This is a genomic window from Bdellovibrionales bacterium (assembly GCA_019750295.1).
Taxonomy (GTDB): Bacteria; Bdellovibrionota; Bdellovibrionia; order Bdellovibrionales; family JAGQZY01; genus JAIEOS01.
The window spans coordinates 1-57,671 of record JAIEOS010000048.1; the positions used below are offsets into that span (position 1 = coordinate 1).

A 57,671-nucleotide genomic window follows, 5' to 3' on the forward strand; every position below is an offset into this window, starting at 1 on the left:
GGATGTGGCGGCTTACGACACGATGGTGCGTATGGCGCAGGAGTTCTCGCTTCGCTACCCTCTCATCGACGGGCAAGGAAACTTTGGTTCGATTGATGGAGATAGCCCGGCGGCCCAGCGTTATACCGAAGTTCGGATGACGAGCTTGGCGGAACAACTTCTCGCGGACATCGAAAAAGAAACTGTTCCATTTATTCCTAACTACGATGACTCGTTGGTGATTCCCGAAATTTTACCAGCGAAGTTCCCAAATCTTTTGGTCAACGGAAGTTCTGGTATTGCCGTAGGGATGGCGACAAACATTCCTCCTCACAACCTGGGTGAAGTCATCGACGGTTGTATTGCTATTATCGAAAACCCTAATCTCGGTGAAGATGAACTGATCAGCCTAATTCCTGGGCCTGATTTCCCAACCGCCGGCGTAATTGCTGGTAAGAACGGAATTCTTTCCGCTTACAAAAAAGGTCATGGAATTATTTCGATAAAAGCTGTGGCCGATATCGTAGCGACAAAAGACCGCGAAGAGATCGTTGTCACAGAAATTCCCTACCAAGTGAATAAAGCGAAGTTGATCGAAACAATCGCCGACCTTGTTCGTGATAAAAAAATCGAAGGTATCTCGGATATCCGTGATGAGTCCTCTCGCGAAGGTATGCGCATTGTGATCATGATCAAGCGCAATGAAAACGCCAGCGTGATTCTCAATCGTTTATTTAAATACACTCAAATGCAGGTGAGTTTTGGTATTCGCCTCTTGGCTCTCGATGCGCGTAAGCGTCCGAAAGTCTTTACACTTCGCGAAGCTCTTGATGCGTTCATCGAGCATCGTAAAGATGTCGTGATTAAGCGCTGTGTGTTTGATCTTAAAAAGGCAGAGGCCCGCTCGCACATTTTAGAAGGATTGAAAAAAGCCATCGACATGATCGACGCGGTTGTCGCTACGATCCGCGCGGCCAAAGAGACGAGCGTCGCTAAAGCTCAGTTGATAGAAAAATTCGATTTCTCCGAGAAGCAAGCCCAAGCCATTTTGGAAATGCGACTCGCCCGTTTGACGGGTTTAGAAAGCCAAAAAATTATCGACGAATTGGCTGAACTGATGAAGACCATTGCTTGGCTCAAAGACGTTCTATCTGATGAAAAGAAAATATTCCAGATCATCAAAGAAGAGCTTTCCGAAATTAAAGCTAAGTACAATAATCCTCGTCGCACACAAATTGCGGCTGACGAAAATGATATCGAAGACGAAGATTTGATCGCCCAGGAAAAGATGGTGGTGAATATCACCAAGTCGGGTTACATCAAGCGGATCCCTATCGATCAATACAAAACGCAACGGCGTGGTGGTAAAGGCGTTAAAGGCGCCGAAACCAAAGAAGAAGATTACGTGACCGATATTTTTGTTGCGAATACCAAAACCAATCTGTTGGTGTTCACAAGTAAAGGAAAAGTTTATTGGACGAAAGTTTACAAACTTCCGCTCGGCAACCGAACATCTAAAGGAAAAGCGATTAACAACGTCGTACAAATCGATAGCGGTGAAACGGTCAAAGCGGTTCTCGCCATCGACGAGTTTAGAGATGATCGCTATATCGTGATGCTCACAGAAAAAGGGATTATTAAGAAAACGCCACTGAGCGCTTTCTCTAATCCGCGTCCGTCAGGGATTATTGCGTTGACGACAGATCTGGACGATAACCTGCTTGCGGCCAAGGTGAGTAATGGCACCGATAACTTCTTTATTTGTACGAAAGAGGGGATGTCGATTCGCTTCTCCGAAGACGACGTACGTCCTATGGGACGTTCTGCTCGTGGTGTAAAAGCAATCACTCTTGGCAAGGAAGATAGCGTTGTGGGTATGGAGATCTTCTCTAAAGATGGCCAAGCGAATCTTCTTATCGTCACTGCGGGTGGATACGGTAAACGTGTGGCCATCGACGAGTATCGCGCTCAAAGCCGTGCCGGTGTCGGCGTGATCACTCAAAAAACGACGGATAAGATTGGCGAAGTTGTAACTTGCCGAACGGTTCTCAACACAGATGATATCGTTTTAAGTACGGATCAAGGGCAGACCATTCGAATGAGTTGTAATGAGATCTCAATTCTCGGTAGAAACACTCAAGGCGTGCGCCTCATCAGCCTCAAAGACGCTGAGTTTGTGACGAGCGCGGCGGTGGTGGGGGCCGATGAGTCCGATACCCCTCTCGACCAATAGAAGCGCCATCGTTAAAATGGCTGGATCCGTCGTTAGATGGTTAGTTGCTTGGTCGGTCAGCTTGTGCGGCGTACTCATCGTACGCCTCCGCGCTTCTCTCCCGCGCGCCTCGGCTGCAGCCATTTTAACGATGGCTTTAGTGTTGCCCGTATTTATGGGGCTGATTACTGGGTGTCATTCGTCGGATAAGACGAGTTTGTCGAGGGGGCGGAAGGCTCTTGAGAAGAACGATTACGATTCGGCCATTCGTGAGTTTAATAAGGTTGTAGAAAATAGCACAGATCCTAGCTTAATCAGTGAGAGCTCTCGCTTTCTCGCGGATATTTATATCGCGCAAAAAAAAGATTATAAAATGGGCCTTAAGTATCTCGATGTTTCCATCAATACATCGGCCAATGCGCTTTCTTCGCGCGAGTCGATGAAGCGCAAAGCGGCCGTGCTGTTTCATCACCTTTCACGCTATGAAGAGGCCATCCCCCTGTATGTTCGCCTCCTGGGATCAGACCCACTTTCTCCGGCGGAAACGGGAGAGTATCGGTTGAATTTGGCAAAAAGTTATTTTTTGTTATCGCAGTTTCAGCAGGCGCGCATCGAGGCTCAAAGAGTCCTTAAGGACAGTGAGGACCAGCAGCATCGTGACCGAGCCTCTAAGCTGATCGCCGACACTTATATCTCTGGAGACGGGGATGCAAAAGATGCGGCTGAGCAGTACAAAAAGATCATGGGTGATATTCAGGATGTGGAAACTAAAAAAGATATGGCGCTCAATTTAGCCTTATGGTTAGAACAAAAAGAAAAATATAAAGAGGCATTTACGGTCCTCGAAAATTTGAATTTAAAAGAGGATGAATTTATCGCCGCAAAGATGAAGCAGCTCGATCGGCTTTATCTTTTGCAAACACGGAGGCCAAGATGAGTTCACAATTGGCGATCGCTCTCAAGTTGGGAGTCGAATTTCTCGGAAGTATGATCGGTGGGCTCGTTCTAGGTTATATCGCTCAAACCTATTTTGGAACATCGCCGACATGGAGTATGGGCGTGGGCGCCTTTGTTGGCCTCTTTCTTTGGGTGTATCGTGCCATTTTACTTCAGAAAAAAATTTCAGAGAACCGATGAAGCCATCTCTTCTCAGACAACAAATTGAACTTTTTGCCCTAAGCCTTGGAGCAGGAGTTGCCATAATCGCTATGAGCTCCTTTCTCACAGATTTATACGGCGCGAAACACATCGCCATCGGTGTCGTTTTGGGCCAAGCGAGCTGGCTTTTTAACGGTCTTTCGAGTTGGTTTTTATTCACCAAAAAACATATTGCCTGGATAGTGATGGTGAATGTAATAAAGTACGTAATTTTAGTAACTATTATTGTCGCAATCATTGCACGATTGAATGCGCCGCTCGTTGGAGTGGGATTGTTTCTCCATATAGTGGCCACGTCTTTAGCTTGGTATGCCTTCAAAGTTAGAAACTAAAATGTAAGGAAATAGACATGACTCACTTTAATTGGATTCAGCACATCACTCACGTTGATCACCACTATGTTCATGTGGCTACAGGCGCCGCAGTGGCCGTAGGAATTATTGCCCTTGGTCTCCGAGCCCGTCTTGCTCTCGGAAGTGGCGAAGCTGCTATCGCTCCAGCGCCAAAGTTGTCTGTCCGCGGAGTTTTCGAAATCGTCACTGAAGGAACATACAACGTGGCGGAACTTGTTCTTGGACACGATGGACCTAAATTTGTTCCTCTTGTGGCTTCGATTTTCCTATTTGTTTTGATTAATAACTTGGTGGGCTTGCTTCCGGGCATGACCCCCGCCACAGATAACTTCAACACCTCGTTTGCGATTGGTATTTTTTCTTTTGCTTACTACAACTACGTCGGTGTGAGAGACGAAGGGTTAAATTATTTTAAACACTTCCTGGGGCCAGTATGGTGGCTCGCATGGCTTGTACTTCCGATCGAGCTGATTTCACATGCCTTCCGCCCATTAACACTGGGGATTCGATTGGCAGGGAATATCACGGCAGATCACACGGTTCTCGGCGTGTTCCTCGAGATCGCTCCGTGGGTTGTACCGGTGGCCTTCTATATGATGGGGCTCATCGTTAGCATTATTCAGGCATTTGTATTTGCATTATTAACATTAGTTTACGTCATGTTGGCGAAGGCGCATGATCACTAAAATACGAAAGGAAAAAAACATGAGAAACATTTCTAAAACAGCAGCAGTATCCCTAGGTGCATTGCTCGTATCCGTTCCTGCATTTGCTCAGACTACAGGTAATGGCGACTTGTCATTCATCGGTATGATGGCGATCGGGGCCGCTATTGCCATCGGTCTAGCGGCATTCGGTGCAGCGTCTGGCCAAGGTAAAGCCGCAGCCGCAGCTCTTGATGGTATCGCTCGTAATCCTTCAGCTTCTGGAAGCATGTTCCTACCTTTGGTATTGAGCTTGGTTTTCATGGAAGCTTTGGGAATTTTAGCATTCCTCGTTGGTAACGGATTGGTGTCCAGCTTGGTTGAAGTCCTTAAGAAAGTCTTCGGTCTAGCTTAATTATCCGATCAGAGTCGTCCTGGGTGAAAGAAAGGATCTTGCGAGATCCTTCATCTTCGTTCAGGATGACCGTCTAGTTCGTTCCTATCTTCGAATGGACTGTCTCAGTCTGAGACTTTGTTAAGGTTTTTCCATAAATTCCGATAAGATCCCTATGGAAAAAACAGGTACCTTTTGCGCCCTCTTTTTATATTCAAATCTGAGCGCATCACTTCCTCTTATTAATGGACTCAAAGATAAAGGTGTCGATGGCCGTGTTGTTTCCTCATCTGCTGAACTCATTCAATCTATTGTTAAGATTAATGTCGATGTGATTGGAATTAGCGTCAATCATCCGAGCTCTGTCAGCATACTTCAGGTGATCAAGAGCAACACTCACATTCCGGTCATTCTCTTTGGAGAAGATGATAAGCCTGACACGCTTAAAAAAATACAAAACCAGCCCGCCGACTTTAAAATTAACGGTACGATTTCGACCTACAATATTTGGATGAAATTGAGCGGGATGATTAAAAAGAAAATGGAGCTTGCCGCTCCTCCCGTAGAGCCCAACAAAAAAGTCATCGGTGGAGGAAGGCCTACGGAAAATCCCGGTGGCGCGATCCATGTTAAAGGGGCTAAGCCTAAAGAGAAAACGAAAAAACCCACGGGTCTAGTGATCGATACATCAAAAATTGCAAAAGATCCTAAGACAAAAAAGATGGGGGCCATACTTCATACCGGGCCTAAAAAACAAAAAGCAAAATTAAAACCACCTAAAGTCATCAAAAATGCAGGCAAACCTCAAGAGAAGACTCAGATCCAGTTCTTTAGAAAAACAGAAGCCGAACTGGCCAAGATAAGAAGTGCACCTAAGGTTATTAAGAAAGATGTGGCGCAAGAGGCGCTCATTCAACCGAAGGAGATCAAGGTTATGCCTCAAGAAGAGGGCTTATCTCAAGGTCAAGTCAAGCAGATGGATACTGCCGAACAAGTGATTGGCTCCGTTCAAACTACTGGAGGAGACACTCAAGGGGTAGGCTCTGTGAAAAGCGTGGATGGCTTTCAAAGCCAGAGCAACGCACTTCCTTCAATGGAAGCGACTGCCGTGGCGATCACTGGCGGTGACAGTGTTGATTCAGCGCCAGAAGTTAATAGTAATATTATCGATCTCAATAAAATTCGTGAGCAACGCCACCGGGACAATGCTGATGCGTTCGATGAGGACATGCAGCCTAAGCTGATCCAACTCGATCCGATAGAGCGAGAACGTATTCGCAAAATGTTTAAAGATGCGGCCTATAGCTCATTGACTAATTTTTTCCAAAATGTCGGCAACTCTCGCGTGGCGGATTTTAAGAACGTCAGCAAAATTACGGTGGTTCCTGTCGAAAACAAAGACGAGAGCGGCTATATCGTTTTTTGTAAAAGAGATGGGGCTCATCTTCCTGAAGAGGTTATACGTTCCTTTAATCAGAATTTAGTGGCGAATATCAGTAATCCTGAAAGCAAATATAAAATCGAAGAGATGTTTACGTTTGAATTGGAAGCGTTTGATCTTACAACTTGGGCGGAAGCGAATGGACAATTTTACTTTACGACGGAGCTTGCGGCCGAGAGCTCTCCAGTGATGATGTGTTACTTTGATCGTAATCCGGTTTACCCGTTCACTCGATATATAGAAGAAACCGGAATGTATAAAATGGATCTGATGGAACTTCCAGCGAACGTACCGGTCACATTCGACGCTTATATATATTTTATTAGAAATAAACGAACGGCACTTTACCTTCGTCGAGGCGGAAGCTTTAGTTCGAAACAAATTCAGCGATTATTTCGCCGCGGATTTAAATCTCTTCTCATCAAAGAAGAGGATTTACGTATTTATACCGAGTTTTACGTCAAGCGCTCGCTCCTTAGAGATCTTCAATCGGTCATCGTCAAAAAAGAAGCCGCATAAATCACGGAAAACTAGACTAGTCCTTAGTACTAACATTTTGTCCCAATCAAAAGTCTTGGCGAACATGCTTTGCTCATAATAATATCCTTTATGTTGTTATTAAAATAACTAATGTGCTCGGAAGGAATCGAGAGGCATTACAAAACAAATAATTCACCAAAGGATGGTGCCCATGAAAAATCTTTTATTCCTTTTTTCTTTTCTTATCGTGAATCAAGCCCTGGCCAGTTCTGAATATCTTGTGCAATTGCAGGATGGCGTAGATGCAAATGCTATCTATGAACGCTTTGGTGATGCTGAAGTGGAAGATCTTGGTTTTAACAACTGGTACAAAATCACAACCGAAGAACAAAATGTTCATCGAAAAAGTATGCCTTCGTTTGTGAGAAATATCGAAAAGAACGGTAAACTCAAAATCGCTCTTCATAAAGCTCACGAAAATCGTGAAGACGGCGGATTTCCCTTCCCCATTCCCGGTATGCCTGGAAATGGTGACGACGGCGGTGGCGGAGGCGGACTCCCTTTCCCAATCCCTGGTTTTCCTGGTGACGGTGGAGGAGACGATGGAAACGGTGGACTTCCCTTTCCAATTCCTGGCTTCCCTGGTGAGGGTGGAGACGGCGGAAATGGCGGCGGATTCCCAGGCCTACCCGGTGGTGGCGGTGGGGGATCTACAGCCAGCGGTGATCCCGCGATTCCTACAAATTTCGTAGAAACCACGGGCCCAGATAAAGACAGTACCAAGCAATGGGGTATGACAGATATCGGTTTAACAGAAGCTTGGAACACTGGTGGAACGCAAGGTTCTGCAGAAATCGTTGTTGCGGTGATCGATACAGGAATCGACTACACCCACGAAGACCTTGCAAAAAATATTTGGCGCAATCCTGGTGAAACAGGAACCGATGGTTCTGGAAAAGATAAAGCTACGAATGGCGTTGATGATGATAACAATGGTTACATCGACGACGTTGTGGGATGGGATTTCGCTAAGAATGATAGCAAACCCTACGACACCAAAGGCGCCAATCCTGGTCACGGAACTCATTGCGCAGGGAACATCGGCGCGGCCGTAAATAATGGTAAAGGTATTGTCGGTATCGCACCGAACGTAAAAATGATGGCTCTACGTTTCCTCACTGAAAAAGGCGAAGGGGATATCGCGGGAGCTTTAAAGGCGATCAAGTACGGAGCTGATAACGGAGCTCGAATTCTTTCTAACTCTTGGGGTTCTGAAGGTGATGGAACTGGCGATGGCCAAAATGATGAAGAAGATGCAGCGGCTAGCAAAGCTCTTCAAGACGTTATTTCGTACGCTAAAGATAAAGGTGTCTTATTCATCGCAGCGGCTGGAAACGGAAAAGCTCCTTTCGGTATCGGTTATGATAACGACACGGATAAAAAACCAGCCTTCCCAGCAAGCTACGACGTTGAAAACATCGTGAGTGTTGCAGCTTTAAATAGCCAAGATCGTCTCGGTCAATTCTCCAATTGGGGTAAACGTACAGTAGATATCGGCGCTCCGGGTGTTGGTGTTTACTCAACAGTTCCAGGTAACAAATACATGAACATGGATGGAACTTCTATGGCATGTCCTCACGTTGCTGGAGCTGCGGCTCTTTACTGGTCGAAGCACCCGAATGCGACTTGGTTGGATGTGAAAAATGCTCTCATTCAATCGGCTAAACCGATTAGTGCGTTGAACAATAAGTCTGTGAGCGGTGGTAAACTTGATCTTCGCAAATTAATGTCGATGTAAGTTTAGTCCTTCCAATAGTGATTTGCTTAACTGACCCGGGAAGTTCTCCCGGGTTTTTTATTTTTATCCTGGAAATTTAAAAATGAATGGTTCCCTCCCTGACCTTCGCGGGTGCAAAGCGTCTTCGGATTGCGTCACTTCGTGAGCGCAACCCGGATACGCATTGCTCGCACAGGACGGTTCGGAACCATTCATTTTTAAATTTCCAGGATAAAAATAAAAAATCGCGTTTGGTGTTTTGGGGTTCGCTGCGCGTTTGTGCTGCTTAATTCGCGGGTGTGGATGTTCGATCTTTTGGTAGAAGTGTTTTTTTGCATTTCTTTATCATTGGGTATTACAGTCACTTATTTACTTAGATGGGCGTAATACATTAGCGAGAGATATAAGGCCTAGCCCTTTTTATTTGAGGGCTTTGTGGTGGTTTTTTAGGTATTGGCCCGTGACGCTGGATTTGTTTTTTATGATTTGTTCGGGGGGGCCGAAGCCGATGACTTCGCCCCCGTTTTTTCCGCCCTCGGGGCCGAGATCGATCACGTAGTCGGCGGAGAGAACTAAATCAAGGTTGTGTTCGATGACGACGACCGTGTGGCCCATCTCTACGAGGCGGTGCAGAATTTGGGAAAGTTTGGCGATGTCGTGGGTGTGGAGGCCGGTTGTGGGCTCGTCGAGAATATAGAGTGTTTTTGATGAGCTGGCTTTGGAGAGCTCGCGACTGAGTTTAATCCGCTGGGCTTCTCCACCGGACAATGTGGTGGAGCTTTGTCCGAGCGTGATGTAATCGAGGCCGACCTCGCTAAGGACTCTCAGTTTTTTTGCGATCGCCGTGTGATTTTCGAAGAACGGTAAGGCTTCGGCCACGGTCATTTCTAATACGTCGGCGATATTTTTGTCTTTATACTTAATGAGCATTGTCTCAGGCGAATATCTTCGCGTTTGGCAGGAGTCGCACGGCACGTAAGAGTCCGCGAGGAATTGGAGACTTGTTCGAATGTAACCGGCGCCCATACACGTTTCGCAGCGTCCGCCTTTGACGTTAAAACTAAAGTGCCCCGGAGTGTAACCGCGCATTTTGGCATCGGGAAGATTCGAGAAGAGATCGCGAATTTGGGGGAACAGTCCCACGTAGGTTGCGGGACAAGATCTTGGAGTTCTACCGATGGGCTTTTGGTTGATGGGTAAAATTCTTTCCAGTTGGTCAAGCCCAGAGATCTTTTGATAAGACATTGGAGATAAACCGAGATTCACACGGCTATAGGTTTGCGCGGCCACGGGCAACAGAGTGTCCATAATCAAAGTGGATTTCCCACTCCCCGACACTCCGGTCACTGCGGTGAAATTGCCGAGAGGAATGGAGACATCTACATTTTTAAGATTGTTTCCAGACGCCCCTTCAATTTTTAAAAAACCAAAGTCTTGTTTTCGACGAACACTCGGAACGGGGAAAACGCGCTGGCGAGAAAGATACTGTCCGGTGAGACTCTCTTTGGAATTTCTGATTTCGTCGGGTGTCCCGGCAGCAATCACCGATCCCCCTTGCGATCCAGCGCCCGGGCCGATATCTATCACGTAATCGGCGCTCGCAATAGTCTCTTCATCGTGCTCGACGATCAGTACGGTGTTCCCGCGGTCTTTGATTTCTGTAAGAAGCTTTAAAATATTAGCGTGATCGCGAGGGTGTAAACCAATACTGGGCTCATCAAGAACATAAAGAACTCCAATGAGAGGAGCTCCCACTTGCGACGCCAAACGAATGCGTTGCGCTTCCCCTCCGGATAAAGTTCGTGTGCGTCGACTTAAGCTTAAGTAGCCGGCGCCGGCGGTGGTTAAGTACTGGAGCCGATAGACGATCTCTTCGAGAATTTTCTCGGCGATCACCAGGCTCTTGCCGGTGAGATTCATGGTCTTAAAAAACTGAAGCAGATCTTCTACCGCTAAATTTGAAAGTTCCATGACATTTTTTTCGTCGATAAGAATATTCAAAGCCTCTTTTTTTAATCCCGTGCCAAAACAGGTGGCGCAGCTTCTAAGAACCGGAGTGAGGGTTGATTCTTCGTCGTCAGACTCTTTATCTGTTTTGATTTTCCAGCGTGTCTGTTTGGTTCGAGTGACCTCATCTCCGCGCGTGAGGACCTCTTCGTCGTACTCTTCGATATCGAGTGTTCCTAAACCATTGCAAGCTTCGCAGGCGCCCTTGGGATTGTTAAAACTAAAGAGGAGCGGATCGATCTCGCCAAAGCTATAACCACAAACTGGGCAGGCTCTATGAATAGAATAGTGCTGACTATTTCCGCCGGGGACCTCTATGGTCACGTGGCCCTCTGCGAGAGAAAGGCTTTTGTTAATGCTTTCGCTAATCCGTGTTTTATATTTGTCCTCGACGACTAGCTTATCAATAATGATGTCGATATCGTGCCGTTTTGTTTTTTGCAGCTTGAGGTCTTCTCGAATCTCTACGAGCTCTCCATCAATTTTTGCGCTGACAAAACCGAGCTTGGCCCACTTTTGAAACTCTTTACTGAACTCGCCCTTTTTACTCCGGGAAACGGGAGCGGAGATAATGATCTTTGTACCCTTGGGCATGGCGAGTACGTCTGCCAAAATTGTTTCGGGCAATTGTCCTTCGGCCGGTACCTTGTGCTCAGGGCACATCGGCACACCGATCTTCGCAAAGAGCAAACGCAAGAAATCATAAACTTCAGTCACCGTTCCCACGGTGGAGCGAGGACTATTACTAATCGTTTTTTGATCAATAGCAATGGCTGGAGATAAACCAGAAATAGAATCCACGTCCGGCTTTTTTAATTGATCCAGGAAGTGACGCGCGTAATTGGAAAGACTGTCCATGTAGCGGCGCTGGCCTTCGGCATAAATGGTGTCGAAGGCGAGACTTGATTTCCCGCTCCCACTGAGACCAGTGATGACGGTAATCTTATTTTTTGGAATCGAAACCGCAATATCCTTAAGATTATGCTCTCGAGCGCCACGGACATCGATAAATAAACGTCTTCCAGGTTTTACTTCCATCTTATAACAAAGGCTCCACGATTTTAAGGACCGACGAACTCATTTCGTCCAGTCGCTTTTGAGTTTGTGCTTCGAAGCGAACAACAACAACAGGTTGAGTATTGGAAGCACGAACCAATGCCCAGCCATCAGGAAAGCTCACGCGAACGCCATCGATAAAATTAAGTTGGACACCGGGCAGGGATTTAAAATGCTGAGTAAGAGTCTCGACAATCTTAATTTTCTTTTCCTCGGTGGTGTCCAAGCGAATTTCGGGTGTGCAGAACGCAGACGGAAGACCCGCCATAAGTTCTTTTAAAGTTTTACCGGTCTGGGAAATAATTTCGATTAAGCGCAAGCCAGCATAAAGAGCGTCGTCATAACCGTAGTTACGATCGGAAAAGAAAATATGACCGCTGAGTTCCCCACCAAACGGAGATTTTTCTTCTTTAATTTTGTTTTTCACCAAACTGTGACCGGTCTTCCACATAATGGGTTTGCCCCCATTTTTTTCGATGTCTGTGTACATACGATCGGAGCACTTGACGTCACCAATGATTTTCGCACCGGGGTTCGTCTTAAGAATCGCTCGGGACCAAATGACCATAAGCTCATCGCCTAATAAAAAGCGCCCTTCTTCGTCAACAACACCGATCCGATCACTATCGCCATCAAAGCCAACTCCAAGCATTGCCTTTTTGGCCTTCACTTCTTTTTTAAGATCTTCTAAGTTTTCTTCGACTGTAGGATCAGGATGGTGATTGGGAAAGCGGCCGTCAGGTTGCTCAAAAAGAATCGTTGGTTTGAGTCCGACAGCCTCATAGAGTCTGCGAGCGACAATCCCGGCAGCGCCGTTTCCGCAGTCAATGACAACCGGGATTGGTTTTAAGTCTTTAAACTCTTCTTTATGCTTTGCCACATACGGCGCGAAAATATCGTAGGCCTCGTGAGTGCCCGAGCCCGAGACCCACTCTTTTTGATCAACAATTTCGCCCAACTTGAGAATGTCCTTACCAAAAATCGTCGACTTTCCAACGGAAATCTTAAAACCGTTGTAGTCGGGTGGATTGTGGCTCCCTGTAATCATCATTCCACCATCGGCATCGAGATAAAACATTGAGAAGTAAGACATTGGAGTGGTGATAAGACCAAGAGTTTTAACCTGAGCTCCCCCATCGGTAAAACCTTTTAAGAGCGATTGAAAAATACCGGGGCTTGAAATCCGTGCATCGTACCCTAAAGTCAGGTGAGGATTTTTCTTTCCCTGTTGATGAAGATAAGTGACGAAAGCTCGGCCCAGTTGATAAGCAAAGTCGAGATCAAAGTCTTTTTCGAAAACTCCACGAATATCATACTCTCTAAAAATAAAATTTTTATGCAAAGCCTTCTCCTTGTAAAAATGCATTGGCAGAAAATTGTTCTCGGCTCAAGTTCACGGCCCAATCTAGAGCCGAAACCATCGAAGACGGATCCGCGATATTTTTTCCGGCAATATCCTTGGCGGTGCCATGCTCGACGCTGGTCCGAATAAACGGGAGACCGAGGGTTAGATGACATCCCGATTTGTGCTGATGAGCCATCTTAAATGGAATCAAGCCTTGATCGTGATAAGGACATACAAAAAAAGAATAACGAGACCAATTTTTTTGTAAAAATGCAGCGTCGGGTACCAAAGGCCCCTCGATCGGAAATTTATCCTTTTGCATTCGAGCGATCAAGGGTTCAAAGATCGAAGCTTCTTCGCTCCCAATGAGCCCGGATTCTCCAGCATGGGGATTGAGACCTAAGAGACCAATTTTGTTGGCGCCTTTCTTTTTGAGGTGGCCCGACATAGAATGCGCGGCCAAAAGCGCTGTCGTCAGGCGCCGCTCGGTGAGAAGCGCCGGAATCTGAGACAGTGGCCGATGTCCGGTCACCAGCAAAACGTTAAAGTGCTTTCCGAGAAACGTCATAAAAAGTTCTTTCGCTCCGGTCACGCGCGAGAGGATGTCGGTATGCCCAATATCTTTAAGTCCTGAATCCTGAATCAACGTCTTCGATAAGGGCGCTGTCACTAAAGCCTCTAGGTGTCCGTAGGTTGCGGCTTGTGCGGCGGAGTCCACCCACAGAGGAAGAGCGGTGGTACTACAAATATCAGCGATTTCCTTGTGAGAGCCAACGCCGCCCTTAAGCGCATCGGCCCAAGTCGTGTAGACCACACGGCTAAATTTTTTATCAATGAGTCGCAAATATTTTTTCGGAAATTGCGGAGATCTCCAGAGGAAGAAGTGAACATTTCTTTGCGGCCCTATTTTATAGAGAGCTTTTGCCGTGACCTCCGGTCCGATGCCGTCTTGATCACCCGTTGTAATGCCGATTCGAACTTCACTTCTTTTCATTGAATTTAACCACGAAACTTTTTCGCTTTTGATTGAGCCAATACTCCATTTGTTCTTTGTAACTTTTAACAAAGAGCATTTGGAAGATTTGCTGCTTGCGCCTTTCGAAGTCAGGATTGTTCACAACTTTTCGAGAATTCAATTTAAAGATGTGGAAACCCATCGGAGTTTCTACAATCGTACTCGTCTCACCGCTGCGTAAATTTGTGACCGCAGCTTCAATGGTGGGAAGCATTTCACCGGACTTAAAGACTCCGAAAGAATCATCCTTTTCCGACGGATTGAACTTTCGTTGAACCACAGTGAAAGACTGCCCCTGCAATGCCTTGAGAGCTTCTTGCGCGCGCTCCTGAGATTTTTTTCGTTGCTCCGAGTTTTTGGCGGGGAACAAAATATGCGACAAATTGTATTCAAAGGCTTGTCCTGAGGACGCCCCTTTATTGTTAGACATGTAGTGGTCCATAATATCTTCATCAGAGAGTTTGATTTTAGAAGAAACGTGGAAGCGCACGACCTCTTTGCGCGCCAAGTTTTTTCTTAGAAAGTTACGGTAATCCCTAAGTGTAAGCCCCTTGCTCGCAAGAAGTGAGGAAAGATGGGCCTCGCCCCCTTTGCCTTGGATTTCTTTATTTACAGCATCGTCGGTGATATTGATGCCCAGTTTTTTGGCCTCGGAGTCCATGAGCTTTTCGCCGATCATCCGCTCCACCAGTTTACTTTGGTCTTTAAGACTTTCCTCAATCGCAGACTCGTCGGGAAAGATCAAGTCGTCATAGAGCAAGCGGCTGCGCAATTGCTTTTGGTATTTTTCAATATCGGAATAGGTGATCATTTCTTCGTTCACGGTGACGTAGGTTCCGTCGATCAATTCAGCGGCCTGAGTTTGCGAAATCCCCGCGAAGAGGAACACTCCAAAAGTTATCATCCAAAAATTCATAAGCTCTCCTGGTACGCGGGATTCAATGACTCCAGTAGAGAAGCATCCACGACGATCTTCGACGTCTGAGTTTGTTCTTCAAGCCAGCGCTGGTAGGCGGCATTCAATCCATCTTCCTTAATAGCACGAATTATCTGTTCGCGAACCTCTTTCATCGGCGGAACGGGGGTTTTTTTAACCTCAATGACCTCGAAAAGGTGAAACCCCTGAGGGCTCTCAAAAATCTGAGAGCTGACGCCTCGGGGAAGCTTAAAGGCCGCGTCAATTACCGTAGAAGATCCTTTTTCTAGCCACCCCATGTCGCCCCCTCTCTGCGCTTCGGCCGAGAGAGAGTATTTACGAGCCACTTCGTAAAAAGGCATTTTTTGAGAGCGAATAAGCTGGAGGAGTTGTTGAGCGTCGTCCTTACTTTTCACAAACACCTGGCGTAAGTGGATTTTTTCACTGGCAAAGTGGTCTTTGTTTTTTTGATAATAAAGCTCAATGTCTTCGTCACGGACGGGGATTTTTTCTGCCAATAAAGTAAAAAGCTTCTGTTTCAGCTGAAGGAACCGGAGCGGTCGCTCGATTTCGGAAAGCGGGGCCGAGGCCAAGGGGAGCTTGGCCCAGTTCTCGACGAGGAGTTCTTCGATAATTTCTGCAGTCAGCTCTTTCTTAATTTTTTTAATACGGACGGGATCTTTGATTTCGACACTGTCGTATTCGGAAACTTTTGTGATCAGACGCTGTGAGTATTCGGTCGTCGTCAAATGGCGATCATTGACCGAAATGACGGGCTTACGAGACAGGGGCGACCAACACGCATTGAGAAGAATGGTAAATCCCAAATAAAAGAAAAACCGCATTCGGGGACAATACGTTGTTGAGACCGGAAATTCAATGGAAGGTTTGTCGAACGTTGTCCCAATTCGGGTGTTACTCAGGTGGATGGACCCGCTGAGGATGACGGGCCCACCGAGCTCAAAATGAGTTCTAGATTTTTTTATTCACTTGGATTTTATATTTGCTGCGTAAGCCACCGATAAATTTATCATAGGCCGCTTTTTTCTTTTCCTCTTGAACCGCTAATCTCAAGATGGAGCGGTCGGCATCAGCGAAAGGCTTTTTGCCTGTTAATTTCACGATAAAATAGCCGTAAGGGGTTTCTATGATATTGGAAATTTGTCCAACGCGCATCTGTACCGCAGCACGATAAAGTGCAGGGTGATGGGTCAGGCGCGTCTGCCAACCAATATCCCCACCCGTTTTGTTGGACATCACATCGTCGCTGTAAATCTTCACCAGATCTTCGAATTTACGATTGCTTTTCTTCACGTTGTCGTAGATTTCCTGAGCACGCTTTTTAGCTTCCGCTTTTTGCTCGGCAGTCACATCGGGGCGAACTTCAACCATGATATGGCTTGTACGAATTTCAGGATATTTTGCATAATAGCTTTTCATCTCGTTCTCGGAGACATCGATCTTGGCGACCTTAGGGCCCAACTCTTTTTCCACAAAGCCTTTATATAATTCTTGCTGCATTCGCTCTTTGATCTCGGGGTCGTTTTCAAGGCCTCGCTTTTGGGCCTCTTGCAAACCGACTTCGAAATTGATGAGGTCTTCGAGAAGAGTTTTTTTATCCGGAACTTCGATCATCTGCTCGGAGAGCGCTTGATGGCGTTCGTCTAACTCTTTGGCGGTGATTTCTTTGTTGCCGATTTTAGCAACGACTTGGGCCAAACTCAAAGAAGGCGCTAGGATTAAGATCATAAATGCAGAGAAAAGCTTCATTGCAAACTCCATGGTGAATGTACATAAATCTTACCAACCCACCTCCTGAGCGTCACCTCACAAGCCAGACTAAAGGATGTAAAGAACGGCCTAGTTATTTGGGATTTGAAAGACTTATGTTTGCGGAAATGGAGTTGAGCGGTTTTTTTCGAGATAGGAGAGGCAGATTTTTTTGTGGGCCTGGAGGGAGTCGGCGATTACTTGTTTTTTTTGCTCGAACTCGTCTGGGTTCGTCACGGTGATGGGCTCGCTCCAGCTCACCACGATTTTCGAAAATGGGAGTGGGATCTCCATCTTGTTCCACGATTTTTGAAGGACATACGTTTTGGAAGCGGCCATGGAAATTGTGTAGACCGGAGATCGAATCACGCGAGAGATTTCTAGAACACCTTGCTTCACTTGGTGTCTTGGGCCTCTCGGTCCATCCACCGCTACACTGGGGCGCCAACCCTCTTTGGACAATCTTAGGATACCTTTGAGAGCCCCTACGGCTCCCCTCGACGACGATCCGCGGGACACCTTCGATCCGCTCAGTTCGATCACTTTCGTAATCAGCTCTCCATCTTTACTGTGGGAAACCATTGCGGCTGCGTGATAAGGCTTTAGAAGGTGAAGTAAACCCACCTCTTCGCCATGCCAATGAGCGATGACGAAGATAGAATTTTCTTTAAGAGCTTTCTTTAAAGACTCAGATTCGAGGACTTCAACCGTCCAAGTCCACTGGAGAAGTTTATAGAATGCAAAAACAAAATAAGCGAACATGCCGTTCAATTTATAGCAAAGGTCGACCAAGCTGAATAGGGAAACTTATTCTTAAGGCTGAGAATCTTTGAGAACTTGCTTCAGCCGAGCTATATCTGAATTGAGATTTTGTACAATCGCATCCAGTCGAGATTCCTCAAAAACAACAAACGCCGTCTCCCCTGTAATAATGTAAGAAAGAGCGACACCACCCACAGTCACGACGGGCCAGCTTCGTAATCCTCGGGCAACGCGAGTCCCTAGTGATGGTGAGATGCGGGGTTCGACGATCAGGTGAGCGGCTTTGATTTCTCGCAATTCTTTAAGGCGTGCTCGTACGCGAAAGAGAGTCATGTCATCGCTCCGCAGAGTCTCGAGAAGATTTAAGCGGGTCTCTAAGCGTATTTCTTGATCGAGGTATTTCTCGATTTTTTCCAACCAAACTCGTTGTTCTATTGGCATTGCTGTGAGCTGAGCGGTCACTCGAGCTCCCGCCAGGGTAGAGCCAAAAACGGCAGGAATAGCGATAGCAACGGTAGTGCGATCAAGTCCTAAATGTTGATTTACAAAGCGGGAGGTTTCAATCGACGAGACAAGTATTGTAGATAAGGCGATCTGCGCTGCGATCTCTATGCGATTCAGATGGATCTGCTGCTCCAAATCTTTAAATGCAAGTTCTGTTGAGGACGGCACCATTTGGATTTCGGCTGCCCGTGCGCTACTGAATATGAGCAGCGTGGATAATGTGAGAGAACTGATTTTGTCGAACATAGTCTACTCCTTAATCGTCGACTCTTCCGGATAAAGAACCGCTCTTAAGCGATCGCGATCTTCTCTCAGTGAGATTAACTTTTCGTTGACCGCTTCGCGTCCCATATAAAGAACGACGACTTCCTCGTAGGTCGCCGCCAAAAGAGCCACGCCACCGACCATCATTACGCCGTGGGTGGCGAGTCGAAGTCCTCGGCGCATTTGGCGAGCGACTCGCACCATACGTTCGGGTTGGGTGAGAAGTTTGTGGTTACGAGCTTCGAGAGCATAACTATAATCGCGCTTCCGCACGGCTAAAAGCTGTTGCCGGTGCTCATTAAAATGAGGATCCACCGTACCCATGCGCCCCAGAGCTCTTGTAATGCCCGTTAAATTGGATTCGGCCCTCACAAACTCTCGTTCGAGTTTGTCGAATTCCGCAAACCAAGGGATGTTGTCCTGAGTGGCACGAGTGATTGCTCGATCCAAGGAGTAGCCCATGGCCCCAATGGCCGAATTTCGGACGAGGGTAAAGGGAATACTCCACGCAATTTGCGATTTATCTAAATCAAAATATTCATTTACAAATTGCGCTTGTTCGATGGACAGAATCGAGATTTCAATGATCGCGAGATCTTTAAGAAGGGCCGTCCGATTTTGCTCTTCTAAGGCCTCGAGTGGAAGTAAAACGTAATTTTCTTTTTGCTGGGTATGCACCGTAAATGGGAGCAGAAAGAATATCGTATAAAGTAAAGTTTGTTTCATAAAAAATCCCTTATTCAAGTTTTCCGTTTTGGTTTAAAGATTCAGTCATTGGTATTAAAAGTTCGAGCATTGTTAAGTAAGCCTGCTGCAAGTCGAGCGCGCCGTTCTTGTCGCGTGGAACTTGGTCCCCCGACAGGCCTCCTGTACAGTAGTAAAGATTTCGTGTTTTTCTCGGAGTTGCACTTTGTAATATCGCCGCCTCTCGGTCTTTTTGGGCCAGAGCAAGATCCCGACGGTAATCGTTGAGCTCCCGATGAAATCCCGAACGTCGAATCAAATCAATAAAAGGGGCATACTGCTCAGAGCAGTGATGGAGTTCTCCAGAAACGCTGACGGCGTCACAATTCTTTTTCGCCTCGAGGAAAGAACGAGTGAGACCGAGTACTTTATGTCTGCGAATAGGAAGGTGACGGCGGTGACTTGCTTCGGCTGTGCTCTCCGTGAGGTGGTGCATCTCTGCGGTCAACGCTTTTTGCGAAGCCTCGAGCTGAATCATTTTACAGGCCAAATTGTCCGCGAGAATTACTGTCGTAGGTACGCCCGCGACAACAAGCACCGGTTTTTTAATTTTGGGTTTCAGCCAAGAAAAAAAGTTTTGAAGGGGTCGGAGAGTCCACCGGCTTATAGGCCTAGCGATCAGCGCAGCGAGCTTACCGATCACAAAGCCACTGCCCACTTCCGTCGTGAGAGTTCCCTCGTAGTCGACGGCGAGGATTGCGCCTGCAAACTTTTGAAGATCTCTCGAGTTGGTGGTGTTTAAGCAGTGAATGGCTCCGTAAAGAAAACCTGTGGAACTGACAAAGTTCATGGCGTACATAGACCGAAACCAAGACTGAAAACTAAAGAAGCCCAAGTGAGACACTTGGAGGTAATCGCTCTTAAGGCCAACAATCGCATCAATCGGTTGATAAAGGCCATGGGCGTAGATTTCCGACCACGCCAATAACGAATCGGCCTGGTTGTATTTTTGAACTTCTCCGTTAGAACGAGTGTGACGAATTTGGTCGGAGAGTCGCCCCGCTTCGTAAGTCACCGCGTCTGTGGAGGGATGGGTGTTTCCCATTCCGGCGGCGGCACGATAAGCCCAGCACAAGCGAAGTGTCTGACGGTAGGAATTTTGATGAACATACTCGCGATAACGATGAAGGCGAGCCATAATTTCGGGGTGATTTCCCGAATAGTGATTAAGAACCTCTTGCTCTAAGGTCGTTTCTTGCTGTCGTAGAGCCATAAAGGCGTCTTCGCCCCGCAAAACGGAATTCGCCGAACAGAGCCAACTTGTGCAGCCATCGGCCGCGGCGACGGACGCCGTGGAAGCGAAAATAATCACTACAAGTAACCATAAATTAAGGACCATCGGAGAAGGCCATTACAGAATTTGTACCAACGCCGAATCTCAATAGTTCGATCTAGAGTTTAACCCCTGTTTACAATCCAGACAGGGGCTTTCGGGGAGTGACCTAAAAGAGCCTCTTGAGAGGTAAAAACTAAAGACAATTCACCACTTCTAAGGCCGCATTGAGTTGGTAGTCGCCAGTGGCGGGGGCCCGTTCCGCGCACTGAGAGAGCCTCTGGGCCTCTTCCTTTCTCGGTTGCTCCCAGGTTGTTAAGGGGACCTTTTGAGCATCGGGGAAAAGATCAAACTCTCTCGGCGCCCAACGATCGAGTTCGCTCATCCCCTTTTTTGCTGGGATGATAATGTCGGGATCAACCCCTTGTCCTTGAGTGGGCCGACCCGAAGGGCGATAGACTAATCCGGTGGTCATAGCCATATGAGTTCCTAGGGGGTCTCCATCAAAGGGAACGACATCCTGCATGGAACCCTTCCCAAACGTTTTCTCACCGACGATCCAAGCGCGTTGATAATCTTGAAGTCCTCCCGCGAGCATTTCCGTGGCGCTGGCAGAAACTTCGTTCACCAAAATGACGAGAGGAATATCGCGCAGTTGCTGAGTCTCTGTCGCGGGTGTTCCCGTGGCATTTCCTCCGAGGATTAAATCGGAGGACGAACCGTTCTTTTGCATCGATTTTCCGGCGAAAAGTTTTCCAACGCAATCTCCCTCACTGACAAAGCCGCCTAAGTTGTTTCGCACGTCCAACACGAGGGCTTGGGCTCCTTGCTGAAGCATCTTTACGGAATATTCTTTGATCGATGCGCAAGCGTTTTCGTCATGGAAAGTAAATAAAGAAACGACTCCTACCTTTTTGGTTCCCACTTCCAAAAGTCGCGATTTTGTATTTTTTAATGTGAAAGGTTTGCGTCGAACTGTCGTTTCGAAGATTTCACCATCACGCTTGAGTTTGAGAGTGACGGGAGTATCCACTTCACCCAGAAGTCTTTTGATCACCTCATCGATTTTAAAAGAAAAGTTGATCTCTTCACCATTGATCGCAAGAATCTGATCGCGCTGTTGAAAGCCCGCCGCTTCTGCCGCCCCTCCAGGAATGATTTCTCTCAAATCGTAACCGGTGTTGGTGTAGTGAACGAGCACGCCGACGCCAATGACTTCTTTTTCGGTTTTATCATTGCTCATGGACGAGGGCTGGAGAAAGGCATGAGGATCTTGGGTGGTGAGCTGACCCGTGATGGCAGTGCCCACGATCATTGGATCTGGAACCGAGGCTGGGACGGTTTTCCGTAAGTCACGAATCAGGCTCGCAAAAGAGAAAGGCTTGTCTCCACCGTTTTTGTATTTATTTTGAATCGCAACCGATGCGGAGAAAAGGGCGTTTCGCATTTCGCCTTTAAGAGTGAGAGATTCTTTAAGGCTCGTCACCGTGACGGGCTTTACTTGTTCGACAAGGAAAAGTTCCCCAAAGTTTTGCAGCTTTTTGTAATGGGCAGAGTAACGGTTGAAGTATTCCAAAGAGACTAAGGCTTGGACCGGCTCAGAAAGTCGAGCGGCGGCATTAAAGCCTTCCACACAAGAGAGAGTAAAAGAATCCTTGATCTCGAAACATTTCACGGGATTAAAATAAAGATCTGAGTTTTCAAAAGTGATGCGTGAAGTTTTCCAGTGATCGTAAACTTGTGATGAGTTCGCGGTTACGGAAATCGACAAAAGCACGAAAGACGAAAAAATAAACCCCTTAAATGACATTGCATCCCCTATTCGTACGCCCCCAACCATGACTTACCGTTTTGATTCACAGAGATGAAGGGGAATAAGGGGACGGTTTTTAATAGAAAGGTTTACAGACTAATAATGCAAGGCCCGTGAAATATTTCAGGACATAGAAAGATCCAAAGCGCTAGGCTTTGGATCTTAACAACAGTCTTAGTGTTTGATGTTCTTAAATTCCTCAGTGAGTGCGGGAGCAATACTTTGGATATCGCCGACCAACCCGTAGGTCGCCTTTTGGAAGATCGGAGCTTTGTCATCGTTATTGATCGCAACGATCACCTTGCTCGATGCCATGCCGGCCAAATGCTGGATGGCTCCAGAAATTCCTGCAGCGATATATAGACTTGGCGCCACCGTTTTTCCAGTTTGTCCCACCTGCATCGAGTGAGGAAGACTCCACTCGTCCACCACGGCGCGAGAAGCTCCCACCGTCGCATGGAGAGGTTCGGCCATGTCGTGTAACAATTTAAAATTGTCGGCGGTTTTTAATCCCCGGCCTCCCGAAATAATCACATTGGCTTCGGTGAGATCTAAAGTTTTTGAAGCGCTTTTCTCTTGAGCCTTGAGTTGGGCTTTGGGTGCGGCAGCCGTGATGCTGACAATCTCCGGTGTTCCACTCTTACCTGCGTCCTTCACTTCGAGTTGATTGGGTCGAGCTAAAATAATTTTAACCGGTGTATCACCAAAAGAAACCGTGGCCATGGCTTTTCCGGCATAAACCGGGCGGCGGACCACCAATGGAGCTAATGTGAGCTCTGTCACATCACTGATAAATGCGCCATCGCAACGAACCGTGAGGCGTGCAAAAAAATCGCGAGTGAGAGTGTTGGAAGATCCTAAAATGATCTCGGGCTTTTCCGCTTGAAAAACCTGATGAGCCACATCGAGCAATTGCTCGGGATGAGGCTGGGTGACGTCCTCAGCGGCGTAATGCTTTTTTACGCCCCATGGGCCGAGGGGTAAACTTTTGGCGCCGGCACCGTAAGCGAACGTTGTCACTTCGCTCGCGGAACTCGCTGCTGACAACAACTCCAAAGAGCTTTGCTTAATTTCGCCATTCACATGTTCAACAAAGATACTTACTTTCATGTTTAATCCTTTTTATAAAACTTTGGCTTCTTCTCTCAACAGGCGAACGAGTTCTTTCGCTTGTTGAGCCGGCTCACCTGTAATCATTTTTACAGCGGGACGCGCGGGAGGCATTTGCAGGGAGGTGAAACGCACTTTGACATTGTCGGCCGATAAGCCGAGCTCTGCCAATGGAATTTCTATGACGGGCTTCTTCTTGGCTTTCATGATTCCAGGGAGACTCGCAAAACGAGGTTTGTTAAGACCTTTGTTTGCGGCAATGAGGGCCGGGTATGAGGATTCGTAGCTTTCGACCCCTCCGCCTTCCACTTCACGCTTCGCTGTGAATTTATCCGCGGAATACTCCATAGCATTGACCACCGATACGTGGGGGATCGCTAAAATTTCGGCGAGCATCTGGCTTGTTGCAGAGACGTTGCCATCGATTCCGAGTTTCCCTGTAAAGATCATATGAAAATCGCCGTTCTTTTTGATCGCGGCGGCCAAGGCTTTTGCGGTCGTCAGCGAGTCCAAGGCCGTTGGTGTATCGATGAGGATCGAATCATCCACGCCCATGGCCATAGCTGTGAGTAAAGAATTGTTCACGCGCGCCTTAGGGCCGAGGCAAATGGCCGTCAATTGAGCCGAGGGGTTTTTTTCTTTGAGGCGTATGGCCTCTTCGATGGCGAATTCATCGTAAGGGTTGATGATCCACTTAACCCCACCTTCGTCGATGCCATCGCCCGAGCCTGAAATTTTTATTCGGGTATCAGTGTCTGGAACCTGCTTAATGCACACATAAACACGCACGCGTCCTCCTCAGTAGTAATGTTGGTATATATCCCAAAAAAGACTCTATTAATAAAGCAAAGAACGCGAAGATCAGATGCGGAGCCCCAATTGCCTCGAAAGAGAGACAGAATGAGTCAAAAGAGTTAGTTTATGAGTATTGAAAGTGAAATGATTATCTAAGGAGCTAGTGCAATGAGCCTTTTGCGGTCGTCGATCGGGCGAAAAATGATCATGGGAATATGTGGATTGGTGTGGACAGGCTTTGTGTTTGGTCACATGGCCGGAAACATGCTGATTTTGGTGAGCGCGGAAGCGTACAACAAGTACGGACACGCCATCGTATCTAATAAAATTTTACTTTACGGAACCGAGGTGATCCTGCTTGCAGCCATCATCGGTCACGTGGTGATTGGTGCTTGGTTAACCATCGAAAACCGCCGCGCTAAACCGATCAAGTACGCGGTCAATCCCTCCGCCGCTAAACGCGCGACACCGGCTTCCAAAACGATGGCTTACCAGGGCTCGATCATTTTGTTCTTTATTATTTATCATCTCATTACTTTTAAGTACGGAACTCATTACGACGTGACTTACGACGGAGTGGTGATGCGCGATTTAAGCCGCCTGCTGTTTGAAGTGTTTGCGAATCCCGCATACGTGGTCGGCTACATCGTTTGTTTGCTTATTCTCGGCTATCACTTGAGTCACGGTGTGTCCTCGGTGTTTCAATCTTTAGGATTTAATCACCCGGCTTACACGCCGACGATTCGTAAAATCGGGATCGTGTATGCCATTGTTGTTGCCGGCGGATTTATCTCTCAACCTCTTTACGTAATTTTGAACTCTTAGGAGAAGCCATGAAACTAGACGCAAAAATTCCAGAAGGCTCCATAGATAAAAAATGGGAACAACATAAGTTCCAAATGAAACTCGTTAACCCTGCGAACCGCCGCAAATACACGGTGATCGTTGTTGGAACCGGCCTTGCTGGCGGAGCCGCCGCCGCTTCTCTTGGTGAAATGGGCTACAATGTTCTTAGTTTTTGCATTCAAGATTCCGCTCGACGCGCGCACTCGATCGCCGCTCAAGGTGGAATTAACGCCGCAAAAAACTACCCGAACGATGGCGATTCGATCTACAGATTATTTTATGACACGCTCAAGGGTGGAGACTACCGTTCTCGTGAAGCGAACGTGTATCGTTTGGCCGAGATTTCTCAAAACATTATCGATCAATGTGTCGCTCAAGGCGTTCCTTTTGCCCGTGATTACGGCGGTCTTTTAGACAATCGCTCCTTCGGCGGAGCTCAAGTGTCGCGAACGTTCTACGCGCGCGGACAAACAGGTCAGCAGCTCCTCCTCGGTGCGTATTCGGCTTTGATGCGCCAAACGGAACTGGGCCGAGTGAAAATGCACAGCCGCCGCGAGATGCTCGATGTTGTCGTCGCTGACGGGCGCGCTCGTGGGATCACGGTTCGTAATCTTGTGACTGGCGAAATCGAATCTTATACTGCGGACGCCGTGATTCTCGCTACGGGCGGTTACGGAAACGTTTTCTATCTTTCGACAAACGCAATGAACTCCAACGTCACAGCGGCTTGGAGATGTCATAAAAAAGGCGCACTTTTTGCGAACCCTTGCTTTACGCAAATTCACCCGACATGTATTCCGGTCTCTGGGGACTATCAGTCGAAGCTGACGTTAATGTCAGAGTCTTTGCGGAACGATGGTCGGGTGTGGGTGCCCAAAGAAAAAGGCGACAAACGGCCGCCGCAACAAATCCCAGAGTCAGAGCGCGATTATTATCTCGAAAGAATCTACCCGAGCTTTGGAAACTTAGCTCCGCGAGACATCGCTTCTCGCCAAGCGAAGTTTCGCGTGGATGAGGGACGAGGCGTAGGCGTGACCGGTAAAGCGGTCTATCTCGACTTCCGCGATGCGATTCAGCGCTTAGGGAAAGATAAAGTTTCTGAAAAGTACGGGAACCTCTTCCAGATGTACGCGAAAATTGCGGGAGAAGATCCTTACGAAACTCCGATGAGAATTTATCCTGCCGTTCACTACACGATGGGTGGCCTATGGGTCGATTATAACCTACAGAGCACCATTCCTGGATTGTTTGTTGGTGGAGAAGCCAACTTCTCGGATCACGGAGCGAACCGTCTCGGCGCTTCGGCACTCATGCAAGGTCTTGCCGATGGATATTTTGTTCTTCCGTACTCCATTGGAAACTACCTCGGTGGTGAGGGCTCCAAGCTCTCTAGAATTAGCGAGAAAGACGAAATCTTCCAACAATCTAAAAAGCAATCTTCAGAGCAGTTGGATCGGTTGTTGAGTATTAACGGCAATCGCACTGTGGACGATTTCCATAAGGAACTGGGTCACATCATGTGGGAGCAGGTGGGCATGTCGCGAAGTGCGACGGGCCTAAATAAAGCGCTCAAAGATATCCCACAGCTTCGTGAGGACTTCTGGAAAAATGTTAAAATTTTAGGAACTAAAGACTACGTCAATCAAGAGCTCGAAAAAGCAGGTCGCGTGGCAGACTTCCTTGAGCTGGGCGAACTGATGGCGCGCGATGCTCTCACTCGCGAGGAGTCCTGTGGTGGACACTTCCGCGAAGAGCACCAAACACCAGACAACGAAGCTCAGCGCGACGATGTGAACTATGCGCACGTTGCCGCCTGGGAATACAAAGGTGTGGGTCAGACCGAGCGTCACATCGAAGAATTAAAGTTCGAAAACGTTAAACCTTCAGCGCGAAGCTACAAGTAGGAGCGAAAGATGTCTGCAAACATGACTTTAAAATTAAAAATTTGGCGTCAGAAAAATGCTCAAGATCAAGGTCACTTTATGGATTTCGAAGCTAAAAATGTGACGGAGCATATGTCCTTTCTCGAAATGATGGACGTTGTGAATCAGCAGCTCATTCTCGCGGGGAAAGATCCCATTGAATTTGATCACGACTGTCGCGAAGGCATCTGTGGATCGTGTTCGATGGTGATTAATGGATCGGCTCACGGTCCGGATCGTGGGACAACGACCTGCCAACTTCACATGCGTCGCTTTAAAGACGGTGACACTATTGTCATCGAGCCTTTCCGCGCGCGCGCTTTCCCAGTGATTAAAGATTTAAAGGTCGATCGCTCTAACTTAGATAAAATTATTCAAGCGGGTGGATACGTTTCTGTGAACACAGGCAATGCGCAAGATGCGAACGCCCTCCCCGTTCCTAAGGAAAACGCCGATCTCGCTTTTGAGTCTGCGGCATGTATCGGTTGCGGAGCGTGTGTTGCGGCCTGTGCGAATTCGGCGGCGATGCTTTTTACTGGAGCGAAGATTTCTCATTTGGGTCTTCTTCCACAGGGTCAGCCCGAGCGCAAACAGCGCGTGCTCAACATGGTACAAACGATGGACGAGTTGGGATTTGGAAACTGCTCCAACACGGGTTCGTGTGAAAGAGCTTGCCCGAAAGAGATCAAGCTCGAAAGCATGGCCCGCATGAATCGCGACTTCTTCAAAGCCACGATGACCAAGCGCCCAGACAAAAAAGTCACCGGCGGCTTCTAAAAAGGTACCCGGTACCTTTTACGGATGCGCCGCATCTCTCACTTCACAGAATCTCAAATTAAAAAGGCGTCCTGGAGACGCCTTTTTTCATTATAGATATCTTTGCATTCGTGTTGGACTTACAGCGAACGTGAGTCGGTCAAGGTGACCACCACGTTGTTGTTGCGAAGACAAACTCCGTCGTACTGACTGATGTCGACAGTGATGTTTTGGTTAAGAGAGCTAAAATATCTTTTATTTTGGTCCATAGCTCCATTGCAGTCTGTGAATTCGAAGAGTTTTTGACGGTTCACACGAGCAAAGAGCCCTTGGTCTAAACTTTTTCGATCAAAGAGGATCGTGATGTTCTCACCGTAATTCACAGGGTATCCCATCATGGGTTCAAATGAACCGTTCGTTAAAGATGCTAAGCAATGACGGGCGTAGCGAGCAAACGGACAACTGGGAGGGAGTTGCTTCGAATCACTGAATCGACCAATTTCTATAACGCTTTTGTAGGTACTGGTTTTGTCGATAACGTTGATGGAATCGACACTTCCTTCGAAATTGTGTGCGGTCGCTGTTGAGATCAATAGATATACAAATAGAAACGATAGAGTTTTCATTAGACTTCCTTTTTTTTGCGAAACTAATGGAGAACAGAGGGTAAGGTAAGGATAATTGCGCGGCGTGTAAATTTTGGAGGCCCCTAGGAATTCATCCCGAGCTCGCCTCGTAGGGTTCCCTCTACGTGGTCTTTAGGAACTCATCGAGCTTTTCGTTCACAACATCGGGGAAATCGAGCTGCACGCAGTGGGACGCGCTGGGAACGATAAATAATTCTGCATTATTAAGAAGATCACGCATCTGCTCCTGCATCTCTCGCGGTGTGAGAGCGTCGTTTTCACCGGCAATAATAAGAGTTTTAGCATTCACGAGAGGGAGCTGATCTAAACTGTAGTGCGAGATCAGTTGCTCAAATAAAGTGATGAATACCCGAACATCAATATTGGCCACCCCTTGCGCGTAGATCTCGATGTCCTTCATCGCGGTTTTTTGAATATTGAATCCTCCGACGAGGGAACTTAAAAATACCGAAATGGGATTTGTCGCGCCCATTTTCCAGAGCGAGGTCACGATTTCGGGATAGGCGTTGTAGGCTTTTTTTGCGTACCTAAATACATCCTTAAGCACATCGGCACTGGCCAACTGAGCAAACGGATTACTAAAGAAGCCACTGATAAATGTTAAACTTCTAAATCGTTCAGGATTTAACAAATAGGCTTGAAGTGCGACTTCGCAACCAAAGCTATGTCCAATAAAATCCGCCTTTTCGATCTTAAGATGATCGCAAAGAGCGTGGAGATCTTTCGCCAAAGCTTCGAGGCTTAAATTCTTCTTATTTGAGGGAATTTCGGAAAAATGATGTCCGCGAAAATCCACCATGATGGTCTGATAATTTTGAGAAAAATATTGGATTTGAGGATTCCAATGATTCATCAGGCAGGCGATTCCGTAAACAAAAACTAAGGGCTTTCCTTGCCCACGCACTTCATAATACAAGCGTGTGCCATCAAAACTTTCGAAAGTGCCAGAGGTTTTTTCGATAAACGTCATAGGCTGATAAAATCCACTGCAATGACAGTATTGTAAATAGAAATTTTATCTCCCTTAGCGAGGGTTTTTGAAGATTTCGATTGAGAGTTAATTTTTACAATTTGAGGATAGTCGGTTTTAAATCTAGGACCTTTTGTTCCGGGAACAATTTCAAAAGCGATGTCGGGACACTTCGGTTCGAAAATTTGGAGATCGTCGCTTTCGCCACCGGCTTTGCGGGGTCCGTACTCTAACACCCATTTCTCGCCGACCTGAACTCCAGCGGCAAATTTAAAGACAGGAATCGGAGTGAACGCGACGAGTTCCATCGGACCGTTTTTCACCTTATCCAGAGCCGAAAGGAGCGTTTGATTCAGCTGGGGCTTCCAGTATGTGGCGATAGAGCCGACGCGGAACTGAGTAATTCCTATATCTATGAGATCACCCTCGGTGAGCTCAAAAATACTGATGGGTTTCCCGTTGACGAAGACCCCGTTTTTCGATTCGTTATCGACAAGGCGCCATCCGGAGCCCTCCTGAAACTGAAAAATTGCGTGTATTTTCGACATTTTAGCATCATCAAAGGTAATATCTGCGTCCCGCCCGAGGGTGGTGGTGGTGTCGAGGGTTAAAGTTTCTCCGTAGCGAGCTCCGGAAAGAATCTGAATGGTGATGCTCATAGGGCCATTTTCGCCAATTCTATAAGCAAATTCAATGGACTTCGCGGTCCGGGTCGTGCTAACAAGTGCCTACCTTGCTCTAGAATAAAAATCGCGGGGATCGACACTCCATAATCGGTCTACAACTAGCGATCATCGTCTAGGGCTTTAACCGAAAGGAAAACAGAATGTTTGAACTCAAGTCCGAATCCGTCATCCGTCCTTACGAAGCCATCATTTTAATGGATCCTAATACTTCTGAAGATGAGCAAAAGTCTCTTTTTCAAAAGAACAAAAAGACTATCGAAAGCTTTAAGGGACAAATGCACAACGTTGATACTTGGGGCACTCGCAAACTTGCCAATAACATCGATAAATTGACTCGCGCGGTTTACTTCCACTGCACATTCACAGCGGGACCTGATGCGATCAACGAGCTTGAGCGTACAATGCGCATTAACGACAAAGTTCTTCGCTTTATGCACACTCGTCTTCCTGACACGACAGAGCTCAACAGCTACCTTACAAAATTTAAAGAAGCGTTGATCGAACGCAAAGAGCGTGACGCAAAACGAGCTCTTGCTAAAGCTAAAAAACCAATGCGCTAGTCGCGCATTTCGGTTGAGGAAGTCTCGTGCCCACTAAAAAGACCGTAGGCCTTTTTGTATTTGGTTCGCTCATGGTGACAGCGCTGACATCCAGCTTTGTCCTGTTAGCTCCATTGGCCGCGCGGTTTCTACGATTGCAGTTTGGGCGTTGGCCTTATTGGCTTTTTGCGACGAGTTCGTCGCTGGCGCTGTTAGCGTTTGTTCCCCAGTGGGCATTCTATCAAGCGGTTGTACTTTTACTCGTGGGAATTTTTGCGGATCTTGAAGAGCACAAGTTCCCCCTGTTTTACACCGCGATTTCGTCAGTTTCGCTCACCGTTTTAAGTTTACTTTTAATGTTAACAGCATGGGCGAAGTACAAACAGACGACGCTCATTCCGTTTCTCAAGCAGCACATTAATAACTCATTGGAGATGGCGCAGAAGTTACCCAACTTCGATATGAAGGCTGTGGATGTTCAACAGATCATTCTTTTGGTTCCTGCGATCACATCCATCGGTCTTATGATCTTAGTATTTTTAAGCATCGTCTTTGTAAAGCCACAGACAAAGTCCCAACGACTGACAGAATTCCGAGTGCCTGATCATGTCATTTGGGCCCTGATCTTATCCACGGCGGGAGTTTTTCTCTTAAAAACGCCAGAGTACATTACAGCACAGAAGATCTGTCTGAATACCCTGTATGTGGTTGTGGCTGGATATTATTTTCAGGGTTTATCTATCGTAGGATTCTTTTTTAATAAAATGCGGATCAATTATTTTTTGAAAGCCGGCCTGTTTTTCATCCTTGGCGTGCACCTTTTTGTGTTTATCGTCGGGTTAGGCTTGTCAGATCTCTGGTTTAATTATAGATCAAGATGGTACAAAAAAGAAGTTGTGAACCGCCCTTCAGAGGAGCCATAAAATGAAAGTCGTTTTAAAGAAAGAAGTGAGAGATTTAGGCCGAACTGGTGATCTCGTTAACGTTAAGGAAGGTTATGCCCGTAATTTTCTTTTCCCTCGCAATTTGGCAGTTGTCGCCACCGAAGGGAACGTCAAAGAGCTTGAGCACTGGAAGCGCGTTACTGATGCTCGCAAAGCCACTGAAAAGAAAGAAAAGGCTCAGCTTTTAGATACCGTTAAAAAGACAACGGTCACTTTCAAAATGGCAGCGGGAGAAAAAGATAAACTCTTTGGATCTGTGACCTCTAAAGACATCGCGGATCAACTCGCAAAACAAGGCTACTCGATCGATAAAAAAGATATTTCTATCCCTGAGCCTATTAAGGTTTTGGGACAGCACAAAGCTCTCATCAAGTTCGCCGAAGATCTCCAAGCAGAGATCGCAGTTTCTGTCGAGCGCACTGAAGAAGCTAAGGCTTAAGTTATCGTCCGTCCCAACTATCCATAGTCATCCTGAGCGAAAGCGAAGGATCTCAAAAAAGGCAGCTCGTGAGGCTGCCTTTTTTATCTTAATCTTTAGGAAATTGGTCTACTCAAGGTCAATGACGTTACTGAGAGCGCCAGGATCAGTCCTGCGCTCAAGCACTGGCAACATTCGATGAAAATGAACGAGCTGTCGAATTCGACTTTTCAAAATCTTTCGAAGATCATTTTTGAGTCTCTCCGAGGTTAAAGGAATAGGTTCTAAATAAGGAATTTCGATCACCGCTTTTGAAAGAGTCATTGTCACCTTGCTTCCAGTCACGACGACTTGGAGTGGAGAGACAGAGGTCTCGATTTGCTCTAAGGCCTCATTGAGCCACTTGAGCTGGATCAAAAACCGCCGAGCTTCGACCAGGGATTTTGCGGGATTCAATTCAAAATACGATTCAAGTCCGTAGGCCTCGACCTCATCGGAGCGGAAATAGGATTGATAGATCTTAGGTAAGATGTCGCTCAAGATGTCCCCGGAGTTTCGAGGACGAAATTCGATCATTCGCCCGTTATCGATGAGATCGGGGTTGCTGGCACGGTAACGCGCCCATCGCGCCCCCGTGGATCCATGAACAATTTCGTGGACGATCACACGCACTCCCTCGGGGGAGAGCCATTGGGATTCGGTGGAGGATAAATAATCGTTGCGGAGAACGATGCGTCTCCCCCGAGCGTAACCCGCCGCATGTTCTAATGTTTTATCGATAAGACCGTCCGAAAACGTAAAGCTTAAATCCCAGCGTTTTTGCCGGCGGCCCAATAAACGCAAGAGCGGATCTTGCGAGTTTTCAGAAACTCTCTCGATCGATAAGATCAGGACATCGCCTTGAGGCATCAACAGGATTTCTCCTCCCAAAGACTCAATCCGACGAGCGTGTTCCAAGGCGTCTTTTATAATTCCTAATTTAGAGTAAAGAAGTTGATGATTGAGAAGAAGCTCCACTGGAATTTTGAGATTTGTCAGCTGATTTCCATTCGTAATTGTAGGTGTAATCTGCTGGCGAGCATGATCGGGCTCAGACGCATTAAAACGATTTTGGAATAACAACTCTACGCCCCACTGCTCTTGAAAATTCCTCAGCAAACGGGCGGTGGGAGAATCCCACCGGCTAAACATCGAAAATCGAATTTGGCCGACGGCGTTTCGATCCTTGGCTTCACCGTGACCCACAAAAAGACGATGGCGGGCAAGAGTTTCTCGGAGCTCAAAAGGTGAAATCACATAATGGAATCCGGCCGAGGGATACTTGGTGAATAAGTCCACGCATCGAGACTGGGCGGGGGCATTTTCTGCAATCAATGTAAAGACTGCCATGACTGGCAAAAGACTCAACACAAGTCTCTGGTAGAAACCAATAAACCAACGCGTTTTCATATGGCCGGAGAGGGATGCAATCCCTCCGCCAGAAAATTAAGGATTAGAATTGGACCCCGGGGCCCAGTTTCTGACTTTACCGCCCGACGGTGGGTTGTTTCCCGGGCCGGGTCTGCCGCCGCCAGCGCCGTAAGGAGAAGAGTTGTCAGGTGGAATATACGGCTCGTCTTGCCATTCTGTAAAATGACCGTGAGCTGCTTGCCACTTGAGTTTCACATCGCCGACCGGACCGTTCCTGTGTTTACGAATGAGAAGATCCGCTTGGCCTTTGATATCTTGATTTTCAGGATCGTAATACTCTTCGCGATAAAGCATCATAATCAAGTCTGCATCTTGTTCGATGGAGCCTGATTCCCGCAGATCCGAAAGCACCGGCTTCTTCATATCTCCCTGACGACCTTCCACGCCCCGGTTGAGCTGAGCGAGGGCGATCACAGGAATGCGTAATTCTTTGGCAATACTTTTCAAACTCTTCGAAATCTCGGCAACGACCCGTTCACGGCTTTCGTTACGACCAGGGAGACCCATAATCTGTAAGTAATCGATGACGATCATGTCTAAGCCCAATTGGGTCTTTAAACGACGAGCCTTGGATCGGATTTCGTAAGGAGAGATCGAGCTGGTGTCATCGATGTAAAGTTGCGTGTCGGCCAGTGCAGAGGCTTTATCGATCAATCGCGGCCAGTCAGAGTCTCTGATGCGACCGACTCGGAGATCCGACATATTCACCTGCGCCTCAGACGCCAACATTCTCATCATTAACTGCTCGCGCGCCATCTCCACCGAGAAGTACGCAACGCTCTTCTTTTCTTTGAGGGCGGCGTGAAGCGCAATGTTCAAGCTAAACGCTGTTTTTCCCATCGACGGACGAGCCGCGACGATGACCAAATCGCCGGGCTGGAATCCCGCCGTCATCCGATCGAGTGTGGCAAATCCCGACGAGATTCCCGTGATCTCCTGCTGACGACTGGCCAGTTCGGTGATGCGATCAATACTGATCTTAATGAGCTCAGAGGCGCTCATGAGATTATTTTTGGTATCTTTTTGCTCCGTAATTTTAAAAATCTTGGCTTCCACAGAATCGACGAAGAGATCGAGGGACTCGTAGGACTGCTCGTAAGCCTGAGTCATGATCTCGGCGTTGGCATTAATGAGCTTCCTTAAAAGGGACTTTTCCTTAACGATTGTGGCATATCCTCGAATATTGATCGCCGCTGGGACTTGGTTGAGGATCTCGGCCAGTGCGCTGGCGCCACCGATGGAGTCCAATTCTTTCTTTATCGAGAGATGGTTGGACACCGTAATAATATCGACCGGCTGGCTCTTCGCCTGGAGCTCTTGCACCGCCTGATAGATTTTTTGATGAGCTAACTTGTAGAAATCTTCGGGGCCGAGGATGTCAGAGACGACATCGTAAGTTTCCGGCTCGACGAGAATACCGCCAATAATCGATACTTCTGCTTCTAAATTATGTGGCGGCACCTTGAGATTCATTTGATTCCCCAAAAAGTAATAATTTGCGAGGCTGATCTAGATGCCGTATTCGAACTCGCTGATGAATTAACTAAGGATGTTTTTTACATCTATCTTATATGTGTCGATTTTTTTCTTAAGCGTGTTGCGGTTAATACCCAAAAGACGAGCGGTCTTTACTTGGTTTCCGCGATTTTGTCTTAAAGACAGCTCGATCAATGGCTTTTCAACTTGCTCAAGGATGATCTTGTGTAAGTCGTTAAGTTCAACATCAGCCTCTTTTTGTTGGCGAAAAAGTATTTCGAGTTTGCTTTTAACTAAACTTTCCAAGCTCACAGCTTGAAGGTTTGCAACTAAAAGATTTTCTGAGTGATTTAATTCCATGCGTCCCGTCCCCAAAAGATTAAGGTTTCTCTGAATTTTTAAAACAGAAGAAACTTTTAAAGTTTAAGTGCCCTACATATCAATAAAAAAATTTTGTTTTTCCGGTGCGTAATAAAAAAACAGGACCAAAAGCGGTGAAAACATAATTTTCGCCTCATTTAAAATTAGGAATGGCATTTTTTGGGGTTGACTTAAGTTCAGTCGAGGATTTGAGGACGGGCGATCATAAAAATATTCAGTAACTAAGTCGAGCCTCGCGACTCACTCATTCCCTTTCGCGCAAAGCCTTCCTAAAATATATAAATGAAGACATCACAGGTTCGATCACTCGTCGTTGGTATTTCTTTTTTTGCATCTGCGCTATTTATTGCGCTTTCTCTTTGGAGCTACAATCCAGAGGATCCCTCACTCAATTCGATTGGACATCGCCAAACCGCAACTAATGTTTGCGGTCTGTTTGGCAGCTTCCTCTCGGACATGGCGCTTCAGCTGTTCGGAATTACTGCCTGGGCCGGTGTGGCGATTTTATTTTATTTTGGCTGGCAGAGTGTGCGCGCAAAGCCGCTCTCACAGCTCGAGAGAGGGATTTGGGGAGCCGCATTTATTTTAGTTTCGGCGAGTTTGTTGTCGCTGCATTTTAGCAACACCTTATTTTTTAAAAATCAAATTTATATCGGCGGAGTGATTGGGCACTTTCTCCAATTTCAACTGCGTCGTTTATTTAATGACGTGGGCGTCGCGTTGATTTTGTGGACGGGTTTTCTCATACTGATCTCGATTGCGTTCCATAGCCAGATGCTTCAGCTCAAAGATACCTCCGAGGATTATTTTGTTCCGCTTTTGAAAGCGGCGTGGAAAAAAATAAAGTCTTTCCGCTTCCAAGCGCCGGAACGCAAGGCTCAGATGGTGATCCATCGACAAGAGGCTCCAGCGCAGAATGCTAAACTCCGTGCGGCAGACATCGCTTCCGCGAAAGTTGCGTCGCCGGTCGTCGAAGACATGGACGCCGATGAGGAGGAGATCACCGAGGACGACGCGGAAGATCTCGAAGTCATGGACACCGCAGAAGCCGGTCCGAGTGCGCCTGAGCCGCTCAAGCGTCGCAAGGTCGATCTCAAGCGGAAAATCCAAAGACGAATTGCCAACTGGAAACTCCCAGAGCTGGGCATGCTCGAGGACCCTCCCGAAACGCGTTATCGCGTGGATGAAAAAGAAATTAAAACCAAGTCCACCCTTCTTATGGACAAGTTGGGTCAATTCTCCGTGAAGGGCGAAGTGAAGGGGGCCAAGCCAGGTCCCGCCGTCACTCTATTTGAATTTAAACCTAACGCTGATGTGAAAATCAGTAAGATCACAGAGCTCGCGGATGATTTATCATTAGCGTTGAGCAGTGAGTCGGTTCGTATTATTGCGCCCATTCCCGGTCGGGATGTGGTGGGAATTGAAACTTCAAACAGTCACCGCGAGACGGTCTACTTAAAGGACGTCATTGCCCTTGATGAATTCTGGGCGGATGACATGAAATTACCGATGGCTCTCGGTCGTCAAGCCGACGGTGTCCCCAAAGTTGTCGACCTTAGAAAAATGCCTCACTTGCTTGTGGCGGGGACAACGGGCTCCGGAAAATCGGTTTTTGTGGTGTGTGCCCTCACGGGACTTCTGTTTAAGCACTCTCCGGAAACACTCCGATTGATCTTAGTGGATCCTAAGCAAGTGGATCTTGCCGCGTTTGCAAACGTGCCTCATCTCTTGTTGCCGCTCGTCTCGGATGCGAAGAAAGCGGTGAATGCGCTGAACTGGGCCGTGCGCGAAATGGAAAAACGCTATCGCTCGATGGCCAAATTTGGAGCCCGCGGTATCGAAGCCTTTAACGAGAAAGTCGCTGCACTTCCGAAAGACCAACAAGAGATGCACGAAGCGCAGAATCAAGCGACCGAAAAGCTCATTGAGTCTTATTACTACACGCCTCAGCCCTATATCGTTATCGTGGTCGAAGAATTTGGCGACTTAATGTCAGTTGATAAGGTGAATGTGGAGCAAGCGGTGGTCCGTTTGGCTCAAATGGCGCGAGCCAGTGGAATCCATTTACTCCTCGCGATGCAGAGTCCGCGGAAGGATGTGGTCACGGGATTAATCAAAACAAATATTCCGGGCCGTATTAGTTTTAAAGTGGCGAGTAAAATGGACTCGCGAATTATTCTTGATGATTCGGGAGCTGAGCGCCTTCTTGCGCGCGGGGATATGTTGTTTCTCGCGCCTGGGGTGGCCAAGCCCGAGCGTCATCACGGTCCTTGGGTGACCGAAGACGAGATCTCCGAAGTGATGAAGTACTGGTGTGATCAGGGCGAGCCTGAGTACGACGAAATCGCCATGCGCGCCATTACTCGTGAAGCCTTTGCATCAGCTCCGGGTGAAGGTGGCGAATTTGATGTGGGAGAATTCGAAGAAGATCACGATGAACGTTATGACGAAATTTTAGCCTGGGTCTCCGGTTTAAAAACCGTCAGCGCGTCTCTGATCCAAAGGAAATTCCGCCTCGGTTATCCCCGAGCCGCCCGTGTGATTGAGTACCTCGAGCGAGAAAACGTGGTTGGCCCAGCCAATGGTAGCAAGCCGCGCGAAGTTCTGGTACGCTCGTACGACAATGATCGTGACAAAGAAGCATAAGAACGCGCGCTCTAAAATTTCCGAACTCTTCGTTGCTCGGTCGGCCTGCTTGTGCGGCGTACTGGTCGTACGCCTCCGCGCCGGCCTCGCTCGCGCCTCGATTTCGAAAATTTTAGAGCGCGCTTTAGTTCTATTGGTATCTTGCGGTACTTTTGGGGTTTGTTTTGAGGCTTGGGGGGTGGAGGCGAAGCCTTCTTTGAAGGTGGTGAAGGAGCTGATCGGGCGGCGAAAGATCGCCGAGGCTTCGGAGCTTTTGCGTCTTCATGGGAAAGAGTGGATTCGTACCGCCCAACAGCGGCAAGATGTGAATCAATGGATGAGTGTGTTTGTCACCGATGAAGGCTTGGGACTTTTTGAAAAAGCTGTGGAAAAGTTAGATAGCGACAACGAAGCGGCTATCAATTATCTGGAAAAAGCGATGGCGCTTGAACCTTATAACCGATTGGTCTCCACGTTTTTAATTAGCCGCCTCATGAACCCCAAAGAAGTTCGTGCTCGGGAAATATTAGAACTTAAACTGTCGCAACAACCCTACCTTTCGATTTTTCAACTTTACAAGGTTCACCTCGAGCTTTTGGCAAAGGGTTCTCCGGCAACAATGAGCCCCATTCCCAAGTGTGAAGCTCAACTTTACGATTCCAATGAAATGGATTATTGCCACCTGCTTCAGATGATGTGGTGGGTGAAGCAGACACCCAAGGGAAAATCCAATGGGGCGCAGGCGGCAAAAGTTATTAAAAATTATTCACAGCAAATCAAAAATCCAGAGGCGTTCTATTGGTTATGGCAATGGAGCGGGCATAAAGAAGACTTAAAAAATTATCTTTCCAAGTGCCAGGGGCTTTCCACCAAGGACAAAAAGGCGTATGGTGGGATTCCTGGAGTTTGCTTTCAACAGAAGATGGCGTTGGAGCAGCTAGATGCGGCGGAAGAATGAAAATCATAATTTTTAAATTCGTAGGTCTCGGAGTATTACTTCTCAGTTTTACGGGCTGTGGTGTTAAGGGTCGGCCCGAACCCCCGTTGCGACCGCCGCTGGAAACATCGAGCTCTGCGGCCCCCGTCGAACCCTTAAAGCCGGTGACATTTTCTACAGACAAAGGGGCGGTCCCAACGGCCGCGCCGTCGAAAACCAAAACCAACAGCACAAAGAAAAAAAATGGTAACTAGTCTCCCCTTCTATAAACTTCAGGCGACGGGGAATGATTTTATCTTTTTAAAAGAAGATGATGTTTCCGCCGCAAAGATTTCCATGGAACAAATCGTTCCGCAAATGTGCCAGCGTAATTTAGGAATTGGTGCCGATGGGGTTGCGGTCATTCGATCCACTCGATCGAACGCTTTATCCTGGATCTTTTATAATTCCGACGGTCAAGAAGCGAACATGTGCGGGAATGCGGCTCGCTGCGCGGTGGTGTTCTATCAAAAAATTCTCGGTGGCCAGCAGGACATGATGCTGCAGACGAGAGCAGGATTAATTCGCGGTGAAAATGGTCAAGCGGAATCCATGGGCGAACGCGAGAAAAAGATTTCGTATTCTTTAGCCTTAGAAGACATGCGCACTGTAAAGTCCCCCATGGAGGGGGCGTTTCCGATCGCTTACTTTGTAAATACCGGTGTCCCTCACGCCGTCATCCCTGTGCCATCACCGTGGGATATGCGCGATAGAGCGAGCGAACTCGCGCGATACGTTCGTGCCGAAGAGTTCGGACCCGGCGGCGGTAATCTCACCTTTGTCCACTGGGACGAGAGCAAAGAGGGTTATAAGCATAATATTCAAGCCGTCACTTTAGAACGTGGAGTTGATAACTTTACGCTCTCTTGCGGAACAGGAGTGATGGCGGCGGTCGCGGTTCACGCCAAAATATTTAAACATAACCATGCGATGAGCGTGACCATGCCCGGAGGAACTTTAATGGCGCAAGTCGATTGGACCAAAGGAGAAGTGTCTCTGGAAGGTCCAGCCCATTTTGTCTATAGAGGTATTTATGAAATTATTTGAAGGCGTATACACGGCGCTTATTACTCCTTTTTATAAAGGGAAGCTCGATGTCGAATCCTTAGAAAAAATTGTCGATAATCAACTCAGCGCAGGTGTGGCGGGATTTATCGTCAATGGGACCACGGCAGAAAGTCCCACGCTCACACAAGTGGAGCGGATGATGATTTTGGAATTGGTGAAAAATAAAGCGAAGGGAAAAGCGAAAGTTGTTTTTGGTTCAGGCTCTAACAATACCGAAGCGACAGTTTCCGCATCGCGAGCCGCAGAAGAAGCGGGAGCCGATGGCCTCCTTGTCGTTGTCCCCTATTACAATAAGCCACCACAGCGCGGTTTGTATGAGCACTTTCTTCGAGTGGCGAATTCGGTGAGTCTCCCCATTATGCTTTACAATGTCCCCGGGAGAACGGTGACGAGCCTCTCTGTCGAAACAATTCGCCAACTTTCTGCGGTTAAAAATATTGTGGCCATCAAAGAAGCCACGGGGAAATTGGATTTTGGACAACAGGTGATCGACGCCGTTCCTAGTGATTTTGTAGTGTCCAGTGGTGATGATGAAACATGTTTAGATTTAAGAACACTCGGCGGCCGTGGCGTAGTTTCAGTTTGCTCGCACATTATTCCGCGCCTGATGACAAAATGGTTCCACAGCACCTCTGCGGCCAGCGATAAAGAAGAGTTTTTAAAAATAAAACCGATGATCTCTGATCTTTACATCACTTCGAATCCGATACCTGTGAAGTATGCGATGCACCTTTTGGGACTTGCGAAATCCGATGAGGTCCGTTTGCCCCTGTGCACTCTCGATGAAGAGCAAAAGAAATACATGGAAAAGCAGATCGAAATCTACCGGGAGTTTATGTTGTGAAGATCATTATCAGCGGCGCCTCAGGGAAAATGGGCGGCGAAATTAAAAAATTGATCTCTACAGAGTCTTCGCTGCAATATCTCGGTGGCTTTGGTCTAAAAGAAAATCCCAGCGAAAAAGTCGTTTCGGATCCCACCGCGCTTCCAGCGGGGGCTTCCGTGGTGATCGATTTTTCCTCCCCGGACTCAATGATGGCGATCGCCGAGTGGTGCGAGAAGAATCAAGTTCCATTGGTTTCGGGAACAACTGGGATTCAGGAAGAGCACAAAAAGTTTTTAAAGAAAATTTCGCAAAAGATACCAGTGCTTTGGGCGCCCAACACCTCAGTGGGTGTGAACTTCTTGAAAAAACTTTTGTCTCAACTGCAAGTGCCTGCCGGATTTGATATTCAAATCACCGAATACCATCATGCTCAAAAAAAAGATAAACCCAGCGGAACGGCCCTGCTTCTCGAGGACGCGCTCAAAAATAAAAATAAAATATCTGAGCCGACTCTTTCGATTCGAGGTGGTGGAATTTTTGGAATTCACCGGATTGATCTCATGGCCGGAGAAGAGACGATCTCCATTGAGCACAACGCCCTCAGCCGAGCGGTCTTTGCCAAGGGGGCCCTCACGGCGGCCCGATGGCTCACTCAACAGTCCCCCGGCCTCTACTCCATGGAAGACGTCCTCTAGGCGGTACCCGGTACCTTTTGCAGAAGCGATGTGTAAAAAGCCAGAAACTCGCGGCTTTTTACACATCGCTTCTGGAAAAGGTACCGGGTACCGTCTAAGGTGAGGAAATTTTAATTTATCGAGGTTCTTATGAAGTTTTTTATCGATTCCGCTAACATTGAAGAAATCAGACAAGCCAATCTGCGCGGATGGGTTGATGGTGTAACAACGAACCCTTCGTTGATTGCCGCCAATGGTAAGCCCATGCGCGAAACCATCAAATTGATTTGCCAAGAGGTTTCCGGCCCGGTTTCTGCAGAAGTGCTGTCACTCAAAGCGGATGAAATGTATAAAGAGGGCCTCGAACTCGCAAAAATTCATGACAACGTCGTCGTTAAAATTCCGATGACTGAAGATGGTTTGATTGCCGTGAAAAAACTAAAAGCCGAAGGTATACGGAGCAACGTCACCTTGGTCTTCTCTCCCCTCCAAGCACTTCTCGTAGCAAAAGCCGGCGGAACAATGGTTTCCCCTTTCGTGGGTCGCCTAGATGATATCTCGACAAACGGTATGGATCTCATCACTCAAATTCGAACGATTTATGACAACTACGGATTTGATACAGAGATTCTTGTGGCGAGCATTCGTCATCCGATTCACGTGATTGATTCGGCGTTGATCGGAGCCGACATCGTAACGATTCCATTTAAAGTGATGCAAGGTTTAGGCAAGCATCCACTCACCGACCAAGGTCTAGAGAAATTTATGAAAGACGCCGAGAAAATTGTGAAGTAACATGGCCGTATGAGCCGTGTCTTATTTTTCTCACCGATCTTTTTTTTACTTTTCTCATGCTCGACCCACAGTATGTCTGGGTCTTACGTCCAGCGCGACCGAGTGAACCACTCGGTCGAAGCGATTATCAAATCTTTTGAGCGAGCGACTCTCGGAATTCGTGGTCGAAGTCCTAACGGTCGCGAACTTGTTTCTAAATATCAAAGTGTTAAGGGTGATAAGTACGAGAATGCGTACAAGAAAAAAGAACGTGCCTATGCACGACTAGCCATTCTTGGAGACCGTCGTCCGTATACTCTCAAGGTCCAGTTGGTGATCGAAGAGCGCACGGAATACGGGACCTACGAAGTGGTCGACGAAGACGATGATGCGGCCCAAGCCATCTTAGATAAGATGGTCGAGTTTCTAGTTAATCGTCCGGACAAAGACGACTTCATTGACGACTATAGAGCGTTCTAACTAAAATAATATCAGCTAGTTACTGCAAGTTGTTAGAAACTTAGGGGACGATTTCAGGATGAAGACGTTGGCTGCCATTTTCACGCAAATTATTTCGACCACAGTCATGGGCAGCGCTGTGTTTATGGCGACGCAAATTATTTCTCCACTCAAAACTAAAACACCCATCATCGAAACGCACATCCCACGCATGACTATCCGTATGGACGAGTTTTCCACAGCCTGGTCAGCCCTTGAGGATGACTATGCATTGGACAATGGAGATGAAGATTCAATTCCAATAGATATTCCGTCTCGAATTCTTGTGGCGGGAGAAAAAGATTACTACTCAGAGATCGAAAAAACTCATCGTCCTCGCTTAGAGATCCCCAAACTCTCCCTCAACGCCGCTTCTCAAGATTTTGGCACTGTAGCGACACTGTCTTCTCCGATTGTTCAGGCCCCGAAGGGGACAGAGCCCGCGTTGAGTTCGACTAAAAACCCAATGCAGGAACAGGCGATCTATAATATTCCGCACTTTTGGATTCAAGGTAAGATCGAGCTCAGCGGTGGGTTGGCGCTCACACATCCTAAAGACGAAGTGAAACTCGGCTGGTTTCGTCGAGACGAGGAGGAGCGCCCCGGGAAAGTCTCCATCGCCGAGGGCACTTACGAGTTGAAAGTCGATCGTATGGAGGGTGAGCTTCTCGCTCAACTGATAGATAGCAAGGGATCTGTCCTCGGCGAGTCCATCGTGGATTTGGACGTTCTGGCTCAGAGTCGGAGTCTCAACCAAATGATGGTGACGGGTGTCGATATTAAAATCGTGCCGGTCGATTTTAGCGCGGGAAAAACCATTTCGACCTACGACTCTAAAATTCATAAAGATCCGGTTCCGAAAGCGACGGTTTATGTGGGCCAGCACGAGCTCTCCATGGCCTCCGACGAAAAGGGTGAGCTCACCGACCCCGCAATCACCCCCACATCTATCGCGGTTGTTTCCACCAGCAAAGCTCACTATCAAGGATCATTATCCTTAGTCGACTTCCAAGCTCGTCCCCACTTAAGAATGTTCCCCGACAAATTTTTAAAAGCGCTCCACGATACCCTCGGAACAGAAAAAAATAGGCGAGACGCTGGAATGATTTGGGGAATGGTCACTAAAAATGGTGAGCCCGTCGGTAATTATCGAATCCAGATTGCGAAGCATGAAGACCATTTGCCCGTCTATTTTAATTTCTATATCCCCAACCGAGAACTTAAAGAAACCTCCTCAGATGGACAGTACGTTTTCGTGGGCCTCCCCGATCAGGAGTACGAATTAGAATTGATCGATGCCACAGGTAAGGTTGTTGACGCCAAAGTCGTCGCCGTACGCGCGGGTTACGTGAGTCAGGCCGAATTCGAGATCGGAAAATCAAAAGTCATCAATGTGCGGCCTTTTGATCCACTTTCGAGCACTCGGGTCGAATTAGATCTTGCGGTGTTGGGAGTCGAAAATACTTTCCTCGGAAAATCCGAAGATTTTATCAAAATTCCGATTGCTGCGAATAAGGATCCTCTTTTGGTATTTTCTAAAGCTCAGCAACACAAAGTTTCTGCAAGCACATTCGCCAGCCGACAAAAGAAGTTTCAGGATATACCGATACTGAATGAATCTTGGTGGGAACGGATGCAACAGCTGTACAGCATCGATGTTTCAAGCGGTGTCATCGTTGGATTTATTGATACCGATCAGCCTTTTGAAATTTTTTTAGAAGAACCTAAGGCGGGTCGCAAAGTTGTGTATTTCAATACGCGCGGAGAAATTGTTGATAAGGTCAAAGGAGAGATGGCTTCGGGATTTATTGTTTATAATGTCGGGCCGGGGTTAAAGACTCTTATTCTTCAAACTGAAACCGGTCTGCTCCAAACCGAAGTGGCCTATGTGGATGGGGAGTCTGTTTCTCTGATCTATAGGCAACTTTGATGCTTAAATACGCGCTCCTGATTTTGCCGCTGGCGACACTCAGTTGCTCCCATGAACAACTTCAAAAGAAAACAGAACGGGTTCCGGCCTCTGATTTAAGCCCATATCCTTATGTTCAATCCTGTGTTCGTTCCCTCTGCGGATCAACTTCAGATAATACGAGTCTTGTGGATGCGGAATATGCGAAGACCGAAGCTATACTTTACAAGCCGGACACGAAAGCTTACCAAAAAATAGATTCAGCACTACAAGAGATGGCCCGAGTTTCTCTTCAATCTTTTTCGAGAGGAGTCAAATCGGCCGAGATTCTTTTGGCGCAGCCGAAATTTCGAGTTCCCCCATCGATTTTGGTTTTGGTGAACAGTGCCTATTATCTCAAGCTGCAGCAGAAAGCGCTGGAGCAGACAGCGAAGGGAAGCGCCAAGGATCTTGTTCTCGCCGATTTCACAGGGTTATCCACAGAGGAATCGAAGTGGGTGGATCTTATTCTTAAAAGTAAGTACTATATCAATCCCCCGTTTTTTGATCAGAAAGAAACTCTCCGCAATTATCTCGATCGCAAATACCCGCGACAGTTTTTTAAGACCTCTTTACCTCGTGCGATAGATCAATGCCAATCGCAAGTGCGCGAGCTCGGTCAGTTTATCGGAGCCATCGAAAAACTCTTTTTATATTGTGGAAAAAGCCGGGGAGAGATGTGGAACTGGGTGGATGAAGTTCGTCTCGCCGAAGAATTAAAGACCGCCGAACTTTTAACTTTCTTGCGGGCAGCTCCCGTGGAAAAGCGACTTCTTGCTCGTCCATGGGATTGGTACTCGGATCTTAAAAAGTACACAGACAGTGATGCATTTAAGATTGCTCAAAGACTCGCCGTAAAGAACGAGGAGCAACTTCAATTTTACGTGGGTGCGATCGTCCAAAGCTGTCACCAGAGTGTGGGATCTTCCATCGAAACTGCGCCCAGCGAATTTCTCCGGGAGCGAGCGGTTGCGAATATCAAAGATATTAAAGCGAAAGCGAAAAAGTTGATTCAGTTTAAAAACAAAGAGGCGCAGAGGCGATGGGAGATCTTGCTTTCCTCCACCTGGTACTCTTTCCCTTCGACGGCAAAAGCGTTGGAAAACAATATTCTTCGGCGTTTGAATGCGGAAGTGATGGAGCAAACAATTTACCAAGGGCAGCTCGCGTCCCCCGCAACCGTCCTCTTGGATATTGCTTTATCGGAAGAAGCTCCTTCGAATATACTCAAGGCGTCTCCACTCAAGCAAGAAATGGACGCCGTCACGCGGGCGCTATCGAGAATGCGGGACCTTTGCAAAAGTTACGAGGCCGAAACGCTGACAGATCATATCTATGCCTCTGACGGAAATGTGTACCTCAGTTGGTTTACACTAAAGAATCCTGATCTGGGGTACGGAATTATTGCGCACGAGTTGGGTCATCATGTGAGCCATCTCATGCGAACAGAATTTAATCTTCAAAAAACAAAATCAGCCAAGGACCTCCTGACGCCGGGGTCGATATGGTTTCATCGAGACTGCGTCGATCGATATCACGGAGGCTCATTGGACGGGAAAGATCATCCGCATTCGGAAGAGGACTTGGCCGACTACTTTGCGGGTCAAGTTCTTCGTTTGAAGGGGCCGACTCGAAATTATGTTTGTCCATTGATTGCCGAAAACGGAGATACTTACGACGTTCAGTTCGAGAGCGATCTGAGTCGCAGGTACGCACCTGCGATATTCCGGCTGCTTCATGTGGAAAAAACGGCGGGAGTCCTAAGTGAAAGCTGCTCTCAGACAGTATCTCTAATGCCAACACCGGCGTGCTTCTAACTTTCGGCGTCGTTCCCCTTCGTTGACATTATTTCTGCATCAACGAGAATTATATAAAAGGGGTTCCTATGAAATATTTAAAATTGATCTTCGCTATTTTTATTTCTGCTTTGGTCATCAGCTGTTCTCAATAGGACGGCGAGCCCGAAGATACGAATGATACCCCGGTGGACAAATCTCAGTTCCCCAACACCAAGGGGACCATTCTCGGCGGTTGGGCTATGGATAAAGCGGATCTCGTTGATCAGGTGACAGTGGTGACCAACTTTTATGTGAATCGCAACAAGATCGCCTTCGAAAGAACTTGCTCCTCACCTACAGAAAGTCTTTTGGTCACGGGAGAGGCGTCTGCGAGAGTCAGCGGAACTTCGGTGCAAATCACCACCGGAATTCAGACCCTTCAACAAAAAGCGGGAATCTCCTGTGGAATACAAGTGGGCGCCACTGAGTTTGATTACACCATGACTGGTCCTGATCGGATTCAAGTGATTGATGGAGCTGATCGCTTTACAGCGACACGGATTACTTCTGGCGGTGGGACATTTGATTAATTTTTAACGAGAGATTCTTCGCTTTCGCTCAGAATGACGGTGGGCTTCGCTTGGGCATTTAACCGCTGGCGGTAGATTGAGCAGGCGGCTACAAAAGCCACGAGTGGTAATAACAACAGAATACGCATACGAGCTCCAATGGGGTGTGTTCGTTATTATCCAATAAAAATTTTCATCAATCAAGAGGCCCAGAATCCTGGACCATGGGTGAGGATTTCGATTTTAAATTCAACTAAAAGCTAATGAGTGTGGCTCCGGCTTCCACGGTGTCACCGGGCTTAACGTGGACTTTCGAAATCTTGACGTCGGAAGACGCTTTCATTTCGTTTTCCATCTTCATGGCTTCCATGACTAAAAGTGGTGAACCGGCCTTCACTTCGTCGCCATCTTTTACAAAAACCTTTACGATTTTTCCGGGCATACCAGAGGTGAGCGCACTTTCGGCTCCCCCCAAGCCACCGGTCTTAAAGCTCTCGTGAAGAAGCATTTCGTCGTTAAAGATTTGAACGTTATGGAAAGACCCGCGAGTAAAGACTTGGCAGTCCAAACCATCAGCGACCACGTCCACAAGATAAGATTCGTTTTTATAAATAAAACTGATCACGTTATCGGCTTCTTCAAAAGCGCCGAACGGGATGCTGTATTCTTCCCAGTCTCCCTCGTCGGATTTGTCCTTGGGAGTCTCGCGCATTTGGATCGACCAATTGTCTTCGCGTTTAGAAACGTTGATCTGATATTTCTTCTTTTTAAGATTGGCTTCAAAATACATATTAACCTCGAAGTCCCGTTAGGCGACCATTAGACTTCCATCGCGACGGGGCAACGGTTGTTGTCTCTTTGGGCTTTGTTTTAGATTCGCGCTGATTGTAAGACCAAAGAGCTGCCGCTAAGAGAAAAACTTTATCATCCACAAATTTAAAGAGATCTGGTTGATTCACGATCAAATCTTTTTCGCAAAACTGCGTGGTGTAAGAGCCGTCCAAAAACTTTTCTGCCTTTAGGATGGATTTATGGAGAACGAGATTTGATTTTACGCCCGTCAGAGTGAATTCGATCAACGCGCGTTGCATGCGGTTAATCGCATCTTCGCGAGTGCGTCCCCAAGTGATCACTTTAGCAATCATAGGGTCGTAGTAAATGGGAACTTCGTATCCGGAGTACACGTACGTCTCTACGCGAACAAATGGGCCGGAGGGCGGGCGAAAGCGGCGAATGAAGCCCGGGGACGGCATAAATGTCGTAGGATCTTCAGCGCAGATTCGACACTCGATAGAGTGTCCTCTCTGAACAATGTCTTCTTGCTTAAACGTGAGCGGATGGCCGGCCGCGACTCGCAACTGCTCCTTCACGAGGTCAAATCCAGTGACTTGCTCTGTAATCGGGTGCTCCACCTGAAGGCGTGTGTTCATCTCCATAAAGAAAAATTCTTTGGTGGAGTTATCAAAAATAAACTCAAAAGTTCCAGCGCCAATGTAACCGATGGATTTGGCAGCTTTGACGGAAACTTCGCCCATCCTCTTACGAACATCCTCGGGCACGGAGGGACTCGGGCTTTCCTCGATAATTTTTTGGTGACGTCGCTGAATTGAACATTCGCGCTCGAACAAATGAACCACGTTCCCATGCTTATCCCCAAAGACTTGGATCTCAATGTGCTTGGGATTTGTAATAAATCTTTCCATGTAGACGGTATCGTCTTTAAAGTAATTTAATCCTTCGGAACGTGCGGCACGAAATGCGCTCTCAAGCTCTTCGGGCTTAAATACGACACGCATTCCTTTACCGCCGCCGCCCGCAGAGGCTTTGATCATGATCGGGTAGCCAATCTTGGTGGCGACGTCTTTGGCGTGCTCAATCGTATCGACGCGACCATTACTTCCGGGAACGGTAGGGACATCAGCTTTTCTCATCAGAGAGATCGCGGACAATTTATCTCCCATCGCCTTGATATTATCAGAGGACGGACCAATAAAAGTGATTCCCGCTTTTTCAACAGCTTCGGCAAAGTACGCTCGCTCACTGAGGAACCCGTAGCCCGGATGGATGGCATCACACCCGGAGGACTTTGCGACTTCTAAAATTTTGTCATCGCGAAGATAAGATTCGGTGCTGGGAGGTGGTCCGATCTCGTAGGCTTCGTTGGCGAGAAGAACGTGTTGGCTATAACGATCGGCCTCGCTATAAACCGCGACTGTAGGAATTCCTAAATCGCGGCAAGCCCGAATCACGCGAACAGCAATCTCTCCACGGTTAGCGACTAAAACTTTTTTAAACATCTTCGGCATCATAAACCTCTACAGCGGGATATTTCCGTGTTTTTTAGGTGGATTCGTATCGCGTTTGTTTTTAAGCATATCCAGCGCCTGAACGATGCGCTTGCGAGTTTGCGAAGGCTCAATCACCTCGTCGATATAGCCAAGCTCTGCGGCCACATAAGGATTGTTAAATTTTCCTTCGTAATCGCTAATCAATTCTTGTCTCTTCTCCGTAGGCTCTTTGGCTTTATTGATGGCATCGCGGAAGATGATATTGACCGCACCCTCAGCACCCATGACCGCGATCTCTGCAGAAGGATAGGCGAGGTTCACGTCTCCGCGTAAATGCTTAGAGGACATCACGCAATATGCACCCCCGTAATCTTTTCGAGTAATGACGGTGATTTTAGGAACGGTGGCTTCGGCATAAGCGTAAAGAAGTTTTGCGCCGTGAGTGATAATGCCAGCCCACTCTTGATCCGTGCCTGGTAAAAATCCTGGAACATCGACGAAGGAAACAACGGGAATATTAAAGGCATCACAGAAGCGAATAAAGCGCGCGGCTTTTTTACTCGCATCGATATTGAGGCAGCCCGCAAGCACTTGAGGTTGATTGGCGACAATTCCCACGCTCTGACCATTGAAGCGGGCAAAGCCCACGATGATGTTGGCGGCGTAATCTTTATGAACTTCGAGGAAGTAGCTTTCATCCACGACAAGTTTAATGAGCTCTTTCATATCATAAGGTTTACGAGAGTTGTCGGGGAGGAACGTGTTTAATTCTTTGACCAAACGATCTGGAGAATCTTTGGTTTCGACCTGAGGAGCATCGTCCATGTTGTTGGAGGGAAGAAAGTTTAAAAGCTCTCGAATCATGAGCAAACAATTCTTATCGTCTTCCGCGGCAAAGTGAGCCACTCCCGATTTGCGATTGTGAGTCATCGCTCCGCCGAGATCTTCTTTTGTCACTTCTTCGTGAGTCACCGCTTTGATGACATCGGGGCCAGTCACAAACATGTAGCTCGTGTTTTTCACCATAAACACAAAATCGGTGATCGATGGACTGTAAACGGCTCCACCGGCGCATGGGCCTAAGATCGCAGAAATCTGAGGAACCACTCCGGAAGATAAAACGTTCTTTAGAAAGATGTCGGCGTAACCGCCAAGGGCTTCGACGCCCTCTTGAATCCGAGCTCCACCGGAGTCGTTGAGTCCGATGATGGGAGCGCCGTTCTTTATGGCTTGCTCCATGATTTTTAAAATCTTATTCGCTTGAGTGCGCGACATACTTCCACCAAAAACTGTAAAGTCTTGGCTGTAAACGTAAACCGGGCGACCGTTCACTTTTCCGTAACCGGTAATAATTCCGTCGCCAGGAACTTTTTTGTCGGCCATCCCAAAGTTATTGCAACGATGACTGACAAAACGATCGGTTTCCACAAAGCTGCCCGGATCGCAAAGCACCTCGAGACGTTCGCGCGCAGTTAAGCGGCCGCCTTGCTTGTGCTTTGAGTTTTTGTCGGCGCCTCCGCCACTGAACGCTTGTTCGTTCTTTAATTTAAGTTCTTTAATGCGCTCTTGGATTGTATCCATGTTACCGCCTTCTTTATGGGTAGCTTCGGCCATAAAGCCGAGGGAAAGGAATCGTTTCTCGCACGTGTTGAAGTCCGCAAATCCACGCCACGGTTCTTTCTACGCCCAAACCGAATCCGGAATGAGGGAAGGTTCCGTAACGACGGAGATCGAGATACCATGCAAAATCATCTACATTTAAATTATGATCTTTAATACGTTGCTCAAGCACTTCCACGCTCTCTTCGCGCTGACCGCCACCGATCATTTCCCCATAGCCTTCGGTCGCCAGCAAATCACAGCTCATGCTGTATTCGGGCTCTGCCGGATCGTGCTTCATGTAGAAAGCTTTGATCGCCGACGGAAAGTGATGCACGAACACGGGCTTGTCAAATTTGTTACTGATAATCGCCTCATCAGGAGCGCCAAAATCACCGCCCACTTCGAAGGCTGGATTTTCTTTTAAGATAATATCCACAGCCTCTTTGTAATGGAGCCGCGGGAAAGACCCTTTGATGTGAGAGAGTTTCGAAATATCTCTCTCGAGGGTTTCCAGCTCCGCTTTACGATTGGTAATCGTGCGCTGAACGATGTATTCGACAAATTGTTCAGCCAATTCCATATTGTCGTAGAGGTCGTTAAAAGCCACTTCCGGCTCGACCATCCAAAACTCAATCAAGTGGCGACGAGTTTTAGATTTTTCCGCACGAAATGTCGGGCCAAAGCAATACACTTTCCCAAAAGCGGCGGCGGTGGCTTCCATATAAAGTTGCCCACTCTGAGACAGGTAGGCTTTTTCGTCGAAGTACTGTGTTTGGAAAAGCGTAGAAGTTCCTTCGCATGCATTGGGAGTGAAGATGGGCGCGTCGGTTAGAGTAAATCCACGACCATCAAAGAAATCACGAATGGCCGAGACAATTTCGGAGCGGACGCGCATCACCGCGTGTTGTCTCTTCGATCGCAACCAAAGATGACGGTGATTCATTAAGAAATCAGGACCGTGCTCTTTGGGAGTGATGGGATAGTCCACGGAGGGAGCGAGGATCTCGAAAGTTTTCGCGCTGAGCTCGTAACCCCCAGGGCTTCGCGGTTCGGCCTTCACCACACCAGTGACTTTGACCGTGCACTCTTGAGTGAGCTTTTCGAAATTTTCAAATGCGGTGGGCTCGCAATCGCCATCAAAGAAAACGCATTGGCAAATTCCGGTTCCATCACGCAACAAAAGGAACTTCACCTTTTTTGAGGCGCGCAGGCTGTAAGCCCAACCTTTAAGTTCCACGGTTTGACCAACGTACTTACCCAGGGAATCGATGTAGTAACGCAAACAAACTCCTTACGACGGTTTTACATTTAGGAATGAGCCTAGATGCGCACCGCAACATAACATTTTAACCAAAGAGGCATACTCCCAAATCCGCTCGGCAAAATCAAGAAACGCGAGGCAGAAGCGGAGCGCAAGAAACCAACCAGCGGAGCGCAAGAGATCAACCGGCGGAGCGCAAGAAACCCACCGGCGGAGCGCAAAAAAATCGCTGGATCAACTCCACGTCTTTGGAGCATAGTGGGGGCTTAAATGATGTAAAAACCAACACGAAACCAAAGAGGCCCACATGAAAAAATGGATCGTTTTGCTTCTCCTCGCGGGATGCGCTCATACTTCCGACAGCTCTAAGGACCCCTATCTCTGGCTCGAGGATGTGGAAGGGAAAGAGGCCCTGGAATGGGTCAAGGCTCAAAATGAGCAAACTCTGCAGAATCTTGCGCAATCTCCCGAGTTCAAAAAAGTGGAAGAGCAGACTCTTCAGATTTTAGAAGCGAAAGATAAAATTCCTGCGGTTTCGTTTATTGGCTCTAGGAAATTACTCAATTTTTGGCGAGATGATAAAAGTGTTCGCGGAGTTTTGCGCGTCACAAGTTACGACAACTACAAAAAGAAAAACGTTCCGTGGGATGTTGTCTTGGATCTCGACCGTGTTGCCGCTGAGGAAAAAGAAAACTGGATCTTTAAGGGCATAGACTGTGTAGCACCGCAGTTTGAGCAGTGTTTCGTGCTCTTGTCTCGCGGTGGAAAAGATGCGGTGGTTTTGCGTGAGTACAATATAAAAACAAAACAGTTTAATGCGAAAGGGTTTACACTTCCCGAAAGTAAAATGTATGTCACTTGGGCGGACAAGGATCATTTGCTCGTTGGTACCGATTATGGTCCGGGAACCATGACGGAGTCTGGTTATCCTCGCATCGTTAAACTTTGGAAGCGAGGAACACCACTCGATTCGGCAAAAATGATTTACGAAGGTGCGATGACCGATGTGTGGGCTCGTCCCATCGCTGTAGACCAGGGCAAGAAACGTGTTTTGCTCGTCTCTCGCGGAATTGACTTCTTTAATACCGAAGACTTCGTCGTCGATGTTAAAACCGCAAGTTACAAAAAAATTCCTAAACCAACCGACGCTGAATTTGAGGGTTACTTTGCCGATCAGTTTTTATATTCCGTGAAATCTCCCTGGAATATTGCCGGCACAACTTATAACTCGGGTGATGTCATCGGTCTTAAAGAAGCGGTGGCGGGTAAAGAGGTGGGGCCCCAAGATATTCTTAAGATTTTTACACCGACCCCAAATCAATCTGTGACTTCCATCGCGGTCAATAAGTCCAAAATTATTTTGAGTGTTCTTGAGGACGTCAAAGGAAAACTTTTTACGACGACCTACTCGAACAACCAGTGGCAACCCGTCATTCCTATGCAGTTTCCCGGTACGGGAAGTTTGAATGCCATCACGGACACCGAAACTGATATCATTCTGGTGAATTACGAGAGCTTCAATCAACCGAGTACATTGTACGGCATTGATTACGGTAAAAAAGCAGAGGTCCTTAAAACTCTTCCCGATCGTTTTGATGCGAAAGATGTTGTGGTGGAGCAAAAGTTTTCTACAAGCAAAGATGGAACTAAAATTCCGTACTTCTTAATCCGTAAAAAAACCGTAGCCTTTAACGGAGAGGCGCCCACTCTTCTCTACGGTTATGGCGGTTTCACCGTTTCTCAAGCGCCGGCCTACAATGGTGTTGTTGGTAAACTCTGGTTGGAGCGTGGCGGTGTTTACGTGGTTGCAAACATTCGTGGCGGAGGCGAGTACGGCCCTAAATGGCATCAAGCGGCTCTTAAAGAAAATCGTCAGAAAGCGTATGATGATTTTATTTCTGTGGCGGAAGACTTGATTCAAACGAAGGTCACTTCTCCGAAACATCTGGCGATTCGCGGGGGAAGTAACGGGGGCTTGCTTGTCGGAGCGGTGATGACGCAAAGACCGGAACTTTTTGGTGCCGTTTTATGTTGGGTGCCGCTTTTAGATATGATGCGATATTCGCAACTCCTTGCCGGCGCCAGCTGGATGGGAGAATACGGAGATCCCAAAGTGCCGACGTATCGTCGCGCGATTCTTAAATATTCTCCTTACCAAAACGTGGGGAATCATAAAAATTACCCTCCGACACTCATAGTGACTTCTACTAAGGACGATCGCGTTCACCCTGGCCATGCTCGCAAGATGATGGCGAAGATGAAGGAAATGAAGCAGCCCGTGATGTACTACGAAAACATTGAGGGGGGTCACGCGGCGGGAGCTAATTTTAAACAAGTGGCGCGTCTCACCGCTCTCCAACAAATGTTTTTAGAGCAAACCGTTCTTAAAAAATAATTCAATGGACCGGGCGAGGGGGCATTCCCTCTCGCGGGTTCTTCTCGAGTAATTGTTACAACCGTGGTCTTTCTCGAGGTGTTTACCAAAGTCTTAGGATATAAATTGGGCACCTTGAGGGAGGTTATATGGGGTCTTTAAAATCTTTTTTTAGTTTTGTTTTTCTCATCGGAATGGTTCCATCGGCGTTTGCTGTTCAGGCCGACACTTTACTTTGCGGTGGCACCTATCACGGGCGTCCACTCAAGTTCACGTACAATCCAACAGGTGCGTCGTTCACTTATTCGGGAGCCGATCCCGAAGACTACTTTTTGATTTACGTCAATTATAGTGCGGAGAAAAAAGATCGTCTCGAGATTACGACGATGGAGTTTTTAAAAGACGAAACTTATGAAGCCTTTAAAGAGGCCGTCTCGAAAATTCCAGAGATGACTTACCTTCGTAAGCCATTAATTCACAAACAAGTTGTGAGCCTTTACGAGGGATTCGTTAATTACCGTGTCGAGCAAGATGACAAAGTGATCGCGTGGAGTTGCGTGCAAAAAGCGAAAGCCCAACAATCTTCGCCGGGCCGCTTTGGTGGCTACTTAAATAACTAACGCAAAGAAGAATTCTCGGGATACATTTCGCGTAGCTTTAAATAGGCAGCGTGAACATCCAGAGAGCCGCGCGAAAATACAGGATAGGGGCCAGCCTCAACACTTTGTAGAATGGCATTTTTAATTTCACTGGCTTTCGCTTGGGGGAATGCACTCATCAACAAGGCAGCCGCTCCGGAAACAAAAGGCGTGGCCATGCTCGTTCCGTTCTCGGATTTGACGGCGGCCTGACCACCACCCGGCACCGTACTGATAATTCCCGCACCGGGAGCGACAAGATGCACAAGAGTTCCGTAATTTGAAAAGCCTGCCGTGTACCGCTCTTCTGTCATCGCTCCGACGGTGATTTGCGCGAGGGCCTTAAAGGCCGCAGGGTAGGAGGGTGATGTGTCTATGTTCTGTCCCTCGTTCCCGGCAGCGGCGACAAACAAAATATTTTTATTCGACAGATCGTCAATGGCGGACTTGAGTGCGAGAGAACAGCCCGGTCCACCCCAACTGGCGTTAATCACTTTTGCGCCCGCATCGGCGGCATACTTCAAAGCTTTAATCGCATCAAAAACGGAACCCTCTCCATTAGGTCCAAAAAAGTCATACACTAGAATTTTTGATTGCGGTGCAACTCCCTTAACGCTTCCTTGAGAATTGTCAGCGGCGATAATTCCCGAAACGTGAGTTCCGTGGCCTGTGGTATCGAAGAGCGAACCGCTATCTGCAGTAAAATCATAGCCATTTATATCGTCGATTAGACCGTTGCCATCGTCATCGACACCATTTTCGACTTCTTTGGGATTTATATAAAGTTGGCTTCGCAATTGGGGGTGAGTTCGATCTATGCCCGAATCAATAACGGCGACAACGACACCCTGCCCATAAATATTTTTTGCCCACAACTTATCTGCCTGCATAGAGGTTGTTCCCCAATTGAGAGGGGAGCCCCAGCCCATCAGTTCGAGGGATTGATCTTTCGGAATATAAACCTTGTAGTTATCTTCGACGAAATCAATTTCGTTTTGATGTTTATCAACGAAGTCCTCGAGCTGACTTTTTTGCTTTAAAACAATTCGAGAGACTTTGCCATTTTTAAAGCGCACAATTTTTTCTTTTTGAAGCGCGAGGTCGGAGCATACGGTGCCCGCCGCTTTACTTTGCCCCTCGCTTTCTTTTGAGCTCTTGGCACAAGCAACCAATGTCACTGCAAAAATGCAGGAGAAAAATAAGCGAACAACATCCATGTCTAATCCTTTGACGACGTCTGCGGCCATCGTGGCTACAGAGGGTAGTTTATACCAAATTCACTGGCTTTATGAGACCAGCAAAATAGAGACTCACCGTTAGGTAAGAAAGGAAAATCAAAACCAGACCAAGGTTGAGGTGAATTCTATCCTAGGTCCGCTATTTTTGGGCAAACTATCCTCACCACTCCAATTCCGCCGAAACAACTTGAGTTGTTATTTGATGAGCAAGAACAACAGGGTGCAGAGACAGCGCCGTAAACTATTTGCCAAACGCAAACAGTGCGATATGTTGAAACGATGAATTCATCGCAACTCTCCGCCGGCGCCCGTATATGTACTTTGGGTACCCTGTCGCTGTTGATGAGCGAGATTTATATCGATCATCTCAACACCTATAGTTCCGACAACGTCTATTTAGATCTGACTTCATTTTTTATTTTTGGAGGAATTGCGCTGGGAAATGTCTTAGGATTTCCCTATCGCAAGCTTGAATTTGATATCGACATAGAATGGCTCCTGACTGGAGCGCTTCATGGGGTGGCATTTTTGGGTATGATCTATTTTAGGAAGTTCGCGCCCATTTTTTGTCTCTGCCGTTTATTGGCTTCGGAATTTGCCTTACGACTTTATTTTCTCGCTACACCCTTAAGATGCTCATCATTTGTCTCAATATTGCGGGCTTAATTCTTCTGGTGTTTTACTTTTTTATCGTCAAGCGGGTGCCGGAATATTTTCCATTGATTGTCATACTTTTACCCTTGCTCACATCTCTTCAGATCAAATCATCGCAAAAGCACGTAGAAAGTTTTAAATACTCCATTTTAGTTTTGGTGATTATTTTCTTTAGCGCAGGCGCATTCGAGCCCAAGCCCCATGTAAGCTACGCCTTCGCACCGATCAACACGTCGGAAAAGGTGAGCGAGTCTCGGTTTAATCTCTTATTCAGAACGGATCTCTATACGCGCGAAAACGGAGATTATTTCTATGTGATTGATGGCAGGAAGTTCGCTTGGATTCCACGCTTCTGGCTCGCCAATAAGATTTTAGGGAATGATCCGATTCGACCCCACATTCATAATGTCCCTTATTTTTTCTTAAAGCCGAAGAAAGTTCTTGTGATTGGTTGTTCTGAGGGGAAAAACGTCCTGACCGCCATACGCGGGGGAGCAAAAGACATTACGGCTCTAGATATCAATCCTCACGTCTTTGATATTTTCAGAGAAGATTTGGCGGGCCTTGGCAAACTCATATATTTTCGGCCGGAGGTGAAAACGGTCGTCGCCGAAGGTCGCCACTTCATTAGTTCCTCCCAAGAGAAATACGATCTTATCACACTCCAAGGTGTTCAATCGGGGAATACGATCTCAAATATCTCCACGGTAAAGATTGAATCCCATCTCTTTACGAAGGAAGCGTTGATTGCGATGTGGAATGCGCTATCGGACGACGGAATGTTATTTTTTGACGAATATACCCTGCCGAATATGTACAATGTGACTTTTCTTCAACAACTTCTATATACGGCTCGCGAGGCGATTCCGCTGGATGATTTTGAGTCTCATGTTTTTTACTACGGGTATGAGCAGCACGGAGACTATATCGAGCTTTCATCACAGCCAGGGGCTCGATCACGAGAGGGATTTATTCTCAGTAAAAAGCCGATATCTGTTGCCCCGGTCAAAACC

At 47.3% G+C, this 57,671-nt stretch carries 52 protein-coding genes (1 of these 52 running past the window's edge); 28 read left to right on the forward strand and 24 right to left on the reverse strand.

The genetic code is table 11. From position 1 onward, the window contains the following. From gyrA to K2Q26_09210, 8 genes are all read left to right on the forward strand, one after another. Positions 1-2,212, forward strand: a 2,212-nt coding sequence (gene gyrA, locus K2Q26_09175) for a DNA gyrase subunit A (protein ID MBY0315678.1), incomplete at its 5' end; no start/stop codon positions are given. Beyond that, positions 2,184-3,128: a tetratricopeptide repeat protein gene (locus tag K2Q26_09180; GenBank protein MBY0315679.1), complete on the forward strand. Its 945-nt coding sequence runs from the start codon at positions 2,184-2,186 to the stop codon at positions 3,126-3,128. The genes gyrA and K2Q26_09180, both read left to right, overlap by 29 nt. Then, entirely contained in the window at positions 3,125-3,328 is a 204-nt protein-coding gene (locus tag K2Q26_09185) for a hypothetical protein (GenBank protein MBY0315680.1), read from the forward strand. Before K2Q26_09180 ends, K2Q26_09185 begins: the two co-directional genes overlap by 4 nt. Beyond that, complete coding sequence (locus K2Q26_09190; GenBank protein ID MBY0315681.1) at positions 3,325-3,681, forward strand: hypothetical protein; 357 nt, start codon at positions 3,325-3,327, stop codon at positions 3,679-3,681. The genes K2Q26_09185 and K2Q26_09190 overlap by 4 nt, the downstream gene beginning before the upstream one ends. 17 nt (positions 3,682-3,698) lie before the next feature. Continuing rightward, positions 3,699-4,388 carry a F0F1 ATP synthase subunit A gene (atpB, locus tag K2Q26_09195; GenBank protein MBY0315682.1) on the forward strand — a complete coding sequence of 230 codons (690 nt, stop codon included), beginning with the start codon at positions 3,699-3,701 and terminating at the stop codon, positions 4,386-4,388. Between the two features lie 19 nt (positions 4,389-4,407). Then, entirely contained in the window at positions 4,408-4,761 is a 354-nt protein-coding gene (locus K2Q26_09200; protein ID MBY0315683.1) for an ATP synthase F0 subunit C, read from the forward strand. Between the two features lie 154 nt (positions 4,762-4,915). After that, the gene (locus K2Q26_09205) at positions 4,916-6,700 is read left to right on the forward strand and encodes a hypothetical protein (GenBank protein ID MBY0315684.1); all 1,785 of its coding nucleotides are present in this window, start codon (positions 4,916-4,918) and stop codon (positions 6,698-6,700) included. Positions 6,701-7,070: 370 nt separating this feature from the next. Continuing rightward, on the forward strand, positions 7,071-8,459 hold the full coding sequence (locus tag K2Q26_09210) for a S8 family serine peptidase (protein ID MBY0315685.1): 1,389 nt from the start codon (positions 7,071-7,073) through the stop codon (positions 8,457-8,459). 399 nt (positions 8,460-8,858) lie between these two features. Here K2Q26_09210 and uvrA read toward each other — a convergent pair whose 3' ends face one another. The 13 genes from uvrA to K2Q26_09275 form a co-directional block, all read right to left on the reverse strand. After that, positions 8,859-11,483, reverse strand: coding sequence for an excinuclease ABC subunit UvrA (gene uvrA / locus K2Q26_09215; GenBank protein MBY0315686.1), 2,625 nt, complete (start codon positions 11,481-11,483; stop codon positions 8,859-8,861). 1 nt (position 11,484) lies between these two features. Continuing rightward, on the reverse strand, positions 11,485-12,843 hold the full coding sequence (locus K2Q26_09220) for a phosphomannomutase/phosphoglucomutase (GenBank protein ID MBY0315687.1): 1,359 nt from the start codon (positions 12,841-12,843) through the stop codon (positions 11,485-11,487). Then, complete coding sequence (locus K2Q26_09225) at positions 12,836-13,840, reverse strand: 4-hydroxythreonine-4-phosphate dehydrogenase PdxA (GenBank protein ID MBY0315688.1); 1,005 nt, start codon at positions 13,838-13,840, stop codon at positions 12,836-12,838. Before K2Q26_09225 ends, K2Q26_09220 begins: the two co-directional genes overlap by 8 nt. Further along, complete coding sequence (locus K2Q26_09230) at positions 13,827-14,777, reverse strand: SurA N-terminal domain-containing protein (protein ID MBY0315689.1); 951 nt, start codon at positions 14,775-14,777, stop codon at positions 13,827-13,829. Before K2Q26_09230 ends, K2Q26_09225 begins: the two co-directional genes overlap by 14 nt. Then, positions 14,774-15,622, reverse strand: coding sequence for a peptidyl-prolyl cis-trans isomerase (locus K2Q26_09235; protein MBY0315690.1), 849 nt, complete (start codon positions 15,620-15,622; stop codon positions 14,774-14,776). The genes K2Q26_09230 and K2Q26_09235 overlap by 4 nt, the downstream gene beginning before the upstream one ends. 127 nt (positions 15,623-15,749) lie before the next feature. Continuing rightward, entirely contained in the window at positions 15,750-16,547 is a 798-nt protein-coding gene (locus K2Q26_09240) for a peptidylprolyl isomerase (GenBank protein ID MBY0315691.1), read from the reverse strand. 114 nt (positions 16,548-16,661) lie between these two features. Then, on the reverse strand, positions 16,662-17,309 hold the full coding sequence (locus K2Q26_09245) for a lysophospholipid acyltransferase family protein (GenBank protein ID MBY0315692.1): 648 nt from the start codon (positions 17,307-17,309) through the stop codon (positions 16,662-16,664). A 51-nt stretch (positions 17,310-17,360) separates the two neighbouring features. After that, the gene (locus K2Q26_09250; protein ID MBY0315693.1) at positions 17,361-18,059 is read right to left on the reverse strand and encodes a hypothetical protein; all 699 of its coding nucleotides are present in this window, start codon (positions 18,057-18,059) and stop codon (positions 17,361-17,363) included. 3 nt (positions 18,060-18,062) lie between these two features. Further along, complete coding sequence (locus K2Q26_09255; GenBank protein MBY0315694.1) at positions 18,063-18,803, reverse strand: hypothetical protein; 741 nt, start codon at positions 18,801-18,803, stop codon at positions 18,063-18,065. A 10-nt stretch (positions 18,804-18,813) separates the two neighbouring features. After that, positions 18,814-20,160: a hypothetical protein gene (locus K2Q26_09260; GenBank protein MBY0315695.1), complete on the reverse strand. Its 1,347-nt coding sequence runs from the start codon at positions 20,158-20,160 to the stop codon at positions 18,814-18,816. A gap of 130 nt (positions 20,161-20,290) precedes the next feature. Beyond that, positions 20,291-21,904 carry a PDZ domain-containing protein gene (locus tag K2Q26_09265; GenBank protein ID MBY0315696.1) on the reverse strand — a complete coding sequence of 538 codons (1,614 nt, stop codon included), beginning with the start codon at positions 21,902-21,904 and terminating at the stop codon, positions 20,291-20,293. Positions 21,905-22,081: 177 nt separating this feature from the next. Next, entirely contained in the window at positions 22,082-23,017 is a 936-nt protein-coding gene (locus K2Q26_09270) for an electron transfer flavoprotein subunit alpha/FixB family protein (GenBank protein ID MBY0315697.1), read from the reverse strand. 12 nt (positions 23,018-23,029) lie between these two features. Further along, the gene (locus K2Q26_09275) at positions 23,030-23,806 is read right to left on the reverse strand and encodes an electron transfer flavoprotein subunit beta/FixA family protein (GenBank protein ID MBY0315698.1); all 777 of its coding nucleotides are present in this window, start codon (positions 23,804-23,806) and stop codon (positions 23,030-23,032) included. A 174-nt stretch (positions 23,807-23,980) separates the two neighbouring features. Here K2Q26_09275 and K2Q26_09280 point away from each other — a divergent pair, with 174 nt between their 5' ends. The 3 genes from K2Q26_09280 to K2Q26_09290 are packed head-to-tail and all read left to right on the forward strand — an operon-like array spanning position 23,981 to position 27,357. Further along, the gene (locus K2Q26_09280; protein ID MBY0315699.1) at positions 23,981-24,637 is read left to right on the forward strand and encodes a succinate dehydrogenase cytochrome b subunit; all 657 of its coding nucleotides are present in this window, start codon (positions 23,981-23,983) and stop codon (positions 24,635-24,637) included. Between the two features lie 8 nt (positions 24,638-24,645). Further along, positions 24,646-26,562 (forward strand): fumarate reductase/succinate dehydrogenase flavoprotein subunit, encoded by a 1,917-nt coding sequence (locus K2Q26_09285; GenBank protein MBY0315700.1) that lies wholly within the window; start codon positions 24,646-24,648, stop codon positions 26,560-26,562. A 9-nt stretch (positions 26,563-26,571) separates the two neighbouring features. After that, complete coding sequence (locus tag K2Q26_09290) at positions 26,572-27,357, forward strand: succinate dehydrogenase/fumarate reductase iron-sulfur subunit (GenBank protein ID MBY0315701.1); 786 nt, start codon at positions 26,572-26,574, stop codon at positions 27,355-27,357. A 119-nt stretch (positions 27,358-27,476) separates the two neighbouring features. Here K2Q26_09290 and K2Q26_09295 read toward each other — a convergent pair whose 3' ends face one another. The 3 genes from K2Q26_09295 to K2Q26_09305 all read right to left on the reverse strand — a co-directional run bounded on the left by K2Q26_09295 (position 27,477) and on the right by K2Q26_09305 (position 29,612). After that, positions 27,477-27,962 carry a hypothetical protein gene (locus tag K2Q26_09295; GenBank protein MBY0315702.1) on the reverse strand — a complete coding sequence of 162 codons (486 nt, stop codon included), beginning with the start codon at positions 27,960-27,962 and terminating at the stop codon, positions 27,477-27,479. A 121-nt stretch (positions 27,963-28,083) separates the two neighbouring features. Further along, entirely contained in the window at positions 28,084-28,953 is an 870-nt protein-coding gene (locus tag K2Q26_09300; protein MBY0315703.1) for an alpha/beta hydrolase, read from the reverse strand. Then, positions 28,950-29,612, reverse strand: coding sequence for an FHA domain-containing protein (locus K2Q26_09305; protein ID MBY0315704.1), 663 nt, complete (start codon positions 29,610-29,612; stop codon positions 28,950-28,952). Before K2Q26_09305 ends, K2Q26_09300 begins: the two co-directional genes overlap by 4 nt. A 167-nt stretch (positions 29,613-29,779) precedes the next feature. Between K2Q26_09305 and rpsF the strand changes: the two genes are divergently transcribed. The 3 genes from rpsF to rplI are packed head-to-tail and all read left to right on the forward strand — an operon-like array spanning position 29,780 to position 31,561. Then, the gene (gene rpsF, locus K2Q26_09310; protein MBY0315705.1) at positions 29,780-30,199 is read left to right on the forward strand and encodes a 30S ribosomal protein S6; all 420 of its coding nucleotides are present in this window, start codon (positions 29,780-29,782) and stop codon (positions 30,197-30,199) included. A 26-nt stretch (positions 30,200-30,225) separates the two neighbouring features. After that, positions 30,226-31,101 carry a YybS family protein gene (locus K2Q26_09315; protein ID MBY0315706.1) on the forward strand — a complete coding sequence of 292 codons (876 nt, stop codon included), beginning with the start codon at positions 30,226-30,228 and terminating at the stop codon, positions 31,099-31,101. A 1-nt stretch (position 31,102) separates the two neighbouring features. Further along, complete coding sequence (rplI, locus tag K2Q26_09320; protein ID MBY0315707.1) at positions 31,103-31,561, forward strand: 50S ribosomal protein L9; 459 nt, start codon at positions 31,103-31,105, stop codon at positions 31,559-31,561. A gap of 108 nt (positions 31,562-31,669) precedes the next feature. On the opposite strand, the gene K2Q26_09325 is transcribed toward rplI, so the two are convergent. The 3 genes from K2Q26_09325 to K2Q26_09335 form a co-directional block, all read right to left on the reverse strand. After that, positions 31,670-32,989 (reverse strand): hypothetical protein, encoded by a 1,320-nt coding sequence (locus tag K2Q26_09325; protein MBY0315708.1) that lies wholly within the window; start codon positions 32,987-32,989, stop codon positions 31,670-31,672. 36 nt (positions 32,990-33,025) lie between these two features. Then, positions 33,026-34,483 (reverse strand): replicative DNA helicase, encoded by a 1,458-nt coding sequence (gene dnaB, locus K2Q26_09330; protein ID MBY0315709.1) that lies wholly within the window; start codon positions 34,481-34,483, stop codon positions 33,026-33,028. A 66-nt stretch (positions 34,484-34,549) separates the two neighbouring features. Beyond that, positions 34,550-34,846 carry a site-specific DNA inversion stimulation factor gene (locus tag K2Q26_09335; protein MBY0315710.1) on the reverse strand — a complete coding sequence of 99 codons (297 nt, stop codon included), beginning with the start codon at positions 34,844-34,846 and terminating at the stop codon, positions 34,550-34,552. Between the two features lie 303 nt (positions 34,847-35,149). Between K2Q26_09335 and K2Q26_09340 the strand changes: the two genes are divergently transcribed. The 11 genes from K2Q26_09340 to K2Q26_09390 all read left to right on the forward strand — a co-directional run bounded on the left by K2Q26_09340 (position 35,150) and on the right by K2Q26_09390 (position 46,624). After that, positions 35,150-37,513: a DNA translocase FtsK gene (locus K2Q26_09340; protein ID MBY0315711.1), complete on the forward strand. Its 2,364-nt coding sequence runs from the start codon at positions 35,150-35,152 to the stop codon at positions 37,511-37,513. Beyond that, positions 37,497-38,450 (forward strand): hypothetical protein, encoded by a 954-nt coding sequence (locus K2Q26_09345; protein MBY0315712.1) that lies wholly within the window; start codon positions 37,497-37,499, stop codon positions 38,448-38,450. Before K2Q26_09340 ends, K2Q26_09345 begins: the two co-directional genes overlap by 17 nt. Continuing rightward, positions 38,447-38,683, forward strand: coding sequence for a hypothetical protein (locus K2Q26_09350; GenBank protein MBY0315713.1), 237 nt, complete (start codon positions 38,447-38,449; stop codon positions 38,681-38,683). The genes K2Q26_09345 and K2Q26_09350 overlap by 4 nt, the downstream gene beginning before the upstream one ends. Then, positions 38,673-39,515 (forward strand): diaminopimelate epimerase, encoded by an 843-nt coding sequence (dapF, locus tag K2Q26_09355; protein ID MBY0315714.1) that lies wholly within the window; start codon positions 38,673-38,675, stop codon positions 39,513-39,515. The genes K2Q26_09350 and dapF overlap by 11 nt, the downstream gene beginning before the upstream one ends. Next, entirely contained in the window at positions 39,502-40,380 is an 879-nt protein-coding gene (dapA, locus tag K2Q26_09360; GenBank protein ID MBY0315715.1) for a 4-hydroxy-tetrahydrodipicolinate synthase, read from the forward strand. The genes dapF and dapA overlap by 14 nt, the downstream gene beginning before the upstream one ends. Then, positions 40,377-41,057 (forward strand): 4-hydroxy-tetrahydrodipicolinate reductase, encoded by a 681-nt coding sequence (locus K2Q26_09365; GenBank protein MBY0315716.1) that lies wholly within the window; start codon positions 40,377-40,379, stop codon positions 41,055-41,057. Before dapA ends, K2Q26_09365 begins: the two co-directional genes overlap by 4 nt. Positions 41,058-41,186: 129 nt before the next feature. Continuing rightward, on the forward strand, positions 41,187-41,831 hold the full coding sequence (gene fsa, locus K2Q26_09370; protein ID MBY0315717.1) for a fructose-6-phosphate aldolase: 645 nt from the start codon (positions 41,187-41,189) through the stop codon (positions 41,829-41,831). 72 nt (positions 41,832-41,903) lie between these two features. After that, positions 41,904-42,290 carry a hypothetical protein gene (locus tag K2Q26_09375; protein MBY0315718.1) on the forward strand — a complete coding sequence of 129 codons (387 nt, stop codon included), beginning with the start codon at positions 41,904-41,906 and terminating at the stop codon, positions 42,288-42,290. A 58-nt stretch (positions 42,291-42,348) separates the two neighbouring features. After that, a complete protein-coding gene (locus K2Q26_09380) occupies positions 42,349-44,238 on the forward strand; it encodes a hypothetical protein (GenBank protein MBY0315719.1) in 1,890 nt (629 codons plus the stop codon). Further along, positions 44,238-46,073: a hypothetical protein gene (locus K2Q26_09385; GenBank protein MBY0315720.1), complete on the forward strand. Its 1,836-nt coding sequence runs from the start codon at positions 44,238-44,240 to the stop codon at positions 46,071-46,073. The genes K2Q26_09380 and K2Q26_09385 overlap by 1 nt, the downstream gene beginning before the upstream one ends. Positions 46,074-46,240: 167 nt before the next feature. Continuing rightward, positions 46,241-46,624 carry a hypothetical protein gene (locus K2Q26_09390; GenBank protein MBY0315721.1) on the forward strand — a complete coding sequence of 128 codons (384 nt, stop codon included), beginning with the start codon at positions 46,241-46,243 and terminating at the stop codon, positions 46,622-46,624. Between the two features lie 232 nt (positions 46,625-46,856). Here the strand turns inward: K2Q26_09390 and K2Q26_09395 are convergent, their stop codons facing one another. Genes K2Q26_09395 through asnS form a run of 4 tightly spaced genes read right to left on the reverse strand, consistent with a single transcriptional unit; the run spans position 46,857 to position 51,775 of the window. Then, positions 46,857-47,393, reverse strand: coding sequence for an acetyl-CoA carboxylase biotin carboxyl carrier protein subunit (locus tag K2Q26_09395; GenBank protein MBY0315722.1), 537 nt, complete (start codon positions 47,391-47,393; stop codon positions 46,857-46,859). A gap of 1 nt (position 47,394) precedes the next feature. After that, on the reverse strand, positions 47,395-48,912 hold the full coding sequence (accC, locus tag K2Q26_09400) for an acetyl-CoA carboxylase biotin carboxylase subunit (protein MBY0315723.1): 1,518 nt from the start codon (positions 48,910-48,912) through the stop codon (positions 47,395-47,397). A gap of 6 nt (positions 48,913-48,918) precedes the next feature. Next, positions 48,919-50,472, reverse strand: coding sequence for an acyl-CoA carboxylase subunit beta (locus K2Q26_09405; protein ID MBY0315724.1), 1,554 nt, complete (start codon positions 50,470-50,472; stop codon positions 48,919-48,921). 13 nt (positions 50,473-50,485) lie between these two features. Then, positions 50,486-51,775 (reverse strand): asparagine--tRNA ligase, encoded by a 1,290-nt coding sequence (asnS, locus tag K2Q26_09410; GenBank protein ID MBY0315725.1) that lies wholly within the window; start codon positions 51,773-51,775, stop codon positions 50,486-50,488. Positions 51,776-52,061: 286 nt separating this feature from the next. Here asnS and K2Q26_09415 point away from each other — a divergent pair, with 286 nt between their 5' ends. Beyond that, positions 52,062-54,149 carry a prolyl oligopeptidase family serine peptidase gene (locus K2Q26_09415; GenBank protein MBY0315726.1) on the forward strand — a complete coding sequence of 696 codons (2,088 nt, stop codon included), beginning with the start codon at positions 52,062-52,064 and terminating at the stop codon, positions 54,147-54,149. Positions 54,150-54,277: 128 nt separating this feature from the next. Further along, a complete protein-coding gene (locus K2Q26_09420; GenBank protein MBY0315727.1) occupies positions 54,278-54,748 on the forward strand; it encodes a hypothetical protein in 471 nt (156 codons plus the stop codon). Here K2Q26_09420 and K2Q26_09425 read toward each other — a convergent pair. Continuing rightward, on the reverse strand, positions 54,745-56,013 hold the full coding sequence (locus K2Q26_09425; protein ID MBY0315728.1) for a S8 family serine peptidase: 1,269 nt from the start codon (positions 56,011-56,013) through the stop codon (positions 54,745-54,747). The genes K2Q26_09420 and K2Q26_09425 overlap by 4 nt on opposite strands. Positions 56,014-56,570: 557 nt before the next feature. On the opposite strand from K2Q26_09425, the gene K2Q26_09430 reads away from it, so the two are divergent. Next, positions 56,571-57,671, forward strand: partial view of a class I SAM-dependent methyltransferase gene (locus K2Q26_09430; protein MBY0315729.1) — the 5' portion only. Its footprint extends 753 nt past the window's final position; 1,101 of the gene's 1,854 nt are visible here — the first part of the coding sequence; it begins with the start codon at positions 56,571-56,573; its stop codon lies off the right edge, out of view.

Excerpts from the sequence above, each read along its gene's own strand:
- K2Q26_09180 (MBY0315679.1), top strand. The coding sequence starts at position 2,184 with ATGAGTCCGATACCCCTCTCGACCAATAGAAGCGCCATCGTTAAAATG.
- K2Q26_09185 (MBY0315680.1), top strand. The coding sequence starts at position 3,125 with ATGAGTTCACAATTGGCGATCGCTCTCAAGTTGGGAGTCGAATTTCTC.
- K2Q26_09190 (MBY0315681.1), top strand. The coding sequence starts at position 3,325 with ATGAAGCCATCTCTTCTCAGACAACAAATTGAACTTTTTGCCCTAAGC.
- atpB (MBY0315682.1), top strand. The coding sequence starts at position 3,699 with ATGACTCACTTTAATTGGATTCAGCACATCACTCACGTTGATCACCAC.
- K2Q26_09200 (MBY0315683.1), top strand. The coding sequence starts at position 4,408 with ATGAGAAACATTTCTAAAACAGCAGCAGTATCCCTAGGTGCATTGCTC.
- K2Q26_09205 (MBY0315684.1), top strand. The coding sequence starts at position 4,916 with ATGGAAAAAACAGGTACCTTTTGCGCCCTCTTTTTATATTCAAATCTG.
- K2Q26_09210 (MBY0315685.1), top strand. The coding sequence starts at position 7,071 with ATGCCTTCGTTTGTGAGAAATATCGAAAAGAACGGTAAACTCAAAATC.
- uvrA (MBY0315686.1), bottom strand. The coding sequence starts at position 11,483 with ATGGAAGTAAAACCTGGAAGACGTTTATTTATCGATGTCCGTGGCGCT.
- K2Q26_09225 (MBY0315688.1), bottom strand. The coding sequence starts at position 13,840 with ATGAAAAGAAGTGAAGTTCGAATCGGCATTACAACGGGTGATCAAGAC.
- K2Q26_09230 (MBY0315689.1), bottom strand. The coding sequence starts at position 14,777 with ATGAATTTTTGGATGATAACTTTTGGAGTGTTCCTCTTCGCGGGGATT.
- K2Q26_09235 (MBY0315690.1), bottom strand. The coding sequence starts at position 15,622 with ATGCGGTTTTTCTTTTATTTGGGATTTACCATTCTTCTCAATGCGTGT.
- K2Q26_09240 (MBY0315691.1), bottom strand. The coding sequence starts at position 16,547 with ATGAAGCTTTTCTCTGCATTTATGATCTTAATCCTAGCGCCTTCTTTG.
- K2Q26_09245 (MBY0315692.1), bottom strand. The coding sequence starts at position 17,309 with ATGTTCGCTTATTTTGTTTTTGCATTCTATAAACTTCTCCAGTGGACT.
- K2Q26_09250 (MBY0315693.1), bottom strand. The coding sequence starts at position 18,059 with ATGTTCGACAAAATCAGTTCTCTCACATTATCCACGCTGCTCATATTC.
- K2Q26_09255 (MBY0315694.1), bottom strand. The coding sequence starts at position 18,803 with ATGAAACAAACTTTACTTTATACGATATTCTTTCTGCTCCCATTTACG.
- K2Q26_09260 (MBY0315695.1), bottom strand. The coding sequence starts at position 20,160 with ATGGTCCTTAATTTATGGTTACTTGTAGTGATTATTTTCGCTTCCACG.
- K2Q26_09265 (MBY0315696.1), bottom strand. The coding sequence starts at position 21,904 with ATGTCATTTAAGGGGTTTATTTTTTCGTCTTTCGTGCTTTTGTCGATT.
- K2Q26_09270 (MBY0315697.1), bottom strand. The coding sequence starts at position 23,017 with ATGAAAGTAAGTATCTTTGTTGAACATGTGAATGGCGAAATTAAGCAA.
- K2Q26_09280 (MBY0315699.1), top strand. The coding sequence starts at position 23,981 with ATGAGCCTTTTGCGGTCGTCGATCGGGCGAAAAATGATCATGGGAATA.
- K2Q26_09285 (MBY0315700.1), top strand. The coding sequence starts at position 24,646 with ATGAAACTAGACGCAAAAATTCCAGAAGGCTCCATAGATAAAAAATGG.
- K2Q26_09290 (MBY0315701.1), top strand. The coding sequence starts at position 26,572 with ATGTCTGCAAACATGACTTTAAAATTAAAAATTTGGCGTCAGAAAAAT.
- K2Q26_09295 (MBY0315702.1), bottom strand. The coding sequence starts at position 27,962 with ATGAAAACTCTATCGTTTCTATTTGTATATCTATTGATCTCAACAGCG.
- K2Q26_09300 (MBY0315703.1), bottom strand. The coding sequence starts at position 28,953 with ATGACGTTTATCGAAAAAACCTCTGGCACTTTCGAAAGTTTTGATGGC.
- K2Q26_09305 (MBY0315704.1), bottom strand. The coding sequence starts at position 29,612 with ATGAGCATCACCATTCAGATTCTTTCCGGAGCTCGCTACGGAGAAACT.
- rpsF (MBY0315705.1), top strand. The coding sequence starts at position 29,780 with ATGTTTGAACTCAAGTCCGAATCCGTCATCCGTCCTTACGAAGCCATC.
- rplI (MBY0315707.1), top strand. The coding sequence starts at position 31,103 with ATGAAAGTCGTTTTAAAGAAAGAAGTGAGAGATTTAGGCCGAACTGGT.
- K2Q26_09325 (MBY0315708.1), bottom strand. The coding sequence starts at position 32,989 with ATGAAAACGCGTTGGTTTATTGGTTTCTACCAGAGACTTGTGTTGAGT.
- dnaB (MBY0315709.1), bottom strand. The coding sequence starts at position 34,483 with ATGAATCTCAAGGTGCCGCCACATAATTTAGAAGCAGAAGTATCGATT.
- K2Q26_09335 (MBY0315710.1), bottom strand. The coding sequence starts at position 34,846 with ATGGAATTAAATCACTCAGAAAATCTTTTAGTTGCAAACCTTCAAGCT.
- K2Q26_09340 (MBY0315711.1), top strand. The coding sequence starts at position 35,150 with ATGAAGACATCACAGGTTCGATCACTCGTCGTTGGTATTTCTTTTTTT.
- K2Q26_09350 (MBY0315713.1), top strand. The coding sequence starts at position 38,447 with ATGAAAATCATAATTTTTAAATTCGTAGGTCTCGGAGTATTACTTCTC.
- dapF (MBY0315714.1), top strand. The coding sequence starts at position 38,673 with ATGGTAACTAGTCTCCCCTTCTATAAACTTCAGGCGACGGGGAATGAT.
- dapA (MBY0315715.1), top strand. The coding sequence starts at position 39,502 with ATGAAATTATTTGAAGGCGTATACACGGCGCTTATTACTCCTTTTTAT.
- fsa (MBY0315717.1), top strand. The coding sequence starts at position 41,187 with ATGAAGTTTTTTATCGATTCCGCTAACATTGAAGAAATCAGACAAGCC.
- K2Q26_09375 (MBY0315718.1), top strand. The coding sequence starts at position 41,904 with ATGTCTGGGTCTTACGTCCAGCGCGACCGAGTGAACCACTCGGTCGAA.
- K2Q26_09380 (MBY0315719.1), top strand. The coding sequence starts at position 42,349 with ATGAAGACGTTGGCTGCCATTTTCACGCAAATTATTTCGACCACAGTC.
- K2Q26_09385 (MBY0315720.1), top strand. The coding sequence starts at position 44,238 with ATGCTTAAATACGCGCTCCTGATTTTGCCGCTGGCGACACTCAGTTGC.
- K2Q26_09395 (MBY0315722.1), bottom strand. The coding sequence starts at position 47,393 with ATGTATTTTGAAGCCAATCTTAAAAAGAAGAAATATCAGATCAACGTT.
- accC (MBY0315723.1), bottom strand. The coding sequence starts at position 48,912 with ATGATGCCGAAGATGTTTAAAAAAGTTTTAGTCGCTAACCGTGGAGAG.
- K2Q26_09405 (MBY0315724.1), bottom strand. The coding sequence starts at position 50,472 with ATGGATACAATCCAAGAGCGCATTAAAGAACTTAAATTAAAGAACGAA.
- K2Q26_09415 (MBY0315726.1), top strand. The coding sequence starts at position 52,062 with ATGAAAAAATGGATCGTTTTGCTTCTCCTCGCGGGATGCGCTCATACT.
- K2Q26_09420 (MBY0315727.1), top strand. The coding sequence starts at position 54,278 with ATGGGGTCTTTAAAATCTTTTTTTAGTTTTGTTTTTCTCATCGGAATG.
- K2Q26_09425 (MBY0315728.1), bottom strand. The coding sequence starts at position 56,013 with ATGGCCGCAGACGTCGTCAAAGGATTAGACATGGATGTTGTTCGCTTA.